At 65.5% G+C, this 54,285-nt stretch carries 61 protein-coding genes and 1 pseudogene (1 of these 62 cut by a window edge); 25 read left to right on the top strand and 37 right to left on the bottom strand.

What is annotated here, in order from left to right; genetic code table 11:
- Positions 1-119: 119 nt before the first annotated feature.
- The 10 genes from serA to N2603_RS06650 form a co-directional block, all read right to left on the bottom strand.
- Positions 120-1,709: a phosphoglycerate dehydrogenase gene (serA, locus tag N2603_RS06695; RefSeq protein ID WP_018647491.1), complete on the bottom strand. Its 1,590-nt coding sequence runs from the start codon at positions 1,707-1,709 to the stop codon at positions 120-122.
- 171 nt (positions 1,710-1,880) lie between these two features.
- Positions 1,881-3,053, bottom strand: a complete 1,173-nt coding sequence (locus N2603_RS06690) for a phosphoserine transaminase (protein WP_260388129.1) — start codon at positions 3,051-3,053, stop codon at positions 1,881-1,883.
- Between the two features lie 79 nt (positions 3,054-3,132).
- Positions 3,133-3,324 carry a hypothetical protein gene (locus tag N2603_RS06685; protein WP_260388128.1) on the bottom strand — a complete coding sequence of 64 codons (192 nt, stop codon included), beginning with the start codon at positions 3,322-3,324 and terminating at the stop codon, positions 3,133-3,135.
- A gap of 172 nt (positions 3,325-3,496) precedes the next feature.
- Positions 3,497-3,961, bottom strand: coding sequence for a GNAT family N-acetyltransferase (locus N2603_RS06680; RefSeq protein ID WP_260388127.1), 465 nt, complete (start codon positions 3,959-3,961; stop codon positions 3,497-3,499).
- 30 nt (positions 3,962-3,991) lie between these two features.
- On the bottom strand, positions 3,992-4,582 hold the full coding sequence (locus N2603_RS06675; RefSeq protein WP_260388126.1) for a glutathione S-transferase family protein: 591 nt from the start codon (positions 4,580-4,582) through the stop codon (positions 3,992-3,994).
- 70 nt (positions 4,583-4,652) lie between these two features.
- Positions 4,653-5,540, bottom strand: a complete 888-nt coding sequence (locus tag N2603_RS06670; protein WP_260388125.1) for an outer membrane protein — start codon at positions 5,538-5,540, stop codon at positions 4,653-4,655.
- Between the two features lie 171 nt (positions 5,541-5,711).
- The gene (locus tag N2603_RS06665; RefSeq protein ID WP_018647497.1) at positions 5,712-6,545 is read right to left on the bottom strand and encodes an outer membrane protein; all 834 of its coding nucleotides are present in this window, start codon (positions 6,543-6,545) and stop codon (positions 5,712-5,714) included.
- Between the two features lie 228 nt (positions 6,546-6,773).
- The gene (locus N2603_RS06660; protein WP_026312716.1) at positions 6,774-8,027 is read right to left on the bottom strand and encodes an MFS transporter; all 1,254 of its coding nucleotides are present in this window, start codon (positions 8,025-8,027) and stop codon (positions 6,774-6,776) included.
- 397 nt (positions 8,028-8,424) lie between these two features.
- Positions 8,425-9,768 carry a phosphoglucosamine mutase gene (gene glmM, locus N2603_RS06655; protein WP_026312717.1) on the bottom strand — a complete coding sequence of 448 codons (1,344 nt, stop codon included), beginning with the start codon at positions 9,766-9,768 and terminating at the stop codon, positions 8,425-8,427.
- Positions 9,769-9,987: 219 nt separating this feature from the next.
- Positions 9,988-10,155 (bottom strand): hypothetical protein, encoded by a 168-nt coding sequence (locus tag N2603_RS06650; protein WP_167526384.1) that lies wholly within the window; start codon positions 10,153-10,155, stop codon positions 9,988-9,990.
- Positions 10,156-10,259: 104 nt separating this feature from the next.
- Here N2603_RS06650 and N2603_RS06645 point away from each other — a divergent pair, with 104 nt between their 5' ends.
- Positions 10,260-11,396, top strand: coding sequence for an alpha-hydroxy acid oxidase (locus N2603_RS06645; RefSeq protein WP_260388124.1), 1,137 nt, complete (start codon positions 10,260-10,262; stop codon positions 11,394-11,396).
- 349 nt (positions 11,397-11,745) lie between these two features.
- On the opposite strand, the gene N2603_RS06640 is transcribed toward N2603_RS06645, so the two are convergent.
- The 8 genes from N2603_RS06640 to N2603_RS06605 all read right to left on the bottom strand — a co-directional run bounded on the left by N2603_RS06640 (position 11,746) and on the right by N2603_RS06605 (position 21,027).
- Positions 11,746-12,369, bottom strand: a complete 624-nt coding sequence (locus tag N2603_RS06640; RefSeq protein WP_260388123.1) for a single stranded DNA-binding domain-containing protein — start codon at positions 12,367-12,369, stop codon at positions 11,746-11,748.
- 77 nt (positions 12,370-12,446) lie between these two features.
- Positions 12,447-13,073 (bottom strand): hypothetical protein, encoded by a 627-nt coding sequence (locus N2603_RS06635; RefSeq protein WP_260388122.1) that lies wholly within the window; start codon positions 13,071-13,073, stop codon positions 12,447-12,449.
- Positions 13,074-13,138: 65 nt separating this feature from the next.
- Positions 13,139-14,011 carry a shikimate dehydrogenase gene (locus tag N2603_RS06630; RefSeq protein WP_260388121.1) on the bottom strand — a complete coding sequence of 291 codons (873 nt, stop codon included), beginning with the start codon at positions 14,009-14,011 and terminating at the stop codon, positions 13,139-13,141.
- A 70-nt stretch (positions 14,012-14,081) separates the two neighbouring features.
- Positions 14,082-15,839 (bottom strand): SulP family inorganic anion transporter, encoded by a 1,758-nt coding sequence (locus N2603_RS06625; protein ID WP_260388120.1) that lies wholly within the window; start codon positions 15,837-15,839, stop codon positions 14,082-14,084.
- A 93-nt stretch (positions 15,840-15,932) separates the two neighbouring features.
- The gene (locus N2603_RS06620; protein WP_018647504.1) at positions 15,933-16,205 is read right to left on the bottom strand and encodes a helix-turn-helix domain-containing protein; all 273 of its coding nucleotides are present in this window, start codon (positions 16,203-16,205) and stop codon (positions 15,933-15,935) included.
- Between the two features lie 518 nt (positions 16,206-16,723).
- A complete protein-coding gene (locus N2603_RS06615; protein ID WP_018647505.1) occupies positions 16,724-18,772 on the bottom strand; it encodes an elongation factor G in 2,049 nt (682 codons plus the stop codon).
- Positions 18,773-18,927: 155 nt separating this feature from the next.
- Positions 18,928-19,410: a DUF992 domain-containing protein gene (locus N2603_RS06610; protein ID WP_018647506.1), complete on the bottom strand. Its 483-nt coding sequence runs from the start codon at positions 19,408-19,410 to the stop codon at positions 18,928-18,930.
- Positions 19,411-19,824: 414 nt separating this feature from the next.
- Positions 19,825-21,027, bottom strand: a complete 1,203-nt coding sequence (locus tag N2603_RS06605) for a pyridoxal phosphate-dependent aminotransferase (RefSeq protein ID WP_026312881.1) — start codon at positions 21,025-21,027, stop codon at positions 19,825-19,827.
- Between the two features lie 552 nt (positions 21,028-21,579).
- On the opposite strand from N2603_RS06605, the gene N2603_RS06600 reads away from it, so the two are divergent.
- The 6 genes and pseudogenes from N2603_RS06600 to N2603_RS06575 all read left to right on the top strand — a co-directional run bounded on the left by N2603_RS06600 (position 21,580) and on the right by N2603_RS06575 (position 25,686).
- Positions 21,580-22,230: a glutathione S-transferase family protein gene (locus N2603_RS06600; protein WP_018648307.1), complete on the top strand. Its 651-nt coding sequence runs from the start codon at positions 21,580-21,582 to the stop codon at positions 22,228-22,230.
- A gap of 154 nt (positions 22,231-22,384) precedes the next feature.
- Positions 22,385-22,561 carry a hypothetical protein gene (locus N2603_RS06595; protein WP_018648308.1) on the top strand — a complete coding sequence of 59 codons (177 nt, stop codon included), beginning with the start codon at positions 22,385-22,387 and terminating at the stop codon, positions 22,559-22,561.
- 73 nt (positions 22,562-22,634) lie between these two features.
- Entirely contained in the window at positions 22,635-22,793 is a 159-nt protein-coding gene (locus tag N2603_RS06590) for a hypothetical protein (protein WP_018648309.1), read from the top strand.
- A 121-nt stretch (positions 22,794-22,914) separates the two neighbouring features.
- On the top strand, positions 22,915-23,721 hold the full coding sequence (locus N2603_RS06585) for a PAS-domain containing protein (protein WP_260388119.1): 807 nt from the start codon (positions 22,915-22,917) through the stop codon (positions 23,719-23,721).
- A gap of 313 nt (positions 23,722-24,034) precedes the next feature.
- Complete coding sequence (locus tag N2603_RS06580) at positions 24,035-24,490, top strand: GNAT family N-acetyltransferase (protein WP_260388118.1); 456 nt, start codon at positions 24,035-24,037, stop codon at positions 24,488-24,490.
- A gap of 253 nt (positions 24,491-24,743) precedes the next feature.
- Positions 24,744-25,686: pseudogene (locus N2603_RS06575) on the top strand (aldo/keto reductase).
- Positions 25,687-25,720: 34 nt separating this feature from the next.
- Here N2603_RS06575 and hmuQ read toward each other — a convergent pair.
- From hmuQ to N2603_RS06560, 3 genes are all read right to left on the bottom strand, one after another.
- Positions 25,721-26,044, bottom strand: a complete 324-nt coding sequence (gene hmuQ, locus N2603_RS06570; protein WP_080134740.1) for a heme-degrading protein HmuQ — start codon at positions 26,042-26,044, stop codon at positions 25,721-25,723.
- A 145-nt stretch (positions 26,045-26,189) separates the two neighbouring features.
- On the bottom strand, positions 26,190-27,407 hold the full coding sequence (locus N2603_RS06565) for a DUF1501 domain-containing protein (RefSeq protein ID WP_260388117.1): 1,218 nt from the start codon (positions 27,405-27,407) through the stop codon (positions 26,190-26,192).
- Between the two features lie 2 nt (positions 27,408-27,409).
- Positions 27,410-28,990 carry a DUF1800 domain-containing protein gene (locus tag N2603_RS06560; protein WP_260388116.1) on the bottom strand — a complete coding sequence of 527 codons (1,581 nt, stop codon included), beginning with the start codon at positions 28,988-28,990 and terminating at the stop codon, positions 27,410-27,412.
- A 114-nt stretch (positions 28,991-29,104) separates the two neighbouring features.
- Here N2603_RS06560 and N2603_RS06555 point away from each other — a divergent pair, with 114 nt between their 5' ends.
- Positions 29,105-29,314, top strand: coding sequence for a cysteine-rich CWC family protein (locus tag N2603_RS06555; RefSeq protein ID WP_260388115.1), 210 nt, complete (start codon positions 29,105-29,107; stop codon positions 29,312-29,314).
- A 171-nt stretch (positions 29,315-29,485) separates the two neighbouring features.
- Here N2603_RS06555 and N2603_RS06550 read toward each other — a convergent pair whose 3' ends face one another.
- From N2603_RS06550 to N2603_RS06540, 3 genes are all read right to left on the bottom strand, one after another.
- On the bottom strand, positions 29,486-30,181 hold the full coding sequence (locus tag N2603_RS06550; RefSeq protein WP_260388114.1) for a glutathione S-transferase family protein: 696 nt from the start codon (positions 30,179-30,181) through the stop codon (positions 29,486-29,488).
- Positions 30,182-30,287: 106 nt separating this feature from the next.
- Entirely contained in the window at positions 30,288-30,518 is a 231-nt protein-coding gene (locus N2603_RS06545) for a hypothetical protein (protein WP_260388113.1), read from the bottom strand.
- Positions 30,515-31,294, bottom strand: coding sequence for a sulfite exporter TauE/SafE family protein (locus tag N2603_RS06540; RefSeq protein WP_260388112.1), 780 nt, complete (start codon positions 31,292-31,294; stop codon positions 30,515-30,517). The genes N2603_RS06545 and N2603_RS06540 overlap by 4 nt, the downstream gene beginning before the upstream one ends.
- A gap of 339 nt (positions 31,295-31,633) precedes the next feature.
- On the opposite strand from N2603_RS06540, the gene N2603_RS06535 reads away from it, so the two are divergent.
- The 4 genes from N2603_RS06535 to uvrB all read left to right on the top strand — a co-directional run bounded on the left by N2603_RS06535 (position 31,634) and on the right by uvrB (position 36,159).
- Positions 31,634-32,551 carry a LysR substrate-binding domain-containing protein gene (locus N2603_RS06535; RefSeq protein WP_260388111.1) on the top strand — a complete coding sequence of 306 codons (918 nt, stop codon included), beginning with the start codon at positions 31,634-31,636 and terminating at the stop codon, positions 32,549-32,551.
- A 114-nt stretch (positions 32,552-32,665) separates the two neighbouring features.
- Positions 32,666-32,890 (top strand): hypothetical protein, encoded by a 225-nt coding sequence (locus N2603_RS06530; protein WP_130365388.1) that lies wholly within the window; start codon positions 32,666-32,668, stop codon positions 32,888-32,890.
- A gap of 39 nt (positions 32,891-32,929) precedes the next feature.
- The gene (locus tag N2603_RS06525) at positions 32,930-33,163 is read left to right on the top strand and encodes a hypothetical protein (RefSeq protein WP_260388110.1); all 234 of its coding nucleotides are present in this window, start codon (positions 32,930-32,932) and stop codon (positions 33,161-33,163) included.
- Between the two features lie 92 nt (positions 33,164-33,255).
- Positions 33,256-36,159, top strand: coding sequence for an excinuclease ABC subunit UvrB (uvrB, locus tag N2603_RS06520; RefSeq protein WP_311741175.1), 2,904 nt, complete (start codon positions 33,256-33,258; stop codon positions 36,157-36,159).
- A 117-nt stretch (positions 36,160-36,276) separates the two neighbouring features.
- Here uvrB and N2603_RS06515 read toward each other — a convergent pair whose 3' ends face one another.
- The 3 genes from N2603_RS06515 to N2603_RS06505 all read right to left on the bottom strand — a co-directional run bounded on the left by N2603_RS06515 (position 36,277) and on the right by N2603_RS06505 (position 37,289).
- The gene (locus N2603_RS06515; RefSeq protein ID WP_260388109.1) at positions 36,277-36,663 is read right to left on the bottom strand and encodes a hypothetical protein; all 387 of its coding nucleotides are present in this window, start codon (positions 36,661-36,663) and stop codon (positions 36,277-36,279) included.
- A gap of 112 nt (positions 36,664-36,775) precedes the next feature.
- Positions 36,776-36,955, bottom strand: coding sequence for a hypothetical protein (locus N2603_RS06510; protein ID WP_260388108.1), 180 nt, complete (start codon positions 36,953-36,955; stop codon positions 36,776-36,778).
- Between the two features lie 97 nt (positions 36,956-37,052).
- Positions 37,053-37,289 (bottom strand): hypothetical protein, encoded by a 237-nt coding sequence (locus tag N2603_RS06505; protein ID WP_260388107.1) that lies wholly within the window; start codon positions 37,287-37,289, stop codon positions 37,053-37,055.
- Between the two features lie 299 nt (positions 37,290-37,588).
- On the opposite strand from N2603_RS06505, the gene N2603_RS06500 reads away from it, so the two are divergent.
- From N2603_RS06500 to N2603_RS06475, 6 genes are all read left to right on the top strand, one after another.
- Positions 37,589-38,041 carry a nuclear transport factor 2 family protein gene (locus tag N2603_RS06500; RefSeq protein ID WP_260388106.1) on the top strand — a complete coding sequence of 151 codons (453 nt, stop codon included), beginning with the start codon at positions 37,589-37,591 and terminating at the stop codon, positions 38,039-38,041.
- A gap of 141 nt (positions 38,042-38,182) precedes the next feature.
- Positions 38,183-38,449, top strand: a complete 267-nt coding sequence (locus N2603_RS06495) for a hypothetical protein (RefSeq protein ID WP_260388105.1) — start codon at positions 38,183-38,185, stop codon at positions 38,447-38,449.
- Between the two features lie 205 nt (positions 38,450-38,654).
- Complete coding sequence (locus N2603_RS06490; protein ID WP_063687320.1) at positions 38,655-39,095, top strand: nuclear transport factor 2 family protein; 441 nt, start codon at positions 38,655-38,657, stop codon at positions 39,093-39,095.
- Positions 39,096-39,380: 285 nt separating this feature from the next.
- Positions 39,381-40,301, top strand: a complete 921-nt coding sequence (locus N2603_RS06485) for a hypothetical protein (protein ID WP_260388104.1) — start codon at positions 39,381-39,383, stop codon at positions 40,299-40,301.
- 243 nt (positions 40,302-40,544) lie between these two features.
- A complete protein-coding gene (locus tag N2603_RS06480; protein ID WP_018648328.1) occupies positions 40,545-40,964 on the top strand; it encodes a hypothetical protein in 420 nt (139 codons plus the stop codon).
- A gap of 283 nt (positions 40,965-41,247) precedes the next feature.
- Positions 41,248-41,385 carry a hypothetical protein gene (locus N2603_RS06475; RefSeq protein WP_018648329.1) on the top strand — a complete coding sequence of 46 codons (138 nt, stop codon included), beginning with the start codon at positions 41,248-41,250 and terminating at the stop codon, positions 41,383-41,385.
- A 35-nt stretch (positions 41,386-41,420) separates the two neighbouring features.
- On the opposite strand, the gene N2603_RS06470 is transcribed toward N2603_RS06475, so the two are convergent.
- The 3 genes from N2603_RS06470 to N2603_RS06460 form a co-directional block, all read right to left on the bottom strand.
- Complete coding sequence (locus N2603_RS06470) at positions 41,421-41,567, bottom strand: hypothetical protein (RefSeq protein ID WP_018648330.1); 147 nt, start codon at positions 41,565-41,567, stop codon at positions 41,421-41,423.
- A 195-nt stretch (positions 41,568-41,762) separates the two neighbouring features.
- Complete coding sequence (locus tag N2603_RS06465; protein ID WP_260388103.1) at positions 41,763-42,242, bottom strand: MaoC family dehydratase; 480 nt, start codon at positions 42,240-42,242, stop codon at positions 41,763-41,765.
- Entirely contained in the window at positions 42,242-42,694 is a 453-nt protein-coding gene (locus tag N2603_RS06460; protein ID WP_018648332.1) for a MaoC family dehydratase, read from the bottom strand. Before N2603_RS06460 ends, N2603_RS06465 begins: the two co-directional genes overlap by 1 nt.
- A 166-nt stretch (positions 42,695-42,860) precedes the next feature.
- Between N2603_RS06460 and N2603_RS06455 the strand changes: the two genes are divergently transcribed.
- Positions 42,861-43,157 (top strand): DUF4282 domain-containing protein, encoded by a 297-nt coding sequence (locus tag N2603_RS06455; protein ID WP_018648333.1) that lies wholly within the window; start codon positions 42,861-42,863, stop codon positions 43,155-43,157.
- A 138-nt stretch (positions 43,158-43,295) separates the two neighbouring features.
- On the opposite strand, the gene ychF is transcribed toward N2603_RS06455, so the two are convergent.
- The 4 genes from ychF to N2603_RS06435 form a co-directional block, all read right to left on the bottom strand.
- The gene (ychF, locus tag N2603_RS06450; RefSeq protein WP_018648334.1) at positions 43,296-44,393 is read right to left on the bottom strand and encodes a redox-regulated ATPase YchF; all 1,098 of its coding nucleotides are present in this window, start codon (positions 44,391-44,393) and stop codon (positions 43,296-43,298) included.
- A gap of 5 nt (positions 44,394-44,398) precedes the next feature.
- Positions 44,399-45,004, bottom strand: a complete 606-nt coding sequence (gene pth, locus N2603_RS06445; protein WP_260388102.1) for an aminoacyl-tRNA hydrolase — start codon at positions 45,002-45,004, stop codon at positions 44,399-44,401.
- A gap of 58 nt (positions 45,005-45,062) precedes the next feature.
- Positions 45,063-45,788: a 50S ribosomal protein L25/general stress protein Ctc gene (locus N2603_RS06440; RefSeq protein ID WP_260388101.1), complete on the bottom strand. Its 726-nt coding sequence runs from the start codon at positions 45,786-45,788 to the stop codon at positions 45,063-45,065.
- 260 nt (positions 45,789-46,048) lie between these two features.
- Positions 46,049-46,300 (bottom strand): accessory factor UbiK family protein, encoded by a 252-nt coding sequence (locus N2603_RS06435; RefSeq protein WP_018648337.1) that lies wholly within the window; start codon positions 46,298-46,300, stop codon positions 46,049-46,051.
- 168 nt (positions 46,301-46,468) lie between these two features.
- On the opposite strand from N2603_RS06435, the gene N2603_RS06430 reads away from it, so the two are divergent.
- The 6 genes from N2603_RS06430 to N2603_RS06405 all read left to right on the top strand — a co-directional run bounded on the left by N2603_RS06430 (position 46,469) and on the right by N2603_RS06405 (position 52,228).
- Entirely contained in the window at positions 46,469-47,200 is a 732-nt protein-coding gene (locus tag N2603_RS06430) for a dienelactone hydrolase family protein (RefSeq protein ID WP_260388100.1), read from the top strand.
- Positions 47,201-47,404: 204 nt separating this feature from the next.
- Positions 47,405-48,247 carry a prolipoprotein diacylglyceryl transferase gene (gene lgt, locus N2603_RS06425; RefSeq protein ID WP_260388099.1) on the top strand — a complete coding sequence of 281 codons (843 nt, stop codon included), beginning with the start codon at positions 47,405-47,407 and terminating at the stop codon, positions 48,245-48,247.
- A gap of 21 nt (positions 48,248-48,268) precedes the next feature.
- Complete coding sequence (locus tag N2603_RS06420) at positions 48,269-49,384, top strand: class I SAM-dependent methyltransferase (protein ID WP_260388098.1); 1,116 nt, start codon at positions 48,269-48,271, stop codon at positions 49,382-49,384.
- On the top strand, positions 49,384-50,151 hold the full coding sequence (gene pgeF / locus N2603_RS06415; RefSeq protein ID WP_260388097.1) for a peptidoglycan editing factor PgeF: 768 nt from the start codon (positions 49,384-49,386) through the stop codon (positions 50,149-50,151). The genes N2603_RS06420 and pgeF overlap by 1 nt, the downstream gene beginning before the upstream one ends.
- 312 nt (positions 50,152-50,463) lie before the next feature.
- Complete coding sequence (locus tag N2603_RS06410; protein ID WP_018648342.1) at positions 50,464-51,078, top strand: hypothetical protein; 615 nt, start codon at positions 50,464-50,466, stop codon at positions 51,076-51,078.
- A gap of 196 nt (positions 51,079-51,274) precedes the next feature.
- A complete protein-coding gene (locus N2603_RS06405) occupies positions 51,275-52,228 on the top strand; it encodes a ribose-phosphate pyrophosphokinase (protein WP_026312887.1) in 954 nt (317 codons plus the stop codon).
- Between the two features lie 147 nt (positions 52,229-52,375).
- Here N2603_RS06405 and N2603_RS06400 read toward each other — a convergent pair whose 3' ends face one another.
- The 3 genes in view from N2603_RS06400 to N2603_RS06390 are tightly spaced (at most 10 nt apart) and all read right to left on the bottom strand, a layout consistent with a single transcriptional unit that may run on beyond the window.
- The gene (locus tag N2603_RS06400) at positions 52,376-52,834 is read right to left on the bottom strand and encodes an SRPBCC family protein (protein ID WP_260388096.1); all 459 of its coding nucleotides are present in this window, start codon (positions 52,832-52,834) and stop codon (positions 52,376-52,378) included.
- A 6-nt stretch (positions 52,835-52,840) separates the two neighbouring features.
- On the bottom strand, positions 52,841-53,680 hold the full coding sequence (locus N2603_RS06395; protein WP_260388095.1) for an XdhC family protein: 840 nt from the start codon (positions 53,678-53,680) through the stop codon (positions 52,841-52,843).
- Positions 53,681-53,690: 10 nt separating this feature from the next.
- Positions 53,691-54,285 carry the 3' end of a vWA domain-containing protein gene (locus tag N2603_RS06390; protein WP_260388094.1) on the bottom strand. 614 nt of this gene lie beyond the right edge of the window, so only the last 595 of its 1,209 coding nucleotides appear in the window; the start codon falls outside the window, past its right edge; it ends in the stop codon at positions 53,691-53,693.

The raw sequence follows: 54,285 nt of genomic DNA, 5'->3' as shown, positions 1-54,285 counted from the left end.
ATTGGCGGGTGCGGGGAAAATAAAAACGCCGCCTCCGCGATGGAGACGGCGTTGTTCCGCGTGTCGGAATATATGATGGCCGTCATTCCGCGGTGCGCACACCGCGGGGCGACCGCGCCTTAGAACGTCAACGCCTTGGCCTGCTTGACCTGCGGCAGGGCCTGCACCTTGGCGAGCACGTCCGCCGGCACCACGCCGTCGACCTCGACCAGCGCAATGGCATCGCTGCCGGGGGCGACGCGGCCGAGATGGAAGGTCGCGATGTTGATCTTGGCGTCGCCAAGGAGGCTTGCGAACTTGCCGATGAAGCCCGGCTTGTCCTCGTTGGTGATGTAGATCATCGATTTGCCGAACTCGGCATCGACCCGGATGCCCTTGACGTCGACGAGGCGCGGCTTGCCGTCGTGATAGACGGTGCCGGAGACCGAGCGCTCCTGGCGTTCGGTCGCGACCGTGACGGTGATCAGGCTCTCATAGTCGCTCTGGGCGGCGCGCACGATCTCGTCCACGACCATGCCGCGCTCCTTGGCGACGACCGGTGCCGAGACGACGTTGACCTCGCCCAGCATCGGCCGCAGCAGGCCCGACAGCACGGCAGACGTGATCGCCTTGATCTTCATCTCGGCGACGTGGCCCTCATAGGTGATCTCGACCTTGAGGATGCCGGATTCAGTGAGCTGGCCGGCGAACGAGCCGAGCTTCTCGGCGAGCGCGATGAACGGCTTCAGCTTCGGCGCCTCTTCCGCGGTGATCGAGGGGAAGTTGACCGCGTTCGAGATCGCGCCGGTGAGCAGGTAATCCGACATCTGCTCGGCGACCTGCAGAGCGACGTTCTCCTGCGCTTCCGTGGTGGAGGCGCCGAGATGCGGGGTACAGATCACATTGGGATGGCCGAACAGCACGTTGGAGGTCGCGGGCTCCTCGACGAAGACGTCGAAGGCGGCGCCGGCAATGTGCTTGGAGTTGAGCGCCTCGACCACCGCCTGCTCGTCGACGAGACCGCCGCGGGCGCAGTTGATCAGGCGCACGCCCTTCTTCATCTTGGCGATGGCGGTGGCGTCGATGATGTTCTTGGTCTTCTCGGTCAGCGGCGTGTGCAGCGTGATGAAGTCGGCGCGCTTCAGGAGATCGTCGAGATCGACCTTCTCGACGCCGATGTCCTTGGCACGCTCGGGCGACAGGAACGGATCGAAGGCGACGACCTTCATGCGCAGGCCGAGCGCGCGGTCGGCGACGATCGAGCCGATATTGCCGCAGCCGACCACGCCGAGCACCTTGCCGGTGATCTCGACGCCCATGAAACGGTTCTTCTCCCACTTGCCGGCCTGGGTCGAGGCGTCGGCCTGCGGGATCTCGCGCGCCAGCGCCAGCATCAGGGTGATGGCGTGCTCGGCGGTCGTGATCGAATTGCCGAACGGCGTGTTCATCACGATGATGCCCTTGGCCGTCGCGGCGGGGATCTCGACATTGTCGACGCCGATGCCGGCGCGGCCGATCACCTTGAGGTTGGTTGCCTTCTCGAGGATCTTCGCGGTCGCCTTGGTCGCGGAGCGGATCGCAAGGCCGTCGTAATTGCCGATGATCTCGGCGAGCTTGTCCTTGTCCTTGCCGAGATTGGGCTGGAAGTCGACCTCGACACCGCGGTCTTTGAAGATCTGAACGGCAGCGGGCGAGAGCGCATCGGAAATGAGAACTTTGGGTTTGGTCATGGGGATGTCTTCCTTCACACCCTCCCCTGGAGGGGGAGGGTCGGCGCGAAGCGCCGGGGTGGGGTGAAGCCGCAAAAAAGAAAATCGCCAGCGCGCCGTGTGGAGAGATCACCCCCACCCCGCCGCACCTGACGGTGCGTCGACCCTCCCCCTCCAGGGGAGGGTAAGAACTCAGGCAGCCTTGGCGAGCTGCGCCTTGGTCTCGGCGAAGGCCCAGTCGATCCACTGCGTCAGCAGCTCGACGTCCTTGGCTTCCACCGTGGCGCCGCACCAGATGCGCAGGCCGGCCGGCGCATCGCGGTAGTAGGCGAAGTCGTAGCCGGCGCCTTCCTTCTCGACCAGCGCCACCAGCTTCTTGCTGAACTCCGCCTGCGCGTCGTCCGAGAGCGAGGTGATCGCGGGATCGGTGAACTTCAGGCACACCGAGGTGTTGGAGCGGATCGAGGCGTCCTTAGCCAGGAAGTCGATCCACGGCGTCTTCGCCTTCCAGTCAGCGAGCACCTTGGTGTTGGCGTCGGCGCGCGCGATCAGCGCCTTGAGGCCGCCGATCGACTTCGCCCAGTTCAGCGCATCGAGATAATCCTCGACGCAGAGCATCGACGGCGTGTTGATGGTCTCGCCGACGAAGATACCTTCGTTGAGCTTGCCGCCCTTGGTCATGCGGAAGATTTTTGGCAGCGGCCAGACCGGCTTGTAGGTCTCGAGCCGTTCAACAGCACGCGGGGACAGGATCAGCATGCCGTGAGCGGCTTCGCCGCCGAGCGCCTTCTGCCAGGAGAAGGTGACGACGTCGAGCTTGGCCCAGTCGAGAGCTTGCGCAAACGCGGCGGATGTCGCGTCGCAGATGGTCAGGCCTTCGCGGGTCGCGCTGATCCAGTCGGCGTTCGGCACGCGCACGCCCGACGTGGTGCCGTTCCAGGTGAAGACGACGTCGCTCTTGGGATCGACCTTGGAGAGGTCGGGAATCTCACCGTAAGCCGCGTTGAGCTTGGTGACGTCCTTGAGCTTCAATTCCTTGACGATGTCGCTGACCCAGCCCTCGCCGAAGGATTCCCAGGCGAGCGTGGTGACGGGCCGCGCACCCAGCAGCGACCACAGCGCCATCTCGACCGCGCCGGTATCGGAGGCCGGCACGATACCGATGCGATAATCGGCGGGCACTTCGAGCACTTCGCGCGTCAGATCGATCGCGAGCTTGAGCTTGGTCTTGCCGACCTTCGCGCGATGCGAGCGGCCGAGCGCTGCGTCCTTGAGATTTTGGGCGTTCCAGCCGGGGCGCTTGGCGCAGGGGCCGGAGGAAAAATGCGGCACGGTCGGCCGCGAAGCGGGCTTCGCTACAGTCATGATCTACCCTTCCAGATAGTAAGCCTCCCGTTGGGGGGAGGTGTCCCGCCGCGGCTGATACGGGAAACGGGCAGAGTCGTCAAGGAAGTTCGGGCGTCTCACGCTGGAGTGAAGGCGCCTCGGGGGCGATTTCCGGGGACTCGACGGCAGTGAGCGCATTCAGCAAGTCCGTGGCCTCGCTGATCAATTGCGCGGCACGGCGGCGGCTGCCGACCTTCAAAATGCACTTGTCGTTGGCCTGCACAACGTAGTCGTTGCCGACCTTGATCATGGAATAGCTTGTCATCGAAATCCCCGAACCGACCGAGCCCGGTGTCTGACGCTGCGTAGCACCGTTCGTTCCCACTTCCACGTGAACGACGGACGGGTAGTTTATCAGCTCTTAAGATGAACGAACGCGCGCTCCAATTTCGCTGATCACGCAACGCTTGCGAGGTGTTGCCTCAAAAGCGGACAGTCATGCCGACATGACTCGCTGTGAATCCCAGCCGCTTGTAGAAGCGCTGCGCATCCGTTCTCGTCTGATGCGTCAGCAGTTCGACCAGATTGCAACCGCGCGCCTTCGCTTCCGTCACGGCCCATTGCACCAACTGCTCGCCGATGCCGCGGCTGCGACAATCAGTGGCAACGCGCACGTCTTCGAGCAGTCCGCGGATGCCGCCTTGCGAGCTGATGCCTGAGAGAACAGCGAGTTGCAGGCAGCCGACCACCCTGCCCTCGCTTTCGGCAACGACGAGCGTCAGATTTGGATCGCGATCGACCCGCTCGAACGCCGCGTAGTAGGACGCAGGCAGCGGATCCTCCACGCGCTCGCGCGCGCGCCCGAGATGATCATCGGCGAGCATCGCCACGATCGCCGGCACGTCTTCGCGGCGCGCGGGACGGATCGAGACGGACTTATCGGTCATACGGGAAACTCCAAAAACCCAGCGCGGGACTCAGCGCGCCGGAGGCAGGCCGAGAAAGGCCTCGGCCTCGCCGATCCAGCGGCGGATGGCCGCATAGCGACCGAGATCGAAACCGCCTTCATGCGCGACGCGGGTATAGGCGAGCAGCGAGACGTCGGCGAGCGATACCGCATCGCCGGCGAAGAAGCGGCTGGTGGCGAGATGCTGCTCCATGCGGTCGAGCGCCGCATAGCCGCGCTTGACCTTTTCAGGATCGAGCTCGGAGGCGCTCTTGCCGAGATAGACGATGAGGAAGCGGCACACCGCGATATAGGGCTCGTGGCTGTACTGTTCCCAGAACAGCCATTCGTCCATCTTCGCCGCAGCGAAGGCGTCACGCGGAATGAGGACGCTGTCGCGGCCGAGGTAGCGGATGATGGCGTTGGACTGCGCCAGCGTGCGGCCGTCGTCGAAGGCGACGGTCGGCACCTGACCGGCACCGTTCATCTTGAGGAATTGCGGCGTGCGCGTCTCGCCCTTGCTTGTGTCGATCTCGATCCACTGATAGGGCACCGCGAGCTTGTCGCAGACCCACTTCACCTTGAGACAATTGCCGGAATTGCTGTCGCCGTAGATTTTCATCGCTGCCGCCCCGCTGTCGGAGCGACAGAGCATCAGGACGAAGCGGAGCTGTCAACAGGAAGCGGACCGCTCAGAACTTGTAGCCGAGGCCGAGGCGCGCGTTGTTCAGCGTCACCTGCGTGTTCATGACGGGAGAGAATCTCACATATTCGTATTCGACCCGCGCGAACAGACCGTCCCAGATGCAGTATTCGAGACCGAGACCGGCAGTCCAACCCACCGCGAACGTATTGGTTCTGTGCTGGGACTGGGTCTGCGATTGTGCCGGGACGGGGTTGGTCGCGCCGATGACCGTGATGACGTTGCCGAACGCGTCCGTCACCGTCGAGTCCTGCCGCAGTGTCACGTTGCTCGTCACCGTGCGGGACACGTCCATGCGACCGACAGCCGCGCCGGCGAACATGTAGGGCATGAAGCCGCCGCCGTCCCAACCCACGCGCCCGCGCAACGTGATCATGTCCTTGACCTGCGCCGCGGCGGTACCGGTCAGTGTCACGCCATAGTTGTTGGTGACGCCGGGTGGCCGCGTCTCGCCGGCCGGGTTGACGATCATGAGCGAGTTCGAGCCCGACGTCGACGTCGCGAGATTGTTGAAATAGCTGTAGGTGCCCTCGAGACTGAGGATGGCATCATACCATTGCCAGTTGCGGCCGATGAAGCCGCCGAAATTGACACCTTGCGTGTTGGTCTTGTTCATCAGCGACCACGTCGACGTCGGCTGCTGAAGAACGCTGTCGCGGAAGATGAAGTTGGTCAGGCCGACGACGCTCTGGCTGAAATCGGTGGCGTTGGTGGTATAGCCGGCGTTGCCGCCGACATAGAAGCCGTCCCAGTTGTGGGACGTCTTCGACAGGCCGTCGGTGATGCCGCCGCGCAGGATCGGGAGATCCGGCATATCGGCCGCGTGCGCGGCAGACACCGTCCCCAACATCGCCGCCGCCAACAAAAGCCTACGCATCGCAACGCTCCAAATCGGACTCGAACTTTCGCCGATGATCATGGCTCGTTAACCTTAACCAATGGTTGCCTTAAGCAATTTCGCCGCCGTCGGGCCATGAAAAATCCGCAAAGCAAAACGGCGCGGGATGATCCCGCGCCGTTAAGAGACGTTAAGCGATGGGCTTGAGGATCAGCCCTTGGTGACGAGCGGCTGCGGCACGTAGGCCGGCGGGCTGTTGAGATCCCAGCGCACGCCGAGCTTCAGATCGTGCGAGGTGAGCTCCTTGATTTTGATCGAGGTCGGGCCCGAAGCACTGTTGTCGAACAGGCGGAAGTTGCCGGGCGCTGCGTCGCCGAGGTTCATGTAGCTGTAGGCCAGTTCGACGGTGAACCCGGGATTGACCTTGTAGGCGAGACCGGCGTGAGCCGCCCAGGCGAAGTTCCACTTACCGTTGTCGGCGAAGTAGGCGACGCTGTTGGACAGCGCGCCGCCGCTGAACGACACGCCGTCGTCGCGGAAGCCGCTGATCTTGTTGTAGGAGCCGCCGACACCGGCGCCGATGAACGGGGTGATGCACCACCAGGTGCCGAGGTCAACGTAGGCGTTGGCCATCACGACCCACTCGGACTTGCTGCCGGTGTAGTTGTTGACGCCGACGAAGCCGGGCCCGAAGACGTTGTCGCTGCCGTGCAGATTGGCCTTGCCACGGTACTGGCCGATCACGTCGGCGCGGAACCAGTTGTTGAAGCGATAGCCGACGCCGAGATCAAACAGCGGCGAAGAGTCGAAGCCGAGACCTTCCGTCGACTTCGTATAGCCGGCCGGCAGGGAGGCATCGATGCTCTTGGCACGCTGGTTGGTCATGCCGACGTCGCCGCGCAGATACCAGCCGCCGAAGTCGGCGGGCGGAGCCGGCGGCGCGTACATCGGAGGCGGCGCCGCGATCGGCATATCGGCGGCAAACGCCATCGACGAGATCAGGGTTGCCGCACCCGCGGCAAGGAGAGACTTAACGCTACGCATTGGGCTTCGTCCTTATGGCCGGTGAGGCAAAATGCAGACGCCCCACGTTCTGGAAACTCACGACCCGGACGATGGCAGCAAATGTTTAAGCGCCACTTAACCCTAATTTTTAAGGTTGATTTTTTCTCACTGTACACGCGGATGCCGTGCGAGCGTTGCAAAAATGCAAGCGTAGGCGCCCCAATTGCTAACGATGTATGAAGCCGCAATGCAGCGAAGAAAGGTTTGTTAACGCGCGTGCTGCGGCAGTTTCGGCAGGAACACCGCAAGCAGGCCGATCGCCGGCAGGTACGCGCAGACCTGGTAGACGAACTCGATCGAGGTGTGATCGGCGAGCTTGCCGAGCACGGCTGCACCGAGGCCTCCGATGCCGAAGGCGACGCCGAAGAACACGCCGGAGATCATGCCGAAGCGGTGCGGCACCAGCTCCTGCGCGAACACGATGATCGACGACGTCGTCGAGGAGATGATCAGGCCGATGATGACCGACAGCACCGCGCTGGCGTAGAGCCCGGCATAGGGCAGCGCCAGCGTGAACGGCAGCGCACCGAGAATCGAGATCCAGATCACGATCTTGCGGCCGAAGCGATCCCCCAAGGGGCCGCCGAAGAACGCACCGACCGCATTCGCCGCGAGGAAGATGAAGAGATAGATTTGCGCTGCCTGCGTCGACACGCCGAACCGGTCGATCAGATAGAAGATGTAATAGCTCGACAGGCTGGAGACGTAGAGCTGTTTTGAGAACAGCAGCGCCACCAGCACGAGAAGTGCAACGGCGACACGGCGTGAGCTCGGCCCGCCGGGCTGGGTGTGGACGGGCGCCGCCTTCTTCGCCGTGATCTGCGGCGCGTACCAGCGCCCGATGCGCCAGAGGATGAGAATCGCGAGGAACGCGATCGAGGAGAACCAGGCGATGCTGCCCTGCCCGAACGGCACCACGATCAGCGCGGCCAGCACCGGCCCCATCGAGGTGCCGAAACTGCCGCCGAGCTGGAACACCGATTGCGCGAAACCGTAGCGGCCGCCGGAGGCGAGCCGCGCGATGCGCGCGGATTCCGGATGAAACACCGCCGAGCCGAGGCCGACCAGCGCGGCGGCGACGAGGATGATCAGATACTGGTGCGCGGCGCTGAGCAGCAACAGGCCGAAGAAGGTCGAGGCCATGCCGATCGACAGCGAATAAGGCTGCGCCTTCTTGTCGGTGTAGTGCCCAACCACCGGCTGCAGCAGCGAGGCCGTGAACTGGAAGGCCAGCGTAATCATGCCGATCTGCGCGAAGTCGAGCGCGTAGGTGTCCTTCAGGATCGGATACACCGAGGCGATCAGCGACTGCATGGTGTCGTTGAGGAAGTGCGAGAAGCTGATGCCGGCGAGCACGACATAAGCCGGCCCCGCGGCTGTGTTGGCAGCAGCGGGCGCAACATCGCTGACGACGACGGGCTCCGTCAGCGTTTCCGCAGGTACGACGACAGGCTTGTTCAATGCAGCGATCCCGGCGCGGCAGATTGCCGCGATCTGCTGATTACGATGCAAGCGGCGGTGGAACCACCGCCAATCGCAAATGGCTGGAATGCGTGGGTCTTACCCTCTCCGCGAGTCCGATATCGTAGGGTGGGCAAAGGCGCCCTTGCGCCGTGCCCACCATCTTTCCGATTCGGCGACAGACGCGTGGGCACGCTGTCGCTTTGCCCACCCTACGATACTGCCCGTGGGGTGAGATCACCCCACCCCGCTCGTGCTTGAAAGACCTTACGCCGTCGCCTGCCCCAGCTTCGTAGCCCGGATGGAGCGAAGCGTAATCCGGGACGTCCGTATCCGCGGGCGCGAACCCCGGATTTCGCTGCGCTCCATCCGGGCTACGATCGTGTCACGCTGCGCCTTACGCTGCGGCCTGTCCCAGCGCGGAGACGATGGTGTCGACGACGTCCTCGACCAGATGGCGGTCCTCGCCCTCGCCCATGACGCGGATCACCGGCTCGGTGCCGGAGGAGCGGATCAGGAGGCGGCCGTGGCCGTTGAGGCGCTTCTCCCCGTCGGAGATCGCCGACTTGACGTCGGAATCATCGAGCGGCTTGCCGCCCTTGTGGCGGACGTTCTTGAGGATCTGCGGCAGCGGATCGAAGCGGTGGCAGACTTCCGACACCGGCCGGCGCAGCTTCTGCACCACGGCAAGCACCTGCAGGGCAGCGACAAAGCCGTCGCCGGTGGTGGCGTAGTCGGACAGGATGATGTGGCCGGACTGCTCGCCGCCGAGATTGTAGCCGCCGTTCAGCATCTGCTCGAGCACGTAGCGGTCGCCGACCGGCGTGCGCATGAGATCGAGCCCCTGCCCCTTGAGGAAGCGCTCGAGGCCGAGATTGGACATCACGGTGGCGACGATGCCGGGACGCGAGAGACGTCCGTCTTCCTTCCAGCTCTGCGCGATCACCGCGAGCAGCTGGTCGCCGTCGACGACATGGCCGCGCTCGTCGACCAGGATGACGCGATCGGCGTCGCCGTCGAGCGCAATACCGATGTCGGCGCGCATCTCGCGCACCTTCTTCGACAGCGCTTCCGGCGAGGTCGAGCCGCAATCCTTGTTGATGTTGAAGCCGTCGGGCTCGACGCCGATCGGCACGACGTCGGCGCCAAGCTCCCACAGCGCTTCGGGCACCACCTTGTAGGCGGCGCCGTTGGCGCAATCGATCACGACGCGCAGGCCCTCGAGCGAGAGATCGCGCGGCAGCGTGCGCTTGGCGAATTCGATGTAGCGGTCATGCACGCCATCGATACGGCGGGCGCGGCCGAGGCTCGCGCTCTGTGCGAGACGCTTGTCAATGGGCTCGTCGAGCAGCTGCTCGATCTGCCGCTCGACGTCGTCGGACAGCTTGAAGCCCTGCGGCCCGAACAGCTTGATGCCGTTGTCCTCGAACAGATTGTGCGAGGCCGAGATCATCACGCCGAGATCGGCGCGCATCGACTTGGTCAGCATCGCGACCGCCGGCGTCGGCATCGGGCCGACCAGCAGCACGTCCATGCCGACCGAGGTGAAGCCCGCGACCATCGCGTATTCGATCATGTAGCCGGACAGGCGGGTGTCCTTGCCGATCACGACCCGGTGGCGGTGGTCACCGCGCTGAAACGCAAGGCCTGCAGCCTGGCCGACCTTGAGCGCGAGCTCCGGCGTGATCAGTCCGTTGGCGCGGCCCCGAATCCCGTCCGTCCCGAAATATTTGCGACTCATATCGTCCCCCAAGCAACAATCAGGGGTCCCCTCTGCAACCACGGGCTGCCGAACAGGCCCCGCATCCCTGATTTGCTGAGGTCTTATAAAGCCATCGCGGCTAACTTGGCTTCAAAAAATATGATGAATCATTACGGAACTGGCGCCGCGACCGCCTTGGTAACACCTTGTTAACATTATAGTTCCGGTGTGACCAGCGGAAAGCAGGCGGAACTCGCCCTAATCCGAGCGCTTCACATGGCCGTCGGCGCGGCTCGGCGCCGGCTGGGTGACGTTGACGGGATCGGAGCCCGGAAAGGTCTCTTCCAGCCCCTCCTCCAGCGCGTCCTCGAGATCCTGCTTCTCCTTGATCTCTTCCGGCGAAGGTCTCGCGTGCGGCTTCGTCATGGCGGCCTCCTCTCAAACGATTTGGCTGTGCATCCAACCATGCTAGATGACCCCTCGATCTTCCGATGCAAGACTCTTGAGTAAAGACGGGCCGGGAAACGTTCATGAAGCACATCACCTGTATCGACGATCTTCGGGCGCTGCATAAGCGCCGCGTGCCGAAGGCCTTCTTCGACTACTGCGACCGCGGCTCCTATGCCGAGGAAACGCTGCGCGCCAACCGCGAGGACATGCAGGCAATCAAGTTCCGCCAGCGCATCCTGGTCGACGTCTCCAAGCGCGACACCTCGACCACGATCCTCGGCGAGCCCTCGACCATGCCGCTGATCCTCGCGCCCGTCGGCCTGCTCGGCATGCAGCATGGCGACGGCGAAATCTACGCCTGCCGCGCCGCGCAGGCCGCCGGTATCCCGTTCACGCAATCGACCATGTCGATCTGCTCGATCGAGGACATCGCTGCCAATGTCGAGAAGCCGTTCTGGTTCCAGCTCTACGTGATGAAGGACCGCGGCTTCATCAAGGAACTGATTCAGCGCGCGGCCGCAGCCAAGTGCAGCGCGCTCGTGCTCACCGTCGACCTGCAGGTGATCGGCCAGCGCCACGCCGACATCAAGAACGGCATGACGGTGCCCCCCGAATGGTCGCTGTCGAAGCTCTTGGATTTCGCCAGCAAGCCGGCCTGGGTCTCGGGCGTGCTGCAGGGCAAGCGCCGCACCTTCGGCAACATCGCCGGCCACGTGAAGAACACCGAGGATCTCAACCGCCTCGCCGAGTGGACGGCCTCGCAGTTCGACACGTCCTTGAACTGGAAGGACGTCGAGTGGGTCCGCAGCATCTGGCCGGGCAAGCTCGTCATCAAGGGCATCCTCGACGTCGAGGATGCCGAGGAAGCCGCCAAGACCGGCGCGCAGGCCCTCGTCGTCTCCAACCATGGCGGCCGGCAGCTCGACGGCGCGCCGTCCTCGATCGAGGTGCTGCCGGAGATCGCGGACGCGGTCGGTGACAAGATGGAGATCATGTTCGACGGCGGCATCCGCTCCGGCCAGGACGTGATGCGCGCGCTCGCACTCGGCGCGCAGTCCTGCATGATCGGCCGCGCCTATGCCTACGGCCTCGGTGCCGGCGGCCAGGCCGGCGTCGCCAAGGCGATCGAGATCATCCAGAAGGAGCTGCTCACCACCATGGGCCTGTGCGGCGTCAACCGGATCGACGAGATCGACGATCACGTGATTGCGGTGTAGCCGCAGCGGCAGTGCCGTAGGGTGGGCAAAGCGACTTGTCCGCCGTAGCTCGAAGAGCGAAGGCGGAAGCGTGCCCACCAATGTTCGTATCACGCAAGAAGACGTGGGCACGGCGCTGGCGCGCCTTTGCCCACCCTACAGGTTCTCGACGTAATCGAAGATCGCGACCACAAACTCCGCCGTCGTCCCGGCGAAGGCCGGGACCCATAACCACAGGATTAGGTTTGGCGAAGACTGATAGCTATTCGGCCTTCGCGCGGTACTGAGACCAGATACTATCGATAGATCACGCGGTATGGGTCCCGGCCTTCGCCGGGACGACAGCGGAATTTGCCGGCGATAGCTGCCCTCACATCGGCGGCGTGATCCCATCCCGCCCCACATTCACCCGGTTCGCCTCCAGCGAGCCGTCCTCCTTCTTGGCCGCGCCGAAAATGATCAGCTTGGTGCCGGGCTTCACCTCCGACTTGTCGCTGGCGACGAAGGTGACGATCGGGGTGTCCGGCGGCACCACGACTTTCTTCTCGCCGTCCTTGTATTTCAACGTGATGTTCTGGCCGTCGGTGCCCTTCACCGTCTGCGCCACGGTGGCGTTGGTCATGGTCGAGTTGGCGCGGGCGTCCCAGGGGCGGAAACCTTCGGCGGCGCCGCGCTGGTTCTCGGGGAAGATATGCACCGCGATCGCCTTCTGGGTGCCGTCGGGCTCGGGCATGCCGGTGACGCCGATATAGGAGCCTTCCTTGATCTCGGACAGCTCGGTCTTGATCACGGCGAAAACGGCGACATTGTCGGTCATCTTCACCTTCACATCGCTGCCCTCGCGGGTCTTGATGCCGAGCAGGCTGCCATCGACACTCTCGATGGTGCCGCGGATGCGCACCGTCGGCGCCTGCTGCCCCGAGGCGGAAGACACGAAGATGCAGGTGACGAAAGTGGCCACGACGGCGCGTGGCATCCAATTCAGCTTCGGCATGGCCTTGTCCCTCCAGGGCGTTGCGGCGGTACATCACGGCAACCCCGTGCGACCGCCGCTATTCCCTGGTGAGATCATCACATCGGCGGGGTCAGGCCGTCGCGGCCGACGCTGACGCGATTGGTCTCGAACGAGCCGTCCGGCAGCTGCTTCATGAAGGCGATCACCTTGGCGCCGGGCTTCAGCTCGCCCTTGTCACCGGGCACGAAGGTCACCACCGGCGTGTCGTCCGGGACGAACACCTTCTTCTCGCCGTCCTTGTACTTGACTAGGAGCGTGTGGCCGTCATTGCCGACCACGCTCTCCGAGACCGTCGCATTGGTCATGCTGGAATTCGGCTTGAGATCGTAGGGCCGCGAGCCCTCGCCGGTTCCGCGCATGCTCTCGGGAAACACGTGGACCTCGACCGCGTTCTGGCCGCCGTCCGGTCCCGGCACGGTGGTGGCGCCGACGAAGGATCCGACCTTGATGTCGGCGAGTGAAATTTTTGTAATTCCCGACACGCTGACGTCAGGGGCGATGCGCAGCTTGACGTCCTCGCCGCTGCGCGACTTGACCTGCATGGTGTCGCCGCTGACGCTTTCGATGGTGCCGCGCACGCGCGTCGGCACCGGCGCCCTCTGCGCGACGGCCGCGACGGCCGAGACGGTTACCATCGCGACGGCGACGAGCGGGCGTATCAAGGTTGTACGTTGAATAGTCATGACGGTCTCCGATTGTCCCACGAGGGTAGAACTCCGGAGGTGGTGTGCTATTCGCCGTTACCCTCTCAAGTCTTTGTGAGATCGGCCTCGACCAGCGCCCGCAGCTCAGGCGTGACTTGCGGCCTGCGGCCAAACCACAGCGCGAAGCCGCGCACGGCCTGGTGCAGCAGCATGCCGAGCCCGTCGGCGGTCTTCAGCCCGCGCGCCTGCGCGGCGGCCAGCAGCGGCGTCACCAGGGGAACGTAGACGAGATCGGCGACGACGGCTTCTTGCGGCAGGCGCGACACCTCGACGTCGAGTGACGGCTGGCCGTGCATGCCGAGCGAGGTCGTGTTCACGAGAAGTCTTGCGCGCGGCAGCACGTCGCCGATCGCGTCCCACGTCACGGGATGCACGTTCGGACCGAACTGTCCTGCAAGCGTCTCGGCCCGCGCGATGGTGCGATTGGCGAGATGGATGCGCTTGATGCCGCGCTCGCGCAGGCCGAACACGACCGCGCGGGAGGAGCCGCCGGCGCCAAGCACCAGCGCTTCTTCCGCCTTGTCCCAGCCGGGCGCGCTGGCATCGAGATTGCCGATGAAACCTTCGACGTCGGTGTTGGTCGAGCGTAGCTCGCCGTCCTCGAACCACAGCGTGTTGGCGGCGCCGACGGCCCGCGCGCGCGCGTCAGGTGTCGAGAGCCCGAGCACGGCTTCCTTGTGCGGGATGGTGACGTTGGCGCCGACAAAGCCGCGCAGCGACAGGCGCAGCACGAAATCGCGCAGATCCTCGGGCGGAACCGCCTCGATGACGTAGCCGCCTTCAATACCGAGCGTACGCAGCCAGTAACGATGGATCAGCGGCGAGCGCGAATGCGCGGCCGGCCATCCGATCAGGCAGGCTGCGGGAGCCTTGGTCACGGTCGTCCTTCCCCTTAAGTCGTTTCCGTGACGATCCATTTCGCGTCCCGCGGGCGCTGTCAAGCGCGCGGGAGCCGCACCGCGGCGCAGCAGCAAGTAGGCGATCAAATCACCCTGAGCGAGACGTGCGCGCCGCAGGCTTGTCGGCCGCTCGGCTCTTGATGTCGGCGACGGCGCGCTCGAGGCTCGTGCGATAACGCGCGCGCGGCGGCGTCACGCCATGGGTCAGCAGCGCGCGGCGGACCGCGGGCGAGGCGCCGGTGATGAACAGGCGGATGCCCTGGCGGTGGGCCTTGGCGGCGACCCGCCCGAGCACGTTCGCCGCCGTCGAGTCCAGGAACGGCACCCCGGCGAAGTCGACCACGAAGGCCTTGCGCTTGTCGGCGATGCCGTCGAGCACGCCGCCGATCGCCGAGGCCGCGCCGAAGAAGAACGCGCCGGTGATGCGATAGACCAGCACGTCGCGGTCGACCGCGAGCCCGGGATCGTAGGGCACGCGCTCGCCATTGCCGTCGTCGGGGCGATCGGCGGCGACCAGCGGCGTGCGCTCCTCGATGCCGGTCATCTCCGCCATGCGATGGATGAACAGCACCGCGCCGAGCGCGAAGCCGACCAGGATGCCTTCGGTGAGGTCGCGGAAGATCGTGAGCAGGAAGGTCGCGAGCAGCACTACGGCATCGCCCCAGGACGAGCGCAAGAGCGTGGCGAATTCCTGCTTCTCCGCCATGGTCCAGGCGACCACCACGAGCACGGCGGCGAGCGCGGCAAGCGGGATGTAGCTGGCGAGGGGAGCTGCGATCAGCATGAACAGCAGCAGGAAGACCGAGTGCAGCATGCCCGCCAGCGGCCCGCGCGCGCCGGCGCGGATGTTGGTGGCGGTGCGCGCGATCAAGCCGGTGACGCAGATGCCGCCGAACAGCGCCGAGCCGATATTGGCCGCGCCTTGCGCGACCAGCTCGCAATTGGAGCGGTGACGGCGCCCGGTCATGCCGTCGGCCACCACCGCCGACAGCAGCGATTCGATGGCAGCGAGCAGCGCGAAGGAGATCGCGTCGGGGAGCACCGCTTTGGCCTTCGCAATCGAGAACGCCGGCAGCGCCGGCGACGGCAATTCGCGTGGTATGCCGCCGAAGCGGCTGCCGATGGTCTCGACCGGCAGCGAGAACACCGCACATATGACGGCCGCGAAAACGACCGCGATCAGGATACCGGGCCAGGACGGCCGCCAGACCCGCAAGGCCGCGATAATCGCAATGCTGACGAGCGCGACGACAACCGCCGACGGATTGACGGTGTGCAGGCCGCTCGCGAGCGCGGCGAGCTTCGGCACGAACTCGCTGGGCTCTTTTCCCGCGAGCGTGATGCCTGCGAGGTCGCGGAGCTGGCTCGCAAAAATGATCACCGCGATGCCGGCGGTGAAGCCGACCGTCACCGGATAGGGAATGAACTTGATGTAGGTGCCGACGCGCAACAGGCCCGCGGCGATCAGGAACAGACCCGCCATCATGGTGGCGAGGATCACGCCGTCGATGCCGTGCCGCTCCGCGGTCACCGCGACCAAGACGATGAAGGCACCCGCAGGGCCGCCGATCTGGAAGCGGCTGCCGCCGAGCAGCGACACGATGAAACCGCCGACGACGGCGGTGTAGAGGCCGCGATCCGGCGTCGCGCCCGAGGCGATCGCGATCGCCATCGACAGCGGCAGCGCGACGATCGCGACCGTCAGGCCCGCAAACACGTCGGCGCGAAAGTCCGCGATGCCGTAGCCTTCACGCCAGACGGTGACGAGCTTTGGCAGATAGAGTTCGGCAAAGGTCGGCCTGCGCAGCTGATGCAGTCGGCTTGCGTGATCGCTGGTGATGCTCATGCCCCGAAGTGCTCCGAAGCATCGCGCGTCCCGTGTTGCCGAGGTGCGACGATGCGCTAGCCCATCCTGATCCCGAGCACGATCAAACTGCGATCATGCTCCGACGCGTCGCGGCGGCCCCGGCTCCTTCAGCCGAACGCCGCGTCCGCCGCTGTCGCTGCGCGCCTGCTCGCCGATCAGCTCGACGCCGGCCCGGTCGAACGCCTCGACCACCCTCATCAAGGTCTCGACCACGCCGCGCACATTGCCGGTCGATGCCTCCATCCGCTGGATGGTCGGCAACGACACGCCGGCGAGCTCGGCCAGGGTTTTCTGGTCGATGCCGAGCAGCGCGCGGGCGGCCCGCATCTGGAACGAGGTGATCACCTTGGCCTCACGTATCAGGAGTTATAAGTGATATCTGGAGCATATACAATGATGTAAAATACATCATTTGGAGGTGAGGACAAGGGAATTCTCGCTTCCGCGCCCATCTGTCTCCACCGTCATTGCGAGCGCAGCGAAGCAATCCAGAATCCCTCCGCGGAAAGACGCTGGATTGCTTCGCTATGCTCGCAATGACGGATCAAGCAGCGAGCACTTGTCTCTTTACCGTCACCCTGAGGTGGCCACTTCTTCAGCGGCCCTCGAAGGGCGACGGCCCGGCTGCAGCAGCGGGGCCGTGCATCCTTCGAGGCTCGCCGCGCAGTGCGAATGCACTGCGCAACTCGCACCTCAGGATGACGGAGTTTCGGCTTCGTTGCGCTCGCAATGACGGAGAGGAGGAGAGCGCGCGCGTCCAACGTTCACCGCACGCGTGGAAACAGCCCCTCACCCCTCCCTCTCCCCGTAAGAACGGGGAGAGGGAGTGAGAGAGGCGTGCGTCCCTTACTGCGCGATTCAGATCACGCCGCGTGCTGGTGCGCGGCGATGATCTGGTCGGCGGCGCGGCCCGTGACTTCGGCCATGTGGTCGAACTGGCGGGTGAAGCTGCCGGCCCCTGCCGTTGCCGAACGCAGCTCGACGATCAACTCGCCGATCTCGGCTTCCGGCATCATGGCGCGGACGCAGTCCCAGCCGCTCCAGCCGTCGCGGGTGTCGAAGCCGAGGATCTGGCCGCGCCGCGCCGACAGGATCGCGTTGATCTTGGCGGTGGCATCGGTCGGACACACGATCTCGACCACGTGGATCGGCTCCAGCAGCACCGGCTGGCATTGCGGCAGGCCTTCGTTGAGCCCGACCCGCGCTGCCGTGCGGAAGGCGAGATCGGAGCTATCGACGCTGTGATAGGAGCCGTCGGTCAGCGTCACCTGCACGTCGGTGACGGGGAAGCCGAGCGGACCGCGCGTCAGCCCGTCGACGACGCCTTCCTCGACCGCCGGGATGTAGTTGCGCGGCACCGCGCCGCCCACCACCTTCTCGGCGAACTTGAAGCCGTCGCCGCGCGGCAGCGGCTTGATGTCGAGCACGACATCGCCGAACTGGCCGTGGCCGCCGGACTGCTTCTTGTGACGACCACGCTGGGTGATCGGCTTGCGGATGGTCTCCTGGTAGCCGATCGCGGGCGGATGCGAGGTGACCTTGACGCCGAAGCGGTCGCGCAAGCGCTCGCTGGCGACGCGCAGGTGCATCTCGCCCTGGCCCCACAGCACGGTGTCGTGGGTCTTGGGATTCTGCACGATCAGGAGCGAGGGATCCTCCTCATGCAGCCGCGTCAGCGCCTGGCCGAGCTTGACGTCGTCCTTGCGGTCGGTGGCCGCGACCGAGATCGCGAGCACGGCCGATGTCGGCTCCGCAGCGACCAGCGCCGCCGGCTGCGTCTTGCCGCTCGAGACCATGTCGCCGGTCTTGACCGGATCGAGCTTGGCGAGCGCCACGGTGTCACCGGCTTCCGCCGAGGCACGCTTGGTGTCGTAGGCGCCGTTGACGGCGAGGATGCCTGAGATGCGCCCCGCGCCGCCGGAGGAGGATTGCAGCGTGGCGCCGTCGTCGAGATGGCCGGCGACGAGCCGCGTCAGCGACAGCTTTCCGCCGTGCTGCGAATGCAGCGTCTTGAAGACGTAGCCGAGCGCGTCCTTGCTCTCGGGCGCGCCGAGGCGCTTGGCGGTCTCGGCGATGCCGGGCGCCTCGTGGCGCAGCGCCTTCATCAGGCGCAGCACGCCGTTTTCGCGCGCGGCCGCACCGATCAGCACCGGGCAGATCAGCCCTTCGCGCAGTTCGCGGGCGAGATCGTCGAACACGGCATCGCGCGGCGGCTGGATGTCCTCCAGCAGTTGCTCCATCAGCGCGTCGTCGTGGTCGGCGAGCTTCTCCAGCATCGAGAAGCGGGCTTCCTTCTCGCGGTCGAGATCGCCGCCTTCGAGTGCGACCACCTCGGAGGCCTTGTGCTCGCGATAGATGAAGGCGCGCTCCAGCGCGAGATCGACGAAGCCCTCGATCAGCTCGCCCTTCCAGATCGGGATCTGGCGCAGCACCAGCGGCACGCGGGAGGCGGGCTGCAGCATCGCGAGGGTCTCGCGGATGCGCTGATTGGCGCGGTCGATCTTGTTGAGGAACAGGAAACGCGGGATCTTCAGCTCCTCCAGCTCGCGCAGGATGATCTGAAGCTGCGGCAGCTTCTTCTCGTCGGCCTCGCAGACCACGATTGCGGCATCGACCGCGGGCAGCGCGGCGCGCATGTCGTGGGCGAACTCGACGGAACCGGGACAATCCAGGAAGGTGTAGCTGTCGCCCATGAAACTCGTGGTGGCGGCAGTGAGGCCGACGGTCATCTTGTGATGACGGGCCTCCGGGGAGGCGTCGCCGACGGAAGTTCCGCCGTCGACGCTGCCGGCGCGCGGGATTGCGCCCGTTCGCGCCAATATTGCTTCAAGAAGTGTGGTTTTACCGCTTTGGAAAGGGCCCACCAGCGCGATGCACCGTGGACCTCGGGGACTTCTGACGTCTTGTCCCATTTCGCCGCCTCCTTTGTGTGGAGCTCGGCCCATGATTGGGTCGGCAAACGCAGATGCTCTGCCCGTCCCTTAGATTTGGCAAGCGTCAAACGTCGCTGCGGTGCGTCGTCCGTCAAATCGCGCCGTTTCGCGCGGCGCGATCACACGCAAAAGTGTTAACGGCCCGGACGCAGTTCCAGGCTTTCGAGGCCGGCGGCGATGTTAAGGCCGACCTGGCCCTGCACGCTGAGCGGCTGAAGCGCGATCGAATTGTTGGAGCCACCGACGAGCACATTGCCGCCGAGGCCGACGCCGATCGAGGCGCTGCCCTGCGCGCCAGCGTAATTGCCGGAGAGATCGCCGGGGCCGAGCCGGTCGACCGGCGCGAACACGCCCCAGGCCAGCGTGGTCTCCTGGGTGATGCCGATGTCGAGGCCCACTTTCCGGATCGTCGCGACATAGCGGTCCTCGGGCAAGCCGTCGGCGCGCAGCACGCAGCCGAGGTTGGTCACCGATCCCACGATGAACCCGACGCTGGCGCCGCCGCGGCATTCGAGCACGCCGACCCGGACCATCCGCTGCTGCTGCGCGCTGCTGCCGGAGACCGAGGCAACGAGGCTCGTGGCGATGAGCCCGGCGAAGATGAACGAACGGCGCATGAATGTCTCCGGCGATGAATAGGATGCGAGCAGGAAGGACGCGGCACACGCCGCGCGATGGTCTATGCCACAAGAGCGTTGTGGGTGCCAGATCGGACGTATCTGAAATGAACGCTCGGAGAGAGGCCCCTCACCCCACCCTCTCAGCGCGAGCGAAGCTCGTCGCCGGCCCGTAAGAACGGGGCGAGGGAGTGAGAGAGCCGGGCGTCCCTCACGGTCGAACAATTCGAACGCGCTATCGCGGCTTTAACCTCTCCCCGCCCTTCTGCGGGGGGAGGTCGGATTGCGCAGCGATCCGGGTGAGGGGCATGGCAAGATGCCGACCGGAGCAAAGGACTAACCGACTCCGCCTCTCGACACACAAACAAAAAGGCCCGCACGAAGCGGGCCTTTTCAATTCGCACTGTCTTCGGCTTACCGCAGATTGCCGCAGAAGCGCTGGATGCGCTTGCAGGCGTCTTCGAGGTCCGAGGTCTTGGTCGCGTAGGAGATGCGGAAGGCCGGGCCGAGACCGAAGGCCGAACCCTGCACCACGGCGACGCCTTCGGTCTCGAGCAGCTCGGTGACGAACTGCTCGTCGTTCGAGATCAAATTGCCCGACGGCGCCTTCTTGCCGATCGTGCCGGCGCAGGACGGATAGACGTAGAACGCGCCTTCGGGGCGCGGGCACTCGATGCCGTTCGCCTGGTTGAGCATGGAGACGACGAGGTCACGGCGCTCCTTGAACACCTTGTTGTTGGCGGGGATGAAGTCCTGCGGACCGTTCAGCGCTTCCACCGAGGCCCACTGCGCGATCGAGCAGGGGTTCGAGGTCGACTGCGACTGGATGGTCGACATCGCCTTGATGAGCTGGGCCGGGCCGCCGGCATAGCCGATGCGCCAGCCGGTCATGCAATAGGCCTTCGACACGCCGTTCACCGTGAGCGTGCGGTCGTAGAGGCTGGGCTCGACCTGCGCGACCGTGGTGAACTGGAAATCGTCATAGACGAGGTGCTCGTACATGTCGTCGGTCATCACCCACACTTGCGGATGCTTGACCAGCACGTCGGTGAGCGCCTTCAGCTCGGCCTTGGTGTAGGCCGCACCGGTCGGGTTCGACGGCGAGCACAGGATCACCCATTTGGTCTTCGGCGTGATCGCACGCTCGAGCGCCTCGGCCCCGAGCTTGAAGCCGGTCGCGGCGGTGCAGACCACCGGCACCGGCTCGCCGCCGGCGAGCGCCACCATTTCAGGGTAGCTGACCCAATAGGGCGCGGGGATGATCACCTCGTCGCCCGGATTGATGGTCGCCATCAGCGCGTTGTAGAGCACCTGCTTGCCGCCGGTGCCGACGATGATCTGGTTCGGCTTGTAGACGACGCCGTTCTCGCGCTGAAACTTCGCGATGATGGCTTCCTTCAGCTCGGGGATGCCGTCGACCGCGGTGTACTTGGTCTTGCCGGCCTCGATGGCGCGGATCGCCGCGAGCTTGATGTTGGCGGGCGTGTCGAAGTCGGGCTCGCCGGCACCGAGGCCGATGACGTTGCGGCCCGCCGCTTTCAGCGCGCGTGCTTTATCCGTGACCGCGATGGTCGCGGACGGCTTCACACGGTCGAGCGCAGCGGCAAGGAAGGACATCGTCATCTCCTGACAAGCGTCGTGAAGCCTTTCGCCTCACGACTCTGATTGTGGGAATGGAGCTACCCTAAAACGTGTGCCGCTGCACCGCAAGAAACTTCGGCCCGATCCCGCAAAAGTTTACGAATTCCAGGGCTTCGAGCCGCGATTTCCCGCAATTTTCCGTAACTTTGCCGTGCAAACCCCTCATATCCGCCAAGGCTTGTCCTCGGAGCAATTTCAGGCCGTTCGGACGCCGGGAAACCGACCACGAGGCTGACGTTTCCGGAGGACGCCCGGAAGCCTCGAGCCGATCCTGAGCGCCCGGCTCGATCGCAGCCGCTCAAGGTCTCGCACGATCCGCGGCGCAACGCGTCCACGCGTTGACGCAAGCGTGATCTCGATTTGCGGCGCCGCGCGGAAATGATCTTCCGCGGCATTGCAGTGCGGTAGGGCTTTCGAGTTTTTCTATTGACCGGCTCTTGCGGCGGATTCGCATCGGCATCATTGTTTAGCCGCGACGCGTGGGCAGGACGCGTCGCACTTCCCCGTCCAAGGTTCAGAACTTTCAGAATGTACAAGCTCTATTCGATGCAACGCTCCGGCAACAGCTACAAGGTCCGCCTTGCGCTGGCGCTGTTGAACGTACCTTACGAAGCGGTGGAGGTGGACATTCTGCGCGGCGAGAGCCGCACGCCGGACTTCCTGTCCAAGAATCCGTCAGGCCAGGTGCCGCTGCTCGAGGTCGGCGAGGACCGCTTTCTCGCCGAGTCCAACGCCATCCTCTGGTACGTCGCCGTCGGCACGCCGCTCGCACCGGAGAACCGCATCGACCGCGCCGAGGCGCTGCAATGGATGTTCTTCGAGCAGCACGCGCTCGAGCCGAATATCGGCGCCGCCTATTTCTGGCTGTCGCTGGTCAAGGGCGGCCGCGACCTCCAGACCCACGCGCTGGAGGACTGGATGGAGCGCGGCTATGGCGCGCTCCAGGTGATGGAGAACCACCTCAAGACCAGCCCCTACTTCGCCGCCCGCCAGCTCACGGTCGCCGACATCGCGCTCTACGGCTACACCCACCTCGCCGATCGCTGCGACTTCGATCTCTCCACCTTCCCGGCGATCCGGGACTGGCTGAAGCGGGTGCAAGCTGCGCCCGGCTTCGTCTCCATGGACTGGCGGCCGGCCGACATCGACGACCCCGCCAGCATCGCCGCCGGCGCCTGAAAGCGGTCCGGCGTTAAGAAATAGCGGGCATATCGTTAACCTTTGCCGCGATCCCGCCATATTCGGCGCGCCAGCCGCCGCAATATTGCCGGTTGAAATGGTGAAATTGTTCTGCGTCGCGGGTGATTCGCTCGCACGTTGAAGGATTTAGACCATGACTCGGGCGTCCGGCACGGCAGGCTTTCAGGGCCATCCCGCTACCGTTTCGTCTTCCCGGCTGACCAATGCGGTCGCGGCCTCGCTCGCCGTCGCCGCGATCTCGCTGTGCCTGATCGTCACCCTGACAGTGCTGTCGACCAAGGCGACCATGGCGATGGGCCTGCCGGTCTGATTCCCGTTTCATCCTGGCCCCTCCTTCAAGGTGCCGCGCGGCCCGCGCTGACCGGCATCGCGACGGGACGTCGATGAAATCACCTGTGGTCGTCGTTGCAATCACCCTGACCGCGGCCATCCTGGTCGCGGCGTCGCTGTTGATTTTCACCGGCATGCGCAAGAGCTCGGGCACCTCGACACTGAATGCGCCGGCGTTGCAGCAGCGCGTCAGGCATTCGCATTTGGTCTAAAATCATCCGAAATCTTGGCGTGCCCTCGTAAGCCGCGCTTTAGCACTCCACGCGATTCTTCACCGCGCCGGCGCAACAATCGGTCAGAGTTGCGGCGTTCCCTCGTTCAGGGAGGAACGAGATGCGGTTCGGATGGCGTGCGATCTCCGGTCCGATGCTGACGGTAGCGATCACGCTGCTGGCAATCCTGCTCGATCGCTCCGTTCACATTCCCTCGCCTGCCCCACTGTTCGTCTGCATCGTCGCACTTGCCGGCGCGCTGGCGGGTTTCGCCTCCGCCATGGCCAGCGCAGCCCTCGCGGTCGCCGGCGCGGCACTGTTCTTCGCCGGCCATCGCGGCGTGCCCTTCCATGCCAGCGCGGATCTGGTCGGCCTGCTCGCGGTGACGGCCTTCGGTACCGCAGGCATCACCGGCCTGATGCGCGAGCGGCTGCTCGCCGCCTTCGCCACCGAGCGCCAGAGCCACGCCACCGCCGCGCGGCTGTCGGCCGCGCTCGACCAGGTCGATATCGGCATCGTGCTGCTCGATACGGAGACGCGGGCCGAATTCATCAACCGCGCCTTCCGCGATTATTTTGCGGTGCCGGACGACATCGCCGACGGCAAGCCGCCCTTCATCGCGCTGATGTATCACAGCCGCGACACCGGCGCGTTCGAGCTGCCCGAGGACGAGCTCGGCACCTTCATCGCACAGCGCATGGAGATGGTGCGGATCGGCGATGCGACGCCGATCAACATCAAATTGCGCAATGGCGAGGTGCTGCGCTTCGTCTGCGCCGCGCTGCCCGACGGCGGGCGCATGCTGAGCTACACGCCGGTCACCGACCTGGTGCGCCACACCGATGCGCCGGCGCGCGCCGACTACTACCGCTCGCTGCGCGATCCCACAGGCCGCAGGCTGATCCGTTACTTGCGGGCCGCGGAGTAGCCTCTGCCAAATCTCAGATCGAAGTCGCGGAGACAGCCCCTCACCCCACCCTCTCCCCGTAAGAACGGGGCGAGGGAGTGAGAGAACAGTGCGCCCCTCACTCAAGCAAGCGTTGCTCGTCTTAACCTCTCCCCGCCCTTCCGCGGGGAGAGGTCGGATTGCCCCGGCGATGCGAAGCATCGTCCGGCGCAATCCGGGTGAGGGGCATGGCACACTGTCGCCACGACTGAATATCCGTCCGTCTCGTGAGACAATTGATCGACACGCCCTTCATCACGTATGAAGGACACCTCATCGATCGCGGAACTCTCACATGTCGCTCACCATTCGCTCCGTCACGAGGCAGGACTACGATCAATGGCTCCCGCTCTGGGACGGCTACAACGCCTTCTACGGCCGCTCGGGCCCGACCGCGCTTGCACCCGAGATCACGCAGATGACGTGGCAGCGCTTCTTCGATGCCTATGAGCCGGTGCATGCGCTGGTCGCCGAAAGCGACGGCAAGCTGCTCGGACTGACGCACTATCTGTTCCATCGCAGCACCACCGCGATCGAGCCGTCCTGCTATCTGCAGGACCTGTTCACGCTTCCAGCCGCCCGCGGCAAGGGCGTCGCGTCGGCGTTGATTTACGGGGTGTATGAACGGGCGAAACTGGCGGGTTCGCCGCGGGTCTACTGGCAGACGCACGAGACCAACGTCACGGCGCAGAGCCTGTACGACAAGGTCGCGGAGCGCTCCGGCTTCATCGTCTATCGCAAGCTGTTCTGATCCCCGCGCACAGCCTGTGGATAACTTGGCCTGTCACCGGCGCGTAACATAGCGGGACTACGCTGCACCTGCGTCTGATCAGGCCCCCCGTCACCGATCAAGCGCCCCAAAGCGGTCCCCGTCAGTCGCCGCGTCTGACAGGGGCCGCATTTTTTTGTCCGCGCTGCCGGCATGGCAGCAGCGCGGCGGGCAGCTTGCTGCTGCGGCACACGGCGGTCAGAATGCCCGCCACTCATCTCCGACAGGATCTTTCATGGAAATTCGCAATCTCGGCGCCTCCGGCCTTCGCGTGTCCGCGGTCGGGCTCGGCTGCAACAATTTCGGCCAGCGCACCGACCTCGAGACCTCGCGCAAGGTCATCCATCGCGCGCTCGACCTCGGCATCACGCTGTTCGACACCGCCGACATCTATTCGAACATGGGCGGCTCGGAGACCGTGCTCGGCGCCGTGCTGGGCGATCGCCGCAGGCGACATCGTGCTGGCGACGAAATACGCCAAGCCCATGGCCGAGGACGGTACCAAGCAGGGCGCCTCGCGCCGCTACATCATGGAGGCCGTGGAAGCGAGCCTGAAGCGGCTGAAGACCGATTACATCGATCTCTACCAGCAACACGATTACGACCCGCTGACGCCGATCGAGGAAAGCCTGCGTGCGCTCGACGATCTCGTGCGCCAGGGCAAGGTGCGCTACATCGGCAATTCGAACTTCCCGGCCTGGCGGATCGCGGAAGCGGAGTACGTCGCGCGCGCGATGAATGTCAGCCGCTTCGTCTCCTGCCAGGACGAATATTCCCTGCTCGTGCGCGACATCGAGAAGGACCTGCTGCCGGCCGCGACCGAATACAAGCTCGGCCTGTTGCCGTTCTTCCCGCTCGCGAGCGGGCTCTTGACCGGCAAATACAGGAAGGGCGAGGCCGCGCCCGGCGACACCCGTTTCGGCAAGGTGCCGCGGCTGCGCGACCGCTACGTCACGCCGCGCAACGAGGACATCGTCGAGAAGCTCCAGGCCTTCGCGAAAGCGCGCGGGCATTCGATGCTGGAGCTCGCCTTCTCCTGGCTCGCCGCGCGCCCGCAGGTCTCGAGCGTGATTGCCGGTGCCACCCGCGTCGAGCAGATCGAGGAGAACGTCAAGGCGATCGCCTGGAAGCTCAGCGCGGAGGAGATGGCGGAGATCGACAGGATCACCTTGGGCTGATTTTTGCGACGACCGACCTTTGCGGCGCGGCGCGCTACTTCGCGCCGCGTCCCACCGTCTGCATCACCTCAAAGCCCTCGAACTGGGGATGGCCGAGATAAAGCGGCTTGTTGTCGCCGGCCCGGTGATGCGCGGCACGAAACGCCTCCGACTTGGTCCAGGCCTCGAACGCGGCATGGTTCGCCCACACCGTGTGCGAGGCGTAGAGCGTGTGGTCCTCGGCTTCCGGCCCGCGCAGCAGATGGAATTCGACGAAGCCCGGCACCTTGTCCAGATGGGTGTCGCGGGTGAGCCAGACCTGCTCGAAAGCGGACTCGGAGCCCTTGGCGACGCGGAAGCGGTTCATGGCGATGTACATGGGCTAGTGTCTCCTGATGTTTGGCTCATCATGTCGTCATTCCGGGACGCGCCGCAAGGCGCGGGCCCGGAATCCATAACCCCGATCGGGAGTATGGATTCCGGGTTCGCGCTAACGCGCGCCCCGGAATGACGGCGTTTGTGGATTAGGCCACCAGCCCCTTCATCGGCCGCGCGCTCGCGCTGTCCGGAAACACTGTTTCCGCCAGCACACGATCGGACAGGCCAAACTGGTCTTGCAGCACGCCCTTGATCACCGCGCGCAGATCGGTGGTGGGCTTGAGGTCGCGGGCCTCATATAGGTTCGCGAGCTTGAGGCCTGGCCAATCCGAGATGACGCGGCCGCCTTTCACGGCGCCGCCGGCGAGCAGCGCGATGGTGCCGGTGCCGTGATCGGTGCCGTCGGTGCCGTTGATGCGCGCGGTGCGGCCGAACTCGGTGGCGACGACGACGACGGTGTCGCGCCAGCGCTCGCCGAGGCCGCTCTCGAATTCGGCGAGCGCGCCGTCGAGACCGCCGAGCAGGAAGGCGAGACGCCCGACAGGGCCGCCTTCATTGGCATGCGTGTCCCAGCCGTCGAAGGCGAGCGCGGCGATGCGCGGACCGTCGTCGGCCGCCATCAGCTTGGCCGCGCCGCGCGCGACCTGCCGCATCTGCGCGACCTGATTGCCGCCCTTCGGCTTCATGTCGTCCCCGCTTGCGACCTTGTCGAGCTGGAGACCTTGCGACAGCGCCGCGGCCAGCGCGGGATCGCGGTGGCGGTAGAGATCGACGAGCCGCATCGCGGTGTCGTCGTCGGCCTGCGGCAGCGCGACCGGCGCCCAGCCGACGGTCGGCGCATTGCCGCGCAATACCAGCGGCGTGGTCGGACCGACCGCGAGACCGCTCGAGACGCGCTCGCCGCGCGGCAGCGCTTCGAGCGCACGGTTGAGCCAGCCGGACTGCACGCGTCCCGGTCCGGTGTAGCCGCTTTCGAGCACGTCCTGACCGTCGAAATGCGAACGGTCGCGATAGGGCGTCGCCACCGCATGGATCACCGCGGCATGCCGGTCGCGATACATGCGCGCGAACTCCGGCATCGCCGGATGCAGCGCGAAGAACGAGTCGAGCATGATGGCAGGATGCGCGCCATCGGCCGTGAGCGCGATCGATCCGTGCAGGCCGGCATAGTCGGGGTCGCCGAGCGGCGCGACGGTCGAGAGCCCGTCGAGCGCGCCGCGCAGGATGACCACGATCAATCTGGGATCACGTCCGCCAGCCGCGCGCGCGAATTTCGGCAAGTAAGCCCACGCCGCGAAGGAGGCGCCGCCGAGCAGAAGGCTGCGGCGCGAGGTGAGGAGCCGGTTCTCGACGCAGTCGATCATCTTCATCTCCTCTGCATTTCCGGCGACATCAGCAGCAGCGCCAACGCCTGCTGGCGCGACTCCGCACGCTCGACGGTGCGGCGCGTTTCGATCGAGGCCGCGTCGGCAGCTGCGAACTCCAGCAGGTCGAGCGGATCGATGTTGTTGCCGAGCCGCGCCCCCATTTGCGCCGCGATGTCGAGCCTGAGCTTCATGCCTTCTGGCGCAGCCCAGGCGGCGCTGGTATCCGGGAAACCGTTCGGCCCTGCCGGCGACCACAGCGGCTGTCCCAGCAGGTTGAGATTGTTCAGATACGCCCCGGGATCCTCGGGCACCCGCGCAAGCAGCCGGCCGCTTGCGACCAGGAAATCGTAAGGGCTGCGCATCTTGGTCAGCGGCGCCTTCCACGCCTCGTCGGCATCGACCAGCGCCGTCGCAAGCGCCCTGAGGTCGCCGTCGGTCTTGACGAAGACATCGCGCAGCCGCGCGACGAGCACCGGTGGCGGATCGTCGGCGACGAAGTGACGGACGAGCTTGGTCGCGATGAAATTCGCGGTCGATGGATGGCGCGCGATGTCGGCGAGCGCAGCTTCGCCCTGCGCAAGGCCGGCCGGCTCATAGGTCTTGCCGAGCAGCACTTGCGGCCCGGGCTGGTGCGCATTGGTGTTGAACACGAAGGAGCCTGGCGTGCCGAGCTGCCCCTGCCTTCCGGCAAAGGTCCAGCCGGTGATGATGCGCGCGAGCGAGGTGACGTCGTCCTGCGTGTAGCCGCCGCCGACGCCGAGCGTATGCAGCTCCATGATCTCGCGCGCGAGATTTTCGTTCAGCCCCCGCTTGCGGTTTTGCCCTGCGCGCGAGTCCGGACCCAGCGATTGCTGGTTGTCGAGGAAGAACAGCATGGCCGGATGCTGCTCGACCGCCTTGAGCATGTCGGCGAAGCGCCCGAGCACATGCGGCCTGATCGCCTCGCGCTCGAACGCACCGGCCCAGATCCGCGCCAGCTCGCCCTTGGTCGCGGAGATGCAGAAATGGTTGGACCAGAACACGACGAGACGCTCGGTGAAGCCGCATTCGACCAGCGTCGCGCGCTGCAGGCGCGCCAGCGCCTCGGCGCGAAAGGTCTTTTGAATCACGTTGAGCGGCTGCGGCGCGGGTTTTGCGGCCGGCGGCGTCGCCGCGTTGGGCTGCATCGTCTCGGGCCTGGCCGACGCATCGGCCGGCTTCGCGTCCGCCATCTGGCCGGCGATCTCGGTTGCAGCCGTGTTCAGCGAGAGATTGCGGCGCAGAGCGGGCTTCTGATCGGCGGGCGCCTGCGGCGGCGTCTCCGCGGGCGCCGCGGCCTTGGCAGTTTCCTTGGCAGTTTCCTTGGCAGCCTCGCGCGCCTGCTTGACCTGGTCCTGATAGGCAAACACCGCCTGCCCGAGTTGCGGCGTCGATTGCAGGCCCGGCGCCTCCAGCAGCACGCCATTGGGACGGGCCAGTTCCGCCTTCACAAAGCCTCTGGGATCGGAGGCCGCGTTGATGAGATCGCCGGAGGCACCGCCGCGGGCGCCGAAGCCGAAACGGTTGAGCGCAACGAGGGCGGCTTGCGAATCGCGGGCCATCGATTTGTCCTTCGCGGATTGCCAACCGCTTTCCTGATCGTCGCGCGGCGCATAATATACCGCAGCAACAGATGAACCCGACATGAAAATGACGACGCAGCTTTTGGGCAAATCATGACAATTCCGAAAGAAATGCCGTCAGCGCCGGCACTTGCGCGCCGCCTCATCTGCTCCCGCTGCGGCAGCGAATTCGGCTGCGATCTGTCGGGCAATTGCTGGTGCGCGGAGGAGACGGCCCGGCTGCCGATGCCGGTCAAGGGCGAGGATTGCCTGTGCCGGGCGTGTTTGCGGAAGGCGGCGGCAGAGGCGAGCGCTGCTGGTTAGATGTGAGAGCGCGCGACATACGCCACTGTCGTCCCCGCGAACGCGGGGACCCATAACCCCAGGGAGAAGTTTGGCGAAGACTGGTCGTTCGGGACGAATAGCATCCGCAACCGATGGATCACGCGGTATGGGTCCCGGCCTTCGCCGGGACGACAGTGGAGAGAGCCTGCCCTACACCTCATGCCCCGGCGACTTTCGCGCCATGCCGTCGAACGCATCCAGCAGCTTCTCGCGCCAAGCATAGACCGGATCGTCCACCTCCAGCAGCTTGAACGGGCTCACCACGCGCGCCCACTGGAAACCACCGAACACGATGTAGTCCGCATAGTTCGGCGCCTGCCCGCCGAGAAACGGCTGCGTCTTGAACGTCTGGCGCATGATCTCCAGCGATTTGCGGAATGCGACGATGCCGGTGTCGCGGCTCGCCTGGACCTCTTCCAGGCTCTTGCCGAACCGCGCCTCGCGCGACCTTCGGAAATAGGCGGCGTCGACCTCGCCGAGATTGTTCGGGATGTCGGCGATAACGAGCGGAGAGAGACCGCCGACGATGGCGATGTCGCCCCACGCATTGATCATGCGCGCCATGGCCCGCCCGCCCTCGCCGCCGAACAGTGACGGCCGGTCCGGAAAATGGTCCTCGAGATAGTTCGCGATGATCCAGGAATCGACCACCGGTCTGTCGTGATGCAGCAGCACGGGCACCCGCTCCGAGCCGTGCGGCGCGATCGCGCTCTTCTCGGTGAAGCGCCAGGGCAGCGTCTCCGCCGACAGTCCCTTATGCGCCAGCGCCATCCGCGTGCGCCAGCAATACGGGCTGAAGGGGCGCGCGGCGTCGGTGCCGACGAGTTCGTAGAGCTTGAGTGACATGGTTGTTGTTCCGTCATTGCGAGCGCAGCGAAGCATTCCAGACTGCCGCCGCTGAGGCATTCTGGATTGCTTCGCTTACGCTCGCAATGACGATGTGGAGGCGGAATCACCGCCCGTTGGTGCGCAGCAGCCTCTCGCCGCCTTCCGTCACCGCGATGACGAGCCCCACGCCCGGCAGCGTCTCGCGCGCAACATAACCGCGGTCGGCGGCGTCTTCCCAAATGGTGAGGCGCGGGCACGAGGTCTTCCAGGTCGAAATCACCTCGGCATAGGCGCGCGGCTCGCGCGCGATCCATTCGACGAAGTCCAGCACCAGCGGATCGGCGGTCTCGCTCATTGCAAACCTCCCTTGTCGAAAGCGGCCAGCACAGGGGTCCGAACCAGCAGCCAGCCGCCATAGGCGATATAATAGCAGGCGATGGTGGTGATCAGCTTGTTGGACCAGGCGATGAATTGCTGGTCGGTCATGGCTTCGAGAATGCGCCGTGCCAGCGTGGTACCGAGCATCGAGGCTGCGATGGCGACGCCGGCCAGCACGGGATCGAGGCTCGCCGCCTGATCGATGATGCCGCCGAAATAGACCAGCTTGGTGAAATGACTGACGAGCTGGCACATCGCTTTCGTCGCGACCTTCTCGCGCCGGCCAAAGTCGCCGCCGAGGAAGAAGGTGTCGAGCAGCGGCCCCGACACGCCGGTCATCAGCATCAGGCCCATGCAGATCGTGCCATAGACCGTGCCCTGCCAGAGCCTGTCAGGATCCGGCTTGATGTTTGACGGCAGCAGCCGTGCCATGAACGGGGTGACGCCGAGCAGGAGCAGCGCCGTCGGCTTGTCCGGCACGTAGCGGGTGATGGACCAGGCGGCGAGCGCAATGGCAGCGCCGACCATGTAGTTCGCGACCGGCCGCCAGCGGATATGCGCCCGCCACAAGAATGCGCGCCAGCCGTTGGAGGCCATCTGCGTGATCGCATGCAGCACCATCGCGGTCGGCAGCGGCATCAGCGCCAGCAGCACGCCGATCAGGATCAGCCCGCCCGCCATGCCGAACAGCCCCGACAGAAACGCGGTGGCGACCATCAGCATTCCAAGGGCAGCGATCATGATGGGCGTCACGAGGGAGTTCTCCTGGGTGGCGAGTAAAGGGACGCAAGCCGTTCATTCTCCCTCGCCCCGTTCTTACGGTGAGAGGGTGGGGTAAGGGGCTGCTTCCACAATCACGGTGGCAGTGAGACTCGCGGAGAGTCCCCCTCACCCGGAATTTGCTCTCGCAAATTCCGGCCTCTCCCCGCATCCGCCTTCGCTGAAGCTTCGGCGGACAAGCGCGGCGAGAGGCGAAGAACGCGGCCGCCCCGAAACACAACTTGGAATTACTCTCATTCTTGTGCCTCGCTTGCCCCGCTCGCGCAAACTGAGTTATCTTGCCCTGGCGTCAGCTTTCCTGAGGCTCGGCATTTGCGGCGGCTGCTCTTTCTCAACGGCATCAAGGCATTCGAGGCGGCGGCGCGGACCGGTAGCTTTGCTGCGGCCGGACTCGAGCTCAGCGTGTCCGCGGCCGCCGTCAGCCGCATGGTGCATCTGCTGGAAGAACGCCTCGGCGTCTCGCTGTTCGAGCGCAAGGCCAACCGCCTGGTTCTGACGCAGGCCGGCCGCGCCTATCAGAGCGGGCTGACCCCGATCTTCGATGCGCTCGCGAGCCTGACCGCGCAGGTGACGGCGCCCTCCAGCGTGCGCGTGCTGACCATCGGCGTCGGCCACACCTTTGCGATGCGCTGGCTGATCCCGCGGCTGTCGGAGTTTCGCAGCGAGGAGCCCGACATCGAGGTGCGCTTCACCACCGGCGGCGCCCTGGTGCCGTTCGGCGAGGACTGGAATTGCGGCATCAAGCTCGGCACCGGCGACTGGCCCGGCCTCGTCGCCGAGCCGCTGTTTGCCGGCGACCTCACGCCGGTCTGCGTGCCCCGCCTCGCCGCCTCATTGAAGCGGCCGGCCGATCTCAGGGGGCCGAGCCTGATCCGCGTCGCGCACTCGCCCGAGGACTGGCCGATCTGGCTGAAGGCCGCGAACCTGCCGCGCATCAACGCGCGCGGACCGGAGTTCCAGTTCTACGGTCAGGCGCTGCAGGCCGCCGCCGACGGACTCGGCATCGCCATGGGCATCAGACCCTATATCGACGACGATCTCGCCGCCGGGCGGCTGGTCGCCCCGTTCGATCTCTCCGTGCCCAAGGGCATGCGCTGGTACCTGCTCTATCGCAGCTTCCAGACCGAGCAGCGCGACTTTGCCTCGTTCCGCCGCTGGATCATGCGCGCGGCATCGGAACCCGCGACCCGCCCCGTGCGGCGCCCCGGCCGCAGTTCCGCGCGGAACTGACGCCGTTCAGGCAAAAAAGCCGGCCCCTTGTGAACGGCTTCACATCCACAAATCCGCAAACGTGGTCCCTTGACCCTCCAACAAGACACGTACGGACCACTTTGGGGACTAGCAATGACGACCCTCTACGACGGCTTTGACATCGAATCCTTCGAAGCTGGCAAGGGACTGTGGCACGCCCGCATCCGGCGCGCCGATTTCAGCCCGGTTGCCATCGACGGCGTGCTGTTTCCGGCCATGGAGGTCGGCTTCGCCTGGCCCGACCAGGACGCCGCAATCGCCGACGCCAAGCATCACATCGATCGCTTCCGCCGGCGCGCCGACAGCGACGACGAATAGGCCTTTCAGCACAGCGCGGCGCGCAACGAGGAACCGGTGATGTCGTCTATCGAGATCGAAGAGACCCAGCCGCTGGCCCGATCCTACGCCCGATCGGTGCTGTCGAGATGCCCCGACTGCGACGGCGATCTCACGGTGCTCCGTGTGATCGGCGGCCGCGCCGGATGCGAGTACTGGACCATGCGCTGCACCGATTGCGGCGGCATCCATCTCGACGTCCTGAAGCCGCGCGGTGCGACTGAGGACGACGACGGACCGCTGCCTGCGGCGTGAGCGGGGCCCTGCTGCCAACCTGCTGTCAGCAGCCTGAGCACGGAGGGGCATTCGCCCTTTATTGAGAGGCGGACTCGTCCCATATTCGCCCCATGGCGAAGAAACCTGCTCCCCCGAAATCCCCCAAATCCAAGGCCCCGAACTCGAAGGCGCATCGGCCCGACGTGCAGCCGATCGGGCCGGCGCTGGCCGAATTGCTCAATCCCGCGATCAATCGCGGCGATGCCGGGCTTGGCTCGGGCACCGGCCTGCAGCCGCCGCCGGACAATTCGCGCGACCGCCGCGCCGGAGGCGAGGCCGCCGCGCATCGCGCACGCGCCTCGACGCCGAAGGACTTCCCCAGCGACCGCCCGACGGGCCTGGACGAGGCACCGCAGGCCAATTACGGCACTGCCGCCACGATCCCGACGCTCGATCCGGAACTGGCGCGTCAGCTCGGTCTGCCCACCGAAGAGGACGACGCGGAAGCGCTGGCGCGTCCGCCGCGTTCCAAGATGGAGGCGCTCGGCGTCAAGGCGACTGCCGACGCGCTGGAGTCGCTGATCCGCGAGGGCCGCCCGGAGTTCCGCAAGGACGATGGCTCGATGAAGGTGTGGACGCCGCACCGGCCGCCGCGCCCGGAGAAGTCCGAAGGCGGCGTGCGCTTCGAGATCAAGTCGTCCTACGAGCCGCGCGGCGACCAGCCGACCGCGATCAAGGAGCTGGTCGAAGGCATCGAGCGCAACGACCGCTCGCAGGTGCTGCTCGGCGTCACCGGTTCGGGCAAGACCTACACCATGGCCAAGGTGATCGAGGCGACGCAGCGCCCCGCGCTGATCCTGGCGCCGAACAAGACGCTGGCGGCCCAGCTCTACGGCGAGTTCAAGAACTTTTTTCCTGATAACGCGGTCGAGTATTTCGTCTCGTATTACGACTACTACCAGCCGGAAGCCTACGTTCCGCGCACGGACACCTATATCGAGAAGGACTCGTCGATCAACGAGCAGATCGACCGCATGCGCCACTCGGCAACCCGTGCCCTGCTCGAACGCGACGACGTCATCATCGTCGCCTCGGTGTCCTGCATCTACGGTATCGGCTCGGTCGAGACCTACACCGCGATGACTTTCGCGCTGAAGAAGGGCGAGCGCATCGACCAGCGCCAGCTCATCGCCGACCTCGTCGCGCTGCAGTACAAGCGCACCCAGGCCGATTTCACCCGCGGCACTTTTCGCGTGCGCGGCGACGTCATCGACATCTTCCCGGCGCACTATGAGGACCGCGCCTGGCGCGTGAATTTGTTCGGCGACAGCATCGAGACCATCGAGGAGTTCGACCCCCTCACCGGCCACAAGCAGGACGAGCTCGAATTCATCAAGATGTACGCCAACTCGCACTATGTGACGCCGCGCCCGACGCTGGTGCAGGCGATCAAATCGATCAAGTTCGAGCTGAAGCAGCGGCTCGACCAGCTGCACGACCAGGGCCGCCTCCTCGAAGCGCAGCGGCTGGAGCAGCGCACCACCTTCGACCTCGAGATGATGGAGGCGACAGGAAGCTGCGCCGGCATCGAGAACTATTCGCGCTATCTCACCGGGCGCCGCCCCGGGGAGCCGCCGCCGACGCTGTTCGAATACGTCCCCGACAACGCGCTGATCTTCGCCGACGAGAGCCACGTCACCATCCCGCAGATCGGCGCCATGTTCCGCGGCGACTTCCGCCGCAAGGCGACGCTGGCCGAATACGGCTTCCGTTTGCCGTCGTGCATGGACAACCGTCCCTTGCGCTTCGAGGAATGGGACATGATGCGGCCGCAGACCGTCGCGGTGTCGGCGACGCCGAGCGGCTGGGAGCTGAACGAGAGCGGCGGCGTGTTCGTCGAGCAGGTCATTCGCCCCACAGGCCTGATCGATCCGCCCGTCGACATCCGCCCGGCCCGCACGCAGGTCGACGATCTCGTCGGCGAGGTCCGCGCCACAGCCCAAGCCGGCTATCGCTCGCTGATCACGGTTCTCACGAAACGCATGGCCGAGGATCTCACCGAGTACCTGCACGAGCAGGGCATTCGCGTCCGCTACATGCACTCAGACATCGACACCATCGAGCGCATCGAGATCATCCGCGACCTCCGCCTCGGTGCCTTCGACGCGCTGGTCGGCATCAACCTCTTGCGCGAAGGCCTCGACATTCCCGAATGCGCGCTGGTCGCGATCCTCGACGCCGACAAGGAAGGTTTTTTGCGCAGCGAGACCTCGCTGATCCAGACCATCGGCCGCGCCGCGCGCAACGTCGACGGCAAGGTGATCCTCTACGCCGACCAGATGACGGGGTCGATGGAGCGCGCCATCGCCGAGACCAACCGGCGCCGCGAGAAGCAGGTCGAGTACAACACCGCCAACGGCATCACGCCGGAGAGCGTGAAGAAGCAGATCGGCGACATCCTCAACTCCGTCTACGAGCGCGACCACGTGCTGGTCGAGGTCGGCGGTCACGACATGACCGACGACGTCATCTCGATCGGCCACAATTTCGAAGCCGTGCTCGCCGATCTCGAAACAAGGATGCGCGAGGCTGCCGCCGATCTGAACTTCGAGGAAGCCGCGCGCCTGCGCGACGAAGTCAAGCGCCTGCGCGCCACCGAGCTCGCGGTGGTGGATGATCCCACTGCCAAGCAGCGCGCGGTGGCGGGCAAGGCCGGCGCCTATGCCGGCACGAAGAAGTACGGCGACGCCGCGAATTTGCCGGTCAGCGCCATGAAGAAGAAAACCGTGAGCTCCGCGCTGAAGGCCAGCGGCGCCGGCAGCGGCTCGAAGGTCCACAAGCCGCATCTCGACGAGATGCACGGGCCGGAATCGCTGCCCTATCGCGCCAACCAGACCCTGCCGGCAAAGCCGTTCGGCAGCACGAGCAGAATCATCCAGCCGACGGACTCGAGGCAGTCGGGTCCGGAGTTCGGACCGGCGCCGAAGTCGACGGGCGGCGCGCCGGGACGGCGCGGGGGGTGGAAGAAGAGGTAGGCGGCGGCGCAGATTCATCAGCGCCGTTCGTGGTTATGGATTCTCAGATGCGCAATTGCGCATCATAGCTCGCCGGTCCGCGGCGCCCCGGAATGACGGCGGAGAGATTTTCCGTCCTTACCCCACGCTCGCCGTCACCACCGCCATCACCGACAGCAGCAGCACGATGGTCATGAGCTGAAGTGACGCAACCGGCTGGGTGCGCCATGCCGTGATCTTGTCGGACAGCGACAGATGGGCCTCGAAGAACTTTGGTTCGTAGACGGTCTTGAAGACGGCGGGGAAGCTCGGACCCAGGGTTACTGCGAGCATTGCGTGCAGCATCGAGGCGACGGCGACGAAGATGGCGACGCCGGGGTCGCCGACGAGGTCGTGGTTGCCGACGAGCTTGAGCAGGAAGGCGGCGGTGGCGAAGGTCGGGAAGCTCTGCAGCGTCGCGGTCAGCGCGAGGCCTTCGAGCGCGTTGTGCAGGCGGGACTTTCTCGCGGCGGCGATGGCGGCCATGGCACGTCTCCCTGATGACATGGGGATGACGATAGCCGCGATGCCGGAGGGGTGATGTGAGATGGGTCACGCCCTGCCAGGCCCCTCTGCGGCCGCGGACAAATGAATGGCGTCAGAGCTGGCGGAAGAAGACGAGGTAGATCGCCAAGCCGACCGTCGAGAACGACAGCAGAACGCCAAGCCAATTGTATTTGACGCCCCGCGAGTGGAACGCGTTTCTCATGAAGCGAACGAGGAACCACAGGAACAGAATTGCGAGGACAAGGCCCCACAAGAACTTCCCGATGTCCATCGTCCCCTCGCTCGACTCAACCCCAGCGTTTGCGGCTGGAACTTACCATCGGGGCACGCCGGACAGAAGACGGTGAGGCACGGGGTTTTCCGTGCCTCTACAGCTTCCCCTGCCCGTTCACCTGGCCCTGCTGTGGCCGCTGCCTCTCCTGCTCCTTGGCGTGGTGCCTGCCGTAGAGACAGCCGGCGGCGGCGCCAAGCATGCCGTGATGGCCGGCATAGTGGCCGGCGACGCCGCCGACGACGGCGCCCTTGATGCAGCCCTTGGCGTTGGCGGCGGGGCTCGCGCCGAGCATGAGGAGCGCGGTAGCCACAGTCAGAAGCGTGGATTTCATGGATCGATATCTCCGGAGGCGATGTCCTGACATCAACGGGTGTTAACGGATTGAGGTTCCCTTGCGCGAGGCCCGGCAGGACGCCCCTGGCGATATGCGCGCGGCGTCATCGCGGGGACCCGAAGGCCCCCGTTCTCTTGCAGGCGCACAGGCGCGCAACCCGCAATTGTACCCCATGAACCGGGCATTGCGCCCGCGCGTCATAGGCTGCAATCAGCCCTGTGTTGTTGCGGATTGCCGATGCGCGAGATCGTGCGTTAGCGTTGCGCAGCGCCGCGGGGCCAACAAGGACGGGCGGAATGACGGTCGAGAAGCTCAATCGCCAGCGCGTGCTGCATCTGCTGGACACCATCGCGGCAGATGATCTCGAAGCCGCGCTGTCGTGCTGCACCGACGACATCGACTTCCTCACCCACGCGCCGATCGACGTGCTGCCGCACATGGGCCCCCGCCACGGTAAGCAAGAGCTGCGCGAGTTCTGGCGCACGGTGCAGGCGCGCTATTCCGAGACCCGCTATCAGGTGCCGCAGATCGTCGCCGAAGGCGACACCGTCGCGGCCTATCTGCGCGTGTTCTTCAAGAAGCGCAGCAACGAGCGCATCATTCAGGTCGACATGGCCGTGTTCTACACCTTCCGCGGCGGACAGGTGGCGCAGATCCGCGAGATCATCGATTCCTACGATCTGGTGCAGCAGGTGCTGGAGCGCGAGATCGGGCCGTTGATCACGGGGGCGGGTGCGGACGGGGTGTAACTGTCGTCCTGGCGAAGGCCAGGACGACGGCGAGGGTGCGGCGCTCCCTTGCGCATCTTCCACCTCCCCCCATTGAACCTCCCTCCCTGCCGCCGAGACCCATCCCGGGGCGTTGTGCACGCCGGCTGGGGTGATGGGCCGATGAAAGTCGTGTTGCTTGCTGTTTTGGGGCTGTTCCTGGGGACGCTGGGCGGCGCCGCGCTCGGCATCGGGGCCGGGCTCGCTTTCGTCGAAATCGCGCAAACCACGAATTTCGAAGGCCAAAACGGCATGCTGGTGTTCTTCACCTTCATGCCTTTGGGCGCTGCGATCGGCGGAATCGGCGGCGCGGTGCTGTTCGGCCTGCTGGCGCTGAGGGATGATACGGTCGCCATCGATCGGGAACCCGCAGTCCACGGGGATCGGTAGACGACCCCGGGGACCGGTAGATTACGGGGTTTTGTTGTGAATCTCACAAAGCGCAGTCAATTGTGCATTGCAAAAACGTGAATTGCGTTTTGGCCGAAATCAGCTATCTCGTTCGTATACAAATGAGTTGAGCGCCCCGGGGCACCTTTACGGTGCATGGGGTTGTTTTCCGTTTTTTCTGCAAGCCAGCGTCAGGACTGCCCAAATGACAGAGCACAGCCTCTGGCGTTTCTCGCGCGCATTGCACCGTGCGATCAACGACCGGCATTTTGAGGATATCGAGGCCCTGATCGACGAGGACGTCGAGTGGGCGCTCTATGGCCCGATCGACATGTTTCCGTTCCTCGGCGCGCGCCAGGGCAAGGAGGCCGTGCTCGACGTGATCCGGCAGCTCGCCGACAATTTCCAGGTCCGCCGCTTCGACCGCGAGAGCATCATGCTGGGCGTCGATTCCGCCGCCTCAATGCTGCGCTATTCGCTGACGGCGCTCGATTCCAACAAGCCGATCTCGTTGCGCGTCGCGCAGTTCGCCCAGTTCAGGGCGGGCAAGCTCATCAGCATGCGGGTGCTGATTGACACCTTCGACCTGATCGAGCAGGCACTCGGCCGCGCCATTCATCTGCCGAAGATGACCAGCGTCGGCTGAGGGGGACGCCAACGGGCCCCGCTTCCCGGGACCGGTGAAAAGGCGACCGCGACGTCCTGGCCTCCAGCCCCGCCGGATGCCGTCGCAGACAAGCCGTCATCGGGCGCGCGCCCTTCGCGCGGCCCGTTGGTTCGCGTCCCCAGCCAAGCGTCTCAAGCCAGGCGTCTCGAGGCGAGTCGCCACAATTTCGCAACGATAGGTGAGCATCCTCGCTGCGGAATAGCGCGTTGCGGATGGCCGCACTATATTGCCGGGCAGCATGCGCTGGGGTTTGCGGGCAGGACGATGGAATTCTCGACGGGTTTTGGCTGGGCCAGGCTGCCGGTGCTGGCGGCCGCATTCATCTTGGGATCGGTGCTGACGGTCTCGGCGCAGATCATTCCGCCCTTCTCCCCCGGCCCGGCCGCGGCGTCCGACGAGGAGGAGGCCGAGACGGCGGAGGCTCCCAGCGCCAACGACCCTGACGTGATGAAGGGCATCGACGTCGACAAGCTCGACTGGAGCCAGCTCGCCATCGACGCCGGCACGCTCAACGACATCATCGCCGCCAAGAAACGCGCGCAGGCCGCGGCCAATAGCGGACTGAACTGGTCGTCGAACGCCAATGCCAACGGCTCCTCGGCGGTGACGGTGAAGCAGTCGGTGTTCGAGTTCTGGGATACGCGGATCGGCGCCGACATGACGGTCGCGAGCGAGCCGCGGACGATGTCCGAGCTCCTGGCACAAAAGGCCGCCAATGGCGGCAGCCTGCCGCAATCCTCCGGCAGCGCCTGGGCGACCGCGACCGCGCCGGGCGCGGGGGTGATCTGGGACAAGACCGCGGTCGAGGCCCGCGTCGATCCCGGCTCCGAGCAGAGCAAGATCGGGGCGTCGCTGACCAAATCGATGCCGCTGTCGGGCGACACACAGCTGACGCTGCAGAACGGCTACAGCGTCAATCAGCAGGGCACCACCGCGGTCCCCGGCATCGGCGGCCACATCACGCGCAATTACGAGACCGATCAGACGGCCAAGGTCACCATCACCGACACCGGCACCAGCATCAGCGCGGGCCAGACGCTGTCGACCACCGACGACAAATGGCTGCGCAAGCTCGGCGCCGAGCAAAAACTGTTCGACAACGTCACCGTCTCCGGCTCGGTCGGCGAGACCTCGCAAGGCGCGATCAACAAGAGCGTGACGGCGGGATTCAAGAAGAGCTGGTGAGTTCTTCGCCTCTCCCCGCTTGCGGGGCAAGGGAGCGAAGCACCGGCCGAGCCGCGCATTCGCTTCGCCGCGCCTTCGCCATTTACACTCCCGTAACCATACGCCACGGCAAAGCCCCCGAATCGTCCGCCCTTGCCGTATCTCGGCCAAGTTGCGGTCAAATTCCGACGCCCTAGTCGGGCTGACCGAATTCGTCGTGCGGGGGACACTCGCGCTGCGCTCAACGCGAACAGGGGAACAACGATGAACGCCATTCGTCCGGAAAAGGTTGAAGCAACCGAGACCGAAACCGTCGACAACAATCTCGCGGCCGTGACCGAGGTCGAAGCCGGCATTCGCGATTTCGTCCGCAACGACATCGCCTATCTGCGCCGTCCGGCGTCGACCACCGACGCGCCGCCGCTCGATTCCAGCGCGGAGGCCACCGTCACCAACGTCAACTCGCTGATCCAGCGCGTCGCCGGCACCTCCCTCGCCGAGATCGAGAACCTGATCTCCGAGCTCGAGAGCCTGCGTGACCTGCTCCATGCCGAAGGCCAGCGCGTCCAGCGCGAGATCTCCGGCTACGCCCAGCTCAGCCAGGCCGCGATGAAGTCGACCCGCATGATCGCCGACAACGTCGCGCAGTGGAAGCGCGCCGCCGACGGCCTGCGCAACAGCTGATCGCCAGCACGACGCATCATTTGCCGCCGCGTTCCCGGAAGGGGGCGCGGCGGTTTTGATTCTTGCAGGTCTCGTGCCCCGGACGCGGTGCGGCACGCAGTGACGCACCGCAGAGCCGGGGCCCACAGTCGGGATGAACACGCGGCGCGATGGGTCCCGCGCAGCAGCGTTGCACGCTGCAGCGCGTCCGGGACACGAGGGTGCCCTTTGAACCCTCCGCCGCTTCCCGGCGACCAATGCCAAGCGCCCGTGCCGTTACGGCCGGGCTCAGGGGACATGTCAGATGGAAAGCATTCGGCCCGACACCACGGACCCCATACCGCTGCGACCCGCGCCGAACCAGTTCGGCACGATCATGCTGCGCTTTGTCGGATTGCTGGCGGTTGCGATCGCGGTGCTGGCGTTCGTCTATAGCCGCTGAGGCGGGGCTGAGGGCCCCGGAACTTTAACAGACCGTTACCGGTCAGCGTCCACGGTCGAGGCTTCCAGGGTGTAGCCGCCGTCGGCATAGCCCTTCACCACCATGCCGGCGACCAGCATCACGGCCAGCGTCGCGGTCGCAAAGATAAATCCAACAAACTTGAGTGCGCCGCGGTCAGCCATGGTCCTCGTCCCCTGTCTCTGTCTATTCGTTCAAATAGACAGCGACAGGTTCATAATTGGTTAGCAACTTGATGGTTCCGGCAATTGCTTCGCGGTAACCATGTTGCGCAGGCTTATGGCAGTCGCCCGGAAACGCGTCCATAGCGCACGGGCAACACTCGCGCACTCATTTGCCCCGTTCATCTTGGAACTGATCTAAGCCGTCTTCCGCAGCGGCACGAAGGCGCTGGCGGTGATGGAGTAGACCTCCTCGCCGCGCTGGTTGGTGCCGGTCGTGCGGGCCGTCAAGATGCCCCAGCCGGGACGCGAGGCGGAGGTGCGCTTGTCGATGACTTCGCTGACGTAAGAGACGGTGTCGCCGGCGAGCACAGGCCTGATCCAGCGCAGGTCGCGAAAGCCCGGCGACGGGCCCCACACCGCGACCTCCTCGCCGCGCGAAGCGGCCTCGCGCGCCAGGCGTTGGCCGTCGGCGACAAGCAGGCTCATGCAGGCCGAGCCGACATGCCAGCCCGAAGCCGCGAGCCCGCCGAACAGCGAGTTCTTGCCTTCCTCCTCGTCGAGGTGAAAGCGCTGCGGGTCGAACTTGGCGGCGAATGCCTTGATGGACTCCGCCGTGAACGTATAGGCGCCGATCTCGCGGCGCTGTCCGATCGCGATGTCTTCGAAGAACCGCATCAGGCCGCTCCCTCGCGCCGCTTGATCAGGATCGGCGACGTCATCTCGGCGAGCGCCTGCCCCGCGGCATTGCGCGCGGTGCACTTGAACTTGACGATGCCGAGCCCGGGGCGGCTCTTGGAGACCCGCGCCTCCAGCACGTCGACGTCGAGCGTGAGATCGTCGCCGGGGCGCAGAGGTGACAACCAGCGCACCTCGTCGACGCCGGGAGACCCCAGTGACGCGGCGCGGGTGATGAAACCGTCGGCCATCATCCGCATCATTAGCGAGCAGAGGTGCCAGCCCGAGCCGGACAGGCCGCGCAGCATGCTCTTGCTGGCTGCCTCCTCGTCGAGGTGCATCGGCTGCGGATCGAACTCGGCGGCAAAAGCCAAAATCTCGTCGCGGGTGACATGGCGCGGGCCGAACGTTCCGAACCGGCCGGGCGGGAAATCTTCGAAGGTCAGGGTCATCTTGGGAAAGCTTTGCGGGAATGACAGATTGTGGCCGTACTTTGCGGCAATCTCAACCCGCCGGCCCGCATGGCTCGTGCTACATATGGGGGATCGACGTTGATTTGAGTCGGATCGATCGGCGGCCGAAACCCGATTTGACGTCCCGATTTGCTTGGGGAGAGCGATGTTTTCATTCAGCGACCTGTTCCAATGGGACCGCTTCATCACGCCGACGATCATCAAGACCTTCTACTGGCTGGTGATCGCGCTGATCTGCCTGTTCGGCCTCTCCGGCATTTTCTCAGGGCTGGCCGCGATGGCGATCAGCCCGTTCGGCGGCTTCCTGGTGCTGCTGTCGTCGATCGCCAGCGTCGTGGTCGGGATCGTGTTCTCGCGCATCGTCGCGGAGCTGATCCTGATCGTCTTCCGCATCAACGAGCATCTCGGCGCGATCAGGGACCAGGGCGGCGGGATGCGGTGAGGCGGGCGCAGGTGCCGTAATCACCGGCCTCGTAGGGTGGGCAAAGGCGCACTGCGCCGTGCCCACCATTCTTCGATTTGAGAGAGATGTGGTGGGCACGCTTCGCTTTGCCCACCCTACGAGGCCGCTCTTTGCGGCTTACGTATTAAACCGGAAATGCATCACGTCGCCGTCGGCGACGACGTATTCCTTGCCTTCGAGGCGGAGCTTGCCGGCATCGCGGGCGCCGGCTTCGCCGTTCAGCGCGACGTAGTCCTCATACGCGATGGTCTCGGCGCGGATGAAACCCTTCTCGAAGTCGGTGTGGATCACACCGGCCGCGCCGGGCGCCTTGGTGCCGCGATGGATGGTCCAGGCGCGCGCCTCCTTCGGACCCACGGTGAAATAGGTGATGAGCTGGAGCAGCGAGTAGCCGGCGCGGATCAGGCGGTCGAGACCGGCCTCCTCCAGGCCCAGCGTCTCCAGGAAGTCGGCGCGCTCCTCACGCGAGATCGTCGCGATCTCGGATTCGATCTTGGCGGAGATGACGACGGCAACCGCGCCCTCCTTCGCCGCCTGCTCCTCGACCGCCTTGGAGAAGGCGTTGCCGGTTGCGGCCGAGCCTTCCTCGACGTTGCAGACATAGAGCACGGGCTTGGACGACAAGAGGCCGAGCATCGAGAAGGCGCGCTCCTCCTCGGCCTTGCGCTCGACGAGGCGCGCGGGCTTGCCGTCACGCAGCAGCACCAGGGTGCGGTTGACGAGGTCGAGCTGCTCCTTGGCGTCCTTGTCGTTGCCCTTGGCCTTCTTGGTGAGGTTGTCGACGCGCTTCTCGAGGCTGTCGAGGTCGGCGAGCATCAGCTCGGTCTCGATGGTCTCGATGTCGGCGAGCGGGGCGATCTTGCCCTCGACATGGGTGATGTCGGAATCTTCAAAGCAGCGCACGACATGCGCGATGGCGTCGACCTCGCGGATGTTGGCGAGGAACTGGTTGCCGAGGCCTTCGCCCTTGGAAGCGCCGCGCACGAGGCCGGCGATGTCGACGAAGGTCAGCCGGGTCGGGATGATCTGGCCCGACTTGGCGATCGCCGCGAGCTTGTCGAGCCGCGGATCGGGGACGGCGACCTCACCGACATTCGGCTCGATGGTGCAGAACGGATAGTTCGCAGCCTGCGCCGCGGCCGTCTCGGTCAGCGCATTGAACAAGGTCGACTTGCCGACATTGGGCAACCCGACGATCCCGCATTTAAATCCCACGAGCGTTATTCCTTGCCGTTCTCGTCCTTGGTCAAAAATCCCTTCGCCTGCATGGCCAGATGCACCCTGTTGGCAAAGGTCGCGTCCGTGCCCTTGGCGATCAGTGCGGCATGCTCGGCGACCGCGTCGCAGAGCGTCGCCACCCATTCGTTGTCGGCCTTGGCGAAGTCCGACAGCACGTGGCCGTGCACCATTTCCTTGACGCCGGGATGACCGATGCCGAGCCGCACCCGGCGATAGTCGTTGCCGATATGCGCCGAGATCGAGCGCAGGCCGTTATGGCCGGCAATGCCGCCGCCGATCTTCACCCGCACCTTGCCCGGCGGCAGTTCGAGCTCGTCGTGGAACACCGTGACGTCGCCCGGCGCGATCTTGAAGAAGCTCGCCGCCTCCTGCACTGCGCGACCGGAGTCGTTCATGTAGGTCGTCGGCTTGAGCAGGATCACGCGCTCAGTGCCCAGCGCCCCTTCCGAGGTCTCGCCCTGAAAACGACGGCGCCACGGCGAGAAGCTGTGACGCCGCGCGATCTCCTCGACGGCCATGAAGCCGATATTGTGCCGGTTACGTGCGTATTTCGCGCCGGGATTGCCGAGCCCAACAAAGAGTCGCATGACGCGGCGCGCCCCTCGCTCGGCGCGCGGCTAGAGACCGCGCGCCAGCTTTGAGAGATTACTTCTTCTTGTCGCCGCCGGCGGGAGCCTTGGCAGCCGCCGGAGCAGCAGCACCAGCCGCCGGAGCAGCCGCGCCAGCCGCCGGAGCAGCAGCGCCCGCAGCCGGAGCCGCGCCACCAGCAGCAGCTGCAGCCGCAGCCTTCTGCTCTTCGGCGTAGCCGGACGGCGGCACGATGGTGACGAGGGTCGCGTCCTCGCGGGTCAGCGCCTTCACGCCGGCCGGCAGCTTGACGTCCGACAAATGCAGCGAGTGACCGATTTCCAGCGAGCCGACATCGGCCTCGATGTACTGCGGGATGCTCTCGACACCGCATTCGAGCTCGATGGCGTGGGCAACGATGTTGACGGTGCCGCCGCGCTTCACGCCCGGGGAGCCTTCCGCCTTCACCACGTGCAAGGGCACGCTGATGCGGATGGTGGCGCCTTCGCCGAGCCGCATGAAGTCGACATGGATCGGGAAGTCCTTGACCGGATCGAGGTGGTAGTCGCGCGGAATCACGCGGTGCTTCTTGCCCTCGAGATCGATGTCGACCAGCGTGGTCAGGAACCGGCCGGCGAGGATGCGCTGGCGCAGTTCACGATCTTCGATCGAGATCGTGACGGGGGGCTGGTTGTTGCCATAGATCACTCCGGGCACTCTCCCGGCGCGACGCTCAGCCCGGGCGGCCCCCTTGCCGCTCTTCGGACGTGCGGTCGCCTTCAATTCCTTGACGGTCGTCGCCATGTCGTTAAGTCCTTGTTTTTGCAAAAGTTAATGGGCCGCAAGGCGGCCCATGGCATGGTCCGCAGCAAGCCTCCAGGGGTGCGGGGGCCGCAGACGTGGCGGGCTTTTACCCGGAAGATGCGGAAATGACAAGGAGAATGGGCGGCCGGAGCGTACCGGGTCTGCCGTCATTCCGGGGCGGTCGCGACAGCGGCCGAACCCGGAATCTCGAGATTCCGGGTTCGATGCTGCGCATCGCCCCGGAATGACGCCGAGAGAGATTATCCCCCCAGCTTGGCCTCCAGCGCCGCAATTCGCGCCTTCAGGGCCTCGTTCTCCTCACGCGCCAGGCGGGCCATGTCCTTGACCGCCTCGAACTCCTCGCGCTTGACGAGGTCCATGTCGCGCAGGAATTTTTCGGCCTGGGTGCGCATCACCGTGTCGAACTCGCGCTTGACGCCCTGGGCCGCACCGGCGGCGTCGTTCATCAGGCGGCCGATCTCGTCGAAAAACCGGTTGCTGGTCTGGGTCATGTCGGTCTCCTGGCGGCCTCAAGATAAACTTTGCGCGAACACTCGAAAAGACAATGGCAATCCGATTGGGCCGGTTCAAGAGCGAAGCGGCGGTATCCTTGTCATGCCCCGGTTTCCTTGCAATCGTATTCAACGTCCCGGCATAAGAAGAATCAGAAGGCGCATCAGATGATCGACCAGCAGATCGCGATTCCCACCAAGGACGGCCACACCGCAACCTTCATCAGCCATCCCGAACGCGGCGGACCGTTTCCGGTCATCCTGTTCTACATGGATGCGCCGGCGATCCGCGAAGAGCTGCGCGACATGGCGCGCCGGCTCGCGACATCAGGCTATTACGTGATGCTGCCGAACCTCTATTACCGCTCCGGCGTGATGGAGCTCGGCGCGCTGCCGGCCGACCCGAACGCGCCGGAGCGCAAGCGCATGTTCGCGCTGATGGGCTCGCTCACCATTCCCATGATCATGGACGACACGCGCGCCCTGCTCACCTATGCCGAGGGCCAGGCGGCCGCCGACACGAAGCTCGTCGGCACCGTCGGCTATTGCATGAGCGGACGCTACGCCGTGAATGCCGCCACGCACTTCCCCGACCGCGTCAAGGCCGCCGCCTCGGTCTACGGCACGCAGCTCGCGACCGACCAGGACGACAGCCCGCATCTCGCAGCGAGCAAAACCAAAGCCGAGCTCTATTTCGCCTGCGCCGAGACCGACATCTACGCGCCGACGGAGATCATCGAGAAGGTCAGGCAGGGCATGACCGGCGCCAAAGCCGAGGTCGAGATCTATCCCGGAACGCATCACGGTTTTGCCTTTCCCAAGCGTCCGGTCTACGACCGCGACGCCGCAGAGCGGCACTGGGAGCGTTTGCTGGCGCTCTATCGCCGCAATCTCGTGTGAGCGGTATGGATAGGCGCATCCGCGAATTCGGTGCACCTCTCCCGCTTGCGGGAGAGGTCGCGCTGAAAGCGCGGGTGAGGGCTTTCTCCTCGCTGGGGTTCTTTCGGCGGAAGCACCCTCTCCCCTGCCCCCCCGCAAGCGGGGGAGGGTGCGCAGCTCCGTCGGGGCCGCAGCTTGCCCATCAAACTCTAGAAGCAAGGCGTGATGCCCTTTCTGCTCATCGACTTTCCCTCGTTCAGTCCAATCGCGCTCCAGATCGGACCGTTTGCGATCCGCTGGTACGCGCTTGGCTATATCTGCGGGATCACGTTCGGCTGGCTCTATGCCCGCGCACTGATCAAGAACGACAGGCTGTGGGCCGGCTCGTCGCCGATCAGCCTGGTGCAGATCGACGATTTCATCTTGTGGGTGACACTCGGCATCATCGTCGGCGGCCGCACCGGTTACGTCCTGTTCTACAATCTGCCCTTCTTCATCGAGCACCCGGCCGCCATCTTCAAATTGTGGGAAGGCGGCATGTCCTTCCATGGCGGCTTCCTCGGTTGCGTCGTGGCGGTGATGGGGTTCGCCAGGAAGAACCGCATCTCGATCCTGTCGCTCGGCGACATCACCTGCGGCGTTGCACCGATCGGGATTTTCCTGGTGCGGCTGACCAACTTCATCAACGGCGAGTTGTGGGGCCGCGCTGCCGACCCCAGCCTGCCCTGGGCCATGATCTTTCCGACCGGCGGCGACGTGCCGCGCCACCCGAGCCAGCTCTACGAGGCAGGCATGGAGGGGCTGCTGCTCTTCATCGTGCTCGCCGTGATGATCCGCCGCGGCGCCCTGAAGCGGCCGGGGCTCATCCTCGGCAGCTTCATCCTGATCTACGGCCTGACCCGGATCATCGGCGAGCATTTCCGCGAGCCGGACGTCCAGCTCGGTTACCTCTGGGGCGGATTAACCATGGGCATGCTGTTGTCGATCCCGATGCTTATTGTCGGCCTCATACTTATTGTATTGGCAGTGCGGCGCGGTGCGCCGGAGCCGATCGAGGCCGTTCGTTAATTCATTTCGAGAAAGCACGCAGTGACCGACCAGCCGCTACTCAACGAGATCAAGGCGCTGATCAAAGCCTCGGGCCCGATGCCGGTCTGGCGGTACATGGAACTGTGCCTGATGCATCCGCGCTATGGCTATTACGTCTCGCGCGATCCGCTCGGGCGTGAGGGCGATTTCACCACCGCGCCCGAGGTCAGCCAGATGTTCGGCGAGCTCTTGGGACTGTGGACCGCCTCTGTCTGGAAGCAGATGGGCTCGCCGCAATTCTTGCGGCTGATCGAGCTCGGCCCCGGCCGCGGCACCATGATGGCGGATGCGCTGCGTGCACTCCGCGTGCTGCCGCCGCTCTACCAGGCGCTCCACATCCACATGGTCGAGGTCAATCCTGTGCTGCGCGAGCGGCAGAGCGCAACGCTGGCGGGCGTGCGCAACATCTCCTGGCACGACAGCATCGACGACGTGCCGGAAGGACCAAGCGTCATCCTCGCCAACGAATATTTCGACGTGCTGCCGATCCACCAGATGGTCAGGCTCGAGAACGGCTGGCACGAGCGCGTGATCGAGATCGACCCGAACGGCAAGCTGCAGTTCGGCGCGGCGTCCGAGCCGACGCCGCGCTTCGACGTGCTGCTGCCGCCTCTGGTGCGCGCAGCCCCGGTCGGCGCCGTGTTCGAATGGCGGCCGGACGGCGAGATCATGAAGCTCGCCACGCGCGTACGCGACCAGGACGGCGCGGCGCTGATCATCGACTACGGCCACTTACGCAGCGATGCCGGCGACACCTTCCAGGCCATCGCGCGCCATACCTTCACCGATCCCTTGAAGGCGCCGGGCCAGGCCGACGTCACCGCCCACGTCGATTTCCAGGCGCTGGCGCGCGCGGCGGAAGATGTTGGTGCTCGCGTGCACGGCCCGGTGACACAGGGCGACTTCCTCAAGCGCGTCGGCATCGACACCCGCGCCGCCGCCCTGATGCAGAAGGCGACCCCGGAAGTCGCCACCGACATTTCGGTTGCGCTCAAGCGCCTGACCGACACGGGACGCAGCGGCATGGGCTCGATGTTCAAGGTGCTCGGCATCTCCGAGCCGCGGCTGACAGGCATTGCCGGTCTCAGCGATCTCGAACACGCCGGAGGAAATTGATGACTGTTGCCTCGTCGCTGCTGTCGGCGGTTCCCGGCCTGCGCCATGCCTTCTTCACCCGCGAGGGCGGCGTCTCCGGCGGCATTTATTCTGCGCTGAACGGCGGACTCGGCTCCAACGACGATCAGGCCCTCGTTGCGGAAAACCGCCGCCGCATGGCCGAGCATGTCGGCGTCGCGCCGGAGCGCTTCATCAGCCTGCACCAGATCCATTCGCCCGACGTGCTCATCGCCGAACTGCCGTGGCCGAGCGGCCCGCGGCCGAAGGGCGACGCGCTGGTCACGAAGACGCCCGGCATTGCGCTCGGCGTTTCCACCGCCGATTGCGGGCCGGTGCTGTTCGTCGATCCCAACGCGCGCGTGATCGGCGGCGCGCATGCGGGCTGGAAGGGTGCGCTGACCGGCGTGCTGGAATCCACGATCTCGGCCATGGAGAAGCTCGGCGCCACGCGCGGCGGCATCATCGCCGCGATCGGCCCCTTGATCCGGCGGGAGAGCTACGAGGTCGGCAACGAGTTCGTCGCGCGCTTCATCGAGGCGGACGCGGACAACGCGGTGTTCTTCATTCCCTCGGTGCGCGAGGGTCACGCGATGTTCGATCTCGCCGGTTTCATCCGCAAGCGGCTGGAGGCGGCCGGCATCCTGATGATCGACGACCTTGGTCTCGACACCTACGCCGACGAGCGCTTCTTCAGCTATCGCCGCTCGGTGCATCGCAAGGAGCCGGATTACGGCCGGCACGTTCACGCGATCGCGCTCGAAGCGTGAGGTCTCGTGCCCCGGACGCGGCGCAGCAGGCAAGTGATGCGCCGCTGAGCCGGGGCCCATGTCTCCACGATCTCGATCTCGGCGGCAATCTGGGTCCCGGCTCAGCGCAGCGGCACTGCGCGCCGCAGCGCGTCCGGGACACGCACCGTTTTCCCGACCATCGCTTTGAAAGCTGCACGCTAGACGCGTGAACACAAAGGCAACCTCGTGTCATTCCGGGGCGGCTCGAAGAGCCGAACCCGGAATGGCAGTGGTCTATGTCGCCTCTGCCCTAGACCTTAATCGATTTTAACGATATCGCTGCCCTCCATAATGAGGGACGCGTCATCCATCTTGCGCCGCGCGGGTTCGCGCGTGCTGGCGGTCATGCTGCTGGCGGCTGCGACCGCGCTCGGCGGCTGCGCCGGTGGCGGCGGCAATGCCGCCAATTCCTATGCGATGGCGCCGAGCACCGGCTCGGGAGCGACGGTCGCCTTCGAATCCATCGACGGGCCGCCGCCGCAGGTGTTCGACCGCATGGTCGGCGTGCTCGACAGCGAATCCAAGCTGCGCAGCCTGTCCGTGGTCTCCCGCGAGGGGACGGCGGCCTACCGCGTGCGCAGCTACCTTTCCGCCCAGGTGGTGCGCGGCAAGACCGTAATCGCCTGGGTCTGGGACGTCTACGACGCCAACCAGCAGCGGGCGCTGCGCCTCTCCGGCGAGGAACCCACCTCGGCCAAGGGCGGCCGCGACGCTTGGGCCGCGGCCGACGACCTCGTGCTGCGGAAGATCGCCCAGGCCGGATTCAGCGGACTTTCCAACATGATCAACGGAACGCCGGATGCACCTAGCGCGGCTCCCGGCCTGCGCGGACCGGCGGTGGCGAGCGTCGCTCCGGTCGCGCCCGCGCCCGAGATGCCGGCCTCGGCGCTCGGCTATGCCGAGTGATAACCCCCGCTAAACCACGGGCCCAGTTTGCGGCCAAGCCGTTGGCCGGACTCAGGATTTCAAAGGGAAAACGTAGCATCCCGGGTTGCCATTGCGGCCCCCGGCCTGATATTTCCTCGCCCGTCGTAACCGTGCTTCCAGTGGGTATTTTCTGATGTTGAACGTCGTATCCAGCAAAGCGCGGGAGGAAGCGTCCATGTCGGCCAAGAACGGCTCCATCAAGCTCGTCGCCGGCAATTCCAATCCGGCACTCGCCCAGGCCATTGCGCAGGGGCTCAACGTGCCGCTGACCAAGGCGGTGGTCCGGCGCTTCGCCGACATGGAGATCTTCGTCGAGGTCCAGGAGAACATCCGCGGCTCGGATGCCTTCATCATCCAGTCGACCTCGTTCCCGGCGAACGACAATCTGATGGAGCTGCTGATCATCACCGACGCGCTGCGCCGCTCCTCGGCGCGCCGCATCACCGCTGTGATCCCCTATTTCGGCTATGCCAGGCAGGACCGCCGCTCCGGCTCGCGCACGCCGATCTCGGCCAAGCTCGTCGCCAATCTGATCACCCATGCCGGCGTCGACCGCGTCATGACGCTCGACCTGCATGCCGGCCAGATCCAGGGCTTCTTCGATATCCCGACCGACAATCTGTTCGCTGCCCCCCTGATGGTGCGCGATATCCGCGAACGTTTCGACCTCGGCAAGGTGATGGTGGTATCGCCCGACGTCGGCGGCGTGGCCCGCGCCCGCGGCCTCGCCAAGCGCATCAACACCCCGCTCGCCATCGTCGACAAGCGCCGCGAGCGTCCGGGTGAATCCGAAGTCATGAACGTGATCGGCGACGTCTCCGGCTATAGCTGCATCCTGGTCGACGACATCGTCGATTCCGGCGGCACGCTGGTGAATGCGGCCGACGCGCTGATCGCCAAGGGCGCCAAGGACGTCTACGCCTACATCACCCACGGCGTGCTCTCCGGCGGCGCGGCCGCCCGCATCTCCGGCTCGAAGCTGAAGGAGCTGGTGATCACCGACTCGATCCTGCCGACCGAAGCGGTGACCAAGGCGCCGAACATCCGCACGCTGCCGATCGCCAGCCTGATCTCGGACGCGATCGCGCGCACCGCCGCGGAAGAGTCGGTGTCGAGCCTGTTCGACTAGTTTTCCGATCCAAAAGGTCTCGTAGGGTGGGCAAAGGCGCGACGCGCCGTGCCCACCTTTTCTTTTTGCAATGAAGGTGGTGGGCACCCTTCCGCCTTCGCTCTTCGAGCTACGGCGGACAAGTCGCTTTGCCCACCCTACGGCACCTCAGCTCGCCTCTGCCTTCGCACTCACCACATCGGCAAACGACTTGAAGAACTCCCCCGCCAGCTTCGTCGCGGTCGAGTTGATCAGCCGCGCCCCTAGCTGGGCGAGCTTGCCGCCGATCTGGGCGTCCACGTCATAGTGCAGCATCGTCACCTCGGCACTCTCGGACTCCAGCCGCACCACGGCGCCGCCCTTGGCGAAGCCGGCGACACCGCCGGAGCCCTCGCCCGAGATGCGATAGGAGTTGGGCGGATAGAGATCGGAGAGGGTCACCTTGCCGCTGAAAGTCGCTTTCACCGGACCGACCTTGAAAACCACCGTTGCGGTCATCTCGTTCGGCGCGGTCACGTCGAGCGACTGGCAGCCGGGGATGCACTGCTTCAGCACAGCGGGATCGTTCAGCGCCGCCCAGACCTGTTCGCGTGAGGCGGGGATGCGCTGGCTGTCGTTCATCTGCATGGTCGATTACTCTCTGCTTGCTGGCTGTTGGGCGGCGCGCTGGCCGCGCCGCCGTTCCGCGGTGATCTCGGCGAGGATCGACATCGCGATCTCCTCCGGCGTGATGGCGCCGAGGTCGAGACCAGCCGGCGCCTTGAAATCGTCGATCGCCGCGGCGTTGACGCCGTCCGTGAGGAGTTTTGCGCGCAGCGAGGCCATCTTGCGGCGGCTGCCGACGAAGGCGTGATAGTCGGCTTTGGTCGCGACGGCGGCGCGGAGCGCGACTTCGTCGCCCCTGCCTTGCGTCGAAACCACGACGAAACGTTTGGCGTCGCTGAGCTCGCCGAGCTGGTAGCCATCGATCACTGCATCGACATCCGGCCGCGCCGTGAGATCGGCCGCGGGCGCGGCCAGCGTGACGTGATAGCCGAGCACGCGCGCCTGCGCGGCAAGCGACAGCGCCACCGGGCTTGCACCGAGAATGACGAGCGAGGGATGCGGCAGCACCGGCTCGACGAAGACGTCCATGGTGCCCTTGCTCGGGCACATGTTGCTGGCAAAGCGAATGCCGTCGCGGCTCTCGCCCGCGCTGACGCCGAGCTCGGCCAGCAGGTTCTCCGGCTGCACCGAGACCATGCGCGGCTCGCCGTCGGCGAGCGCCTCGCGCGCCGCCTTCAGCACCGCGCCCCTGGCGCAGCCGCCGCCGATCCAGCCCGCGACGATGGTGCCGTCGGCCGCGATGATCGCCTTGGCGCCAGCCTTCGCCGCGGTCACCGACACCGTACGCACCACCGTCGCGAGCACGAAGGCGCGCTCGGCGGCCTTCATCTGCGCGACCAGATCCAGCACTTCGACATGAGCGGTCATCGGCGTGTCCTCAGAGCTTCGCCAGATAGGGTTCGAGCGCACGCAGGCTTTGCAGCGTATTCGCCGGCGCATAGAGATCGACATGCGGCAGCGCGGCCTTGATGCCCCTCGCCTCGGGCGCATAGCCGGTCCACGCCATCATCGGGTTGAGCCAGACGATGCGGCGGCAGCGCCGGTGCAGCGCCGCCATCTCCCGGCCGAGCAACGCGGCATCGCCGGTCTCATAGCCATCGGACACGATCATCACACAGCTGCGCGAATGGATGACGCGGGCGGCGTACCAGCGATTGAAGGTTTGCAAGGACTCGCCGATTTTCGTGCCGCCGCCTGCGCCCTGCGCCATGATCGAGAGCCGGTCGAGCGCCCGGCCGGCGTCCTTCTCCTTCATCGCATCGGATACGTAGGCGAGGCGCGTGTGGAACAGGAACGCCTCGGCCTCGCGGAACTGGTCGAGCACGCCGTGGATGAAGCGCAGGAAGACGGCGATGTACATGCTCATCGAGCCCGAGGCATCGAGCAGCACGACCAGCCGCAGCGGCTTGTCCTTGCGCTGGCGCTTGACAAGGCTGATCGGCACACCGCCATGGCTGATGTTGCGATGGATG

Origin of the sequence: Bradyrhizobium huanghuaihaiense (assembly GCF_025200885.1) — a bacterium.
Taxonomy (GTDB): Bacteria; Pseudomonadota; Alphaproteobacteria; order Rhizobiales; family Xanthobacteraceae; genus Bradyrhizobium; species Bradyrhizobium huanghuaihaiense.
This window is presented reverse-complemented; position numbering and strand designations above follow the sequence as displayed.

Excerpts from the sequence above, each read along its gene's own strand:
- serA (WP_018647491.1), bottom strand. The coding sequence starts at position 1,709 with ATGACCAAACCCAAAGTTCTCATTTCCGATGCGCTCTCGCCCGCTGCC.
- N2603_RS06690 (WP_260388129.1), bottom strand. The coding sequence starts at position 3,053 with ATGACTGTAGCGAAGCCCGCTTCGCGGCCGACCGTGCCGCATTTTTCC.
- N2603_RS06685 (WP_260388128.1), bottom strand. The coding sequence starts at position 3,324 with ATGATCAAGGTCGGCAACGACTACGTTGTGCAGGCCAACGACAAGTGC.
- N2603_RS06680 (WP_260388127.1), bottom strand. The coding sequence starts at position 3,961 with ATGACCGATAAGTCCGTCTCGATCCGTCCCGCGCGCCGCGAAGACGTG.
- N2603_RS06675 (WP_260388126.1), bottom strand. The coding sequence starts at position 4,582 with ATGAAAATCTACGGCGACAGCAATTCCGGCAATTGTCTCAAGGTGAAG.
- N2603_RS06670 (WP_260388125.1), bottom strand. The coding sequence starts at position 5,540 with ATGCGTAGGCTTTTGTTGGCGGCGGCGATGTTGGGGACGGTGTCTGCC.
- N2603_RS06665 (WP_018647497.1), bottom strand. The coding sequence starts at position 6,545 with ATGCGTAGCGTTAAGTCTCTCCTTGCCGCGGGTGCGGCAACCCTGATC.
- glmM (WP_026312717.1), bottom strand. The coding sequence starts at position 9,768 with ATGAGTCGCAAATATTTCGGGACGGACGGGATTCGGGGCCGCGCCAAC.
- N2603_RS06650 (WP_167526384.1), bottom strand. The coding sequence starts at position 10,155 with ATGACGAAGCCGCACGCGAGACCTTCGCCGGAAGAGATCAAGGAGAAG.
- N2603_RS06645 (WP_260388124.1), top strand. The coding sequence starts at position 10,260 with ATGAAGCACATCACCTGTATCGACGATCTTCGGGCGCTGCATAAGCGC.
- N2603_RS06640 (WP_260388123.1), bottom strand. The coding sequence starts at position 12,369 with ATGCCGAAGCTGAATTGGATGCCACGCGCCGTCGTGGCCACTTTCGTC.
- N2603_RS06635 (WP_260388122.1), bottom strand. The coding sequence starts at position 13,073 with ATGACTATTCAACGTACAACCTTGATACGCCCGCTCGTCGCCGTCGCG.
- N2603_RS06630 (WP_260388121.1), bottom strand. The coding sequence starts at position 14,011 with ATGGATCGTCACGGAAACGACTTAAGGGGAAGGACGACCGTGACCAAG.
- N2603_RS06625 (WP_260388120.1), bottom strand. The coding sequence starts at position 15,839 with ATGAGCATCACCAGCGATCACGCAAGCCGACTGCATCAGCTGCGCAGG.
- N2603_RS06615 (WP_018647505.1), bottom strand. The coding sequence starts at position 18,772 with ATGGGACAAGACGTCAGAAGTCCCCGAGGTCCACGGTGCATCGCGCTG.
- N2603_RS06610 (WP_018647506.1), bottom strand. The coding sequence starts at position 19,410 with ATGCGCCGTTCGTTCATCTTCGCCGGGCTCATCGCCACGAGCCTCGTT.
- N2603_RS06605 (WP_026312881.1), bottom strand. The coding sequence starts at position 21,027 with ATGTCCTTCCTTGCCGCTGCGCTCGACCGTGTGAAGCCGTCCGCGACC.
- N2603_RS06600 (WP_018648307.1), top strand. The coding sequence starts at position 21,580 with ATGTACAAGCTCTATTCGATGCAACGCTCCGGCAACAGCTACAAGGTC.
- N2603_RS06595 (WP_018648308.1), top strand. The coding sequence starts at position 22,385 with ATGACTCGGGCGTCCGGCACGGCAGGCTTTCAGGGCCATCCCGCTACC.
- N2603_RS06590 (WP_018648309.1), top strand. The coding sequence starts at position 22,635 with ATGAAATCACCTGTGGTCGTCGTTGCAATCACCCTGACCGCGGCCATC.
- N2603_RS06585 (WP_260388119.1), top strand. The coding sequence starts at position 22,915 with ATGCGGTTCGGATGGCGTGCGATCTCCGGTCCGATGCTGACGGTAGCG.
- N2603_RS06580 (WP_260388118.1), top strand. The coding sequence starts at position 24,035 with ATGTCGCTCACCATTCGCTCCGTCACGAGGCAGGACTACGATCAATGG.
- hmuQ (WP_080134740.1), bottom strand. The coding sequence starts at position 26,044 with ATGTACATCGCCATGAACCGCTTCCGCGTCGCCAAGGGCTCCGAGTCC.
- N2603_RS06565 (WP_260388117.1), bottom strand. The coding sequence starts at position 27,407 with ATGATCGACTGCGTCGAGAACCGGCTCCTCACCTCGCGCCGCAGCCTT.
- N2603_RS06560 (WP_260388116.1), bottom strand. The coding sequence starts at position 28,990 with ATGGCCCGCGATTCGCAAGCCGCCCTCGTTGCGCTCAACCGTTTCGGC.
- N2603_RS06555 (WP_260388115.1), top strand. The coding sequence starts at position 29,105 with ATGACAATTCCGAAAGAAATGCCGTCAGCGCCGGCACTTGCGCGCCGC.
- N2603_RS06550 (WP_260388114.1), bottom strand. The coding sequence starts at position 30,181 with ATGTCACTCAAGCTCTACGAACTCGTCGGCACCGACGCCGCGCGCCCC.
- N2603_RS06545 (WP_260388113.1), bottom strand. The coding sequence starts at position 30,518 with ATGAGCGAGACCGCCGATCCGCTGGTGCTGGACTTCGTCGAATGGATC.
- N2603_RS06530 (WP_130365388.1), top strand. The coding sequence starts at position 32,666 with ATGACGACCCTCTACGACGGCTTTGACATCGAATCCTTCGAAGCTGGC.
- N2603_RS06525 (WP_260388110.1), top strand. The coding sequence starts at position 32,930 with ATGTCGTCTATCGAGATCGAAGAGACCCAGCCGCTGGCCCGATCCTAC.
- uvrB (WP_311741175.1), top strand. The coding sequence starts at position 33,256 with ATGGCGAAGAAACCTGCTCCCCCGAAATCCCCCAAATCCAAGGCCCCG.
- N2603_RS06515 (WP_260388109.1), bottom strand. The coding sequence starts at position 36,663 with ATGGCCGCCATCGCCGCCGCGAGAAAGTCCCGCCTGCACAACGCGCTC.
- N2603_RS06510 (WP_260388108.1), bottom strand. The coding sequence starts at position 36,955 with ATGGACATCGGGAAGTTCTTGTGGGGCCTTGTCCTCGCAATTCTGTTC.
- N2603_RS06505 (WP_260388107.1), bottom strand. The coding sequence starts at position 37,289 with ATGAAATCCACGCTTCTGACTGTGGCTACCGCGCTCCTCATGCTCGGC.
- N2603_RS06500 (WP_260388106.1), top strand. The coding sequence starts at position 37,589 with ATGACGGTCGAGAAGCTCAATCGCCAGCGCGTGCTGCATCTGCTGGAC.
- N2603_RS06495 (WP_260388105.1), top strand. The coding sequence starts at position 38,183 with ATGAAAGTCGTGTTGCTTGCTGTTTTGGGGCTGTTCCTGGGGACGCTG.
- N2603_RS06490 (WP_063687320.1), top strand. The coding sequence starts at position 38,655 with ATGACAGAGCACAGCCTCTGGCGTTTCTCGCGCGCATTGCACCGTGCG.
- N2603_RS06485 (WP_260388104.1), top strand. The coding sequence starts at position 39,381 with ATGGAATTCTCGACGGGTTTTGGCTGGGCCAGGCTGCCGGTGCTGGCG.
- N2603_RS06480 (WP_018648328.1), top strand. The coding sequence starts at position 40,545 with ATGAACGCCATTCGTCCGGAAAAGGTTGAAGCAACCGAGACCGAAACC.
- N2603_RS06475 (WP_018648329.1), top strand. The coding sequence starts at position 41,248 with ATGGAAAGCATTCGGCCCGACACCACGGACCCCATACCGCTGCGACCC.
- N2603_RS06470 (WP_018648330.1), bottom strand. The coding sequence starts at position 41,567 with ATGGCTGACCGCGGCGCACTCAAGTTTGTTGGATTTATCTTTGCGACC.
- N2603_RS06465 (WP_260388103.1), bottom strand. The coding sequence starts at position 42,242 with ATGCGGTTCTTCGAAGACATCGCGATCGGACAGCGCCGCGAGATCGGC.
- N2603_RS06460 (WP_018648332.1), bottom strand. The coding sequence starts at position 42,694 with ATGACCCTGACCTTCGAAGATTTCCCGCCCGGCCGGTTCGGAACGTTC.
- N2603_RS06455 (WP_018648333.1), top strand. The coding sequence starts at position 42,861 with ATGTTTTCATTCAGCGACCTGTTCCAATGGGACCGCTTCATCACGCCG.
- pth (WP_260388102.1), bottom strand. The coding sequence starts at position 45,004 with ATGCGACTCTTTGTTGGGCTCGGCAATCCCGGCGCGAAATACGCACGT.
- N2603_RS06440 (WP_260388101.1), bottom strand. The coding sequence starts at position 45,788 with ATGGCGACGACCGTCAAGGAATTGAAGGCGACCGCACGTCCGAAGAGC.
- N2603_RS06435 (WP_018648337.1), bottom strand. The coding sequence starts at position 46,300 with ATGACCCAGACCAGCAACCGGTTTTTCGACGAGATCGGCCGCCTGATG.
- N2603_RS06430 (WP_260388100.1), top strand. The coding sequence starts at position 46,469 with ATGATCGACCAGCAGATCGCGATTCCCACCAAGGACGGCCACACCGCA.
- lgt (WP_260388099.1), top strand. The coding sequence starts at position 47,405 with ATGCCCTTTCTGCTCATCGACTTTCCCTCGTTCAGTCCAATCGCGCTC.
- pgeF (WP_260388097.1), top strand. The coding sequence starts at position 49,384 with ATGACTGTTGCCTCGTCGCTGCTGTCGGCGGTTCCCGGCCTGCGCCAT.
- N2603_RS06410 (WP_018648342.1), top strand. The coding sequence starts at position 50,464 with ATGAGGGACGCGTCATCCATCTTGCGCCGCGCGGGTTCGCGCGTGCTG.
- N2603_RS06405 (WP_026312887.1), top strand. The coding sequence starts at position 51,275 with ATGTCGGCCAAGAACGGCTCCATCAAGCTCGTCGCCGGCAATTCCAAT.
- N2603_RS06400 (WP_260388096.1), bottom strand. The coding sequence starts at position 52,834 with ATGCAGATGAACGACAGCCAGCGCATCCCCGCCTCACGCGAACAGGTC.
- N2603_RS06395 (WP_260388095.1), bottom strand. The coding sequence starts at position 53,680 with ATGACCGCTCATGTCGAAGTGCTGGATCTGGTCGCGCAGATGAAGGCC.